56 protein-coding genes are annotated in these 50,800 nt (G+C 63.3%); 27 read left to right on the top strand and 29 right to left on the bottom strand.

The features are described 5' to 3' along the window. The 8 genes from BHQ40_RS13520 to BHQ40_RS13485 form a co-directional block, all read right to left on the bottom strand. The coding region (locus BHQ40_RS13520; RefSeq protein WP_216094887.1) for a hypothetical protein at positions 1–408 on the bottom strand (408 nt) is incomplete at its 3' end. Between the two features lie 2 nt (positions 409–410). Beyond that, entirely contained in the window at positions 411–836 is a 426-nt protein-coding gene (locus BHQ40_RS13515; RefSeq protein ID WP_070156391.1) for a flagellar FliJ family protein, read from the bottom strand. Then, positions 833–2,164 carry a FliI/YscN family ATPase gene (locus BHQ40_RS13510; protein ID WP_070156390.1) on the bottom strand — a complete coding sequence of 444 codons (1,332 nt, stop codon included), beginning with the start codon at positions 2,162–2,164 and terminating at the stop codon, positions 833–835. The genes BHQ40_RS13515 and BHQ40_RS13510 overlap by 4 nt, the downstream gene beginning before the upstream one ends. After that, on the bottom strand, positions 2,161–2,802 hold the full coding sequence (locus BHQ40_RS13505; protein ID WP_070156389.1) for a FliH/SctL family protein: 642 nt from the start codon (positions 2,800–2,802) through the stop codon (positions 2,161–2,163). The genes BHQ40_RS13510 and BHQ40_RS13505 overlap by 4 nt, the downstream gene beginning before the upstream one ends. Continuing rightward, positions 2,795–3,814, bottom strand: a complete 1,020-nt coding sequence (gene fliG / locus BHQ40_RS13500; protein WP_070156388.1) for a flagellar motor switch protein FliG — start codon at positions 3,812–3,814, stop codon at positions 2,795–2,797. Before fliG ends, BHQ40_RS13505 begins: the two co-directional genes overlap by 8 nt. After that, entirely contained in the window at positions 3,807–5,543 is a 1,737-nt protein-coding gene (fliF, locus tag BHQ40_RS13495) for a flagellar basal-body MS-ring/collar protein FliF (RefSeq protein ID WP_070156387.1), read from the bottom strand. Before fliF ends, fliG begins: the two co-directional genes overlap by 8 nt. A 3-nt stretch (positions 5,544–5,546) precedes the next feature. After that, on the bottom strand, positions 5,547–5,906 hold the full coding sequence (gene fliE, locus BHQ40_RS13490; protein WP_070156386.1) for a flagellar hook-basal body complex protein FliE: 360 nt from the start codon (positions 5,904–5,906) through the stop codon (positions 5,547–5,549). Between the two features lie 12 nt (positions 5,907–5,918). Continuing rightward, positions 5,919–7,178 carry a sigma-54 interaction domain-containing protein gene (locus BHQ40_RS13485; protein WP_070156385.1) on the bottom strand — a complete coding sequence of 420 codons (1,260 nt, stop codon included), beginning with the start codon at positions 7,176–7,178 and terminating at the stop codon, positions 5,919–5,921. Between the two features lie 364 nt (positions 7,179–7,542). Between BHQ40_RS13485 and BHQ40_RS13480 the strand changes: the two genes are divergently transcribed. From BHQ40_RS13480 to BHQ40_RS13465, 4 genes are all read left to right on the top strand, one after another. Continuing rightward, positions 7,543–8,382: a flagellin N-terminal helical domain-containing protein gene (locus BHQ40_RS13480; protein ID WP_070156384.1), complete on the top strand. Its 840-nt coding sequence runs from the start codon at positions 7,543–7,545 to the stop codon at positions 8,380–8,382. Between the two features lie 363 nt (positions 8,383–8,745). Further along, positions 8,746–10,242: an OpgD/OpgG family glucan biosynthesis protein gene (locus BHQ40_RS13475; RefSeq protein ID WP_070156383.1), complete on the top strand. Its 1,497-nt coding sequence runs from the start codon at positions 8,746–8,748 to the stop codon at positions 10,240–10,242. A gap of 93 nt (positions 10,243–10,335) precedes the next feature. Further along, positions 10,336–12,255 carry a glucans biosynthesis glucosyltransferase MdoH gene (mdoH, locus tag BHQ40_RS13470; RefSeq protein ID WP_070156382.1) on the top strand — a complete coding sequence of 640 codons (1,920 nt, stop codon included), beginning with the start codon at positions 10,336–10,338 and terminating at the stop codon, positions 12,253–12,255. Positions 12,256–12,478: 223 nt separating this feature from the next. Then, the gene (locus BHQ40_RS13465) at positions 12,479–12,703 is read left to right on the top strand and encodes a hypothetical protein (protein WP_070156381.1); all 225 of its coding nucleotides are present in this window, start codon (positions 12,479–12,481) and stop codon (positions 12,701–12,703) included. A 4-nt stretch (positions 12,704–12,707) separates the two neighbouring features. Here BHQ40_RS13465 and BHQ40_RS13460 read toward each other — a convergent pair whose 3' ends face one another. The 8 genes from BHQ40_RS13460 to BHQ40_RS13425 form a co-directional block, all read right to left on the bottom strand. Beyond that, on the bottom strand, positions 12,708–13,433 hold the full coding sequence (locus BHQ40_RS13460; RefSeq protein ID WP_425516642.1) for a sigma-70 family RNA polymerase sigma factor: 726 nt from the start codon (positions 13,431–13,433) through the stop codon (positions 12,708–12,710). A gap of 19 nt (positions 13,434–13,452) precedes the next feature. Continuing rightward, positions 13,453–15,579, bottom strand: coding sequence for a flagellar biosynthesis protein FlhA (gene flhA / locus BHQ40_RS13455; protein WP_070156379.1), 2,127 nt, complete (start codon positions 15,577–15,579; stop codon positions 13,453–13,455). 8 nt (positions 15,580–15,587) lie between these two features. Beyond that, positions 15,588–16,415 carry a lysozyme family protein gene (locus tag BHQ40_RS13450; RefSeq protein ID WP_070156378.1) on the bottom strand — a complete coding sequence of 276 codons (828 nt, stop codon included), beginning with the start codon at positions 16,413–16,415 and terminating at the stop codon, positions 15,588–15,590. Between the two features lie 404 nt (positions 16,416–16,819). Beyond that, entirely contained in the window at positions 16,820–17,122 is a 303-nt protein-coding gene (locus BHQ40_RS13445; RefSeq protein ID WP_070156377.1) for a hypothetical protein, read from the bottom strand. A gap of 5 nt (positions 17,123–17,127) precedes the next feature. After that, a complete protein-coding gene (gene flgM / locus BHQ40_RS13440; RefSeq protein WP_070156376.1) occupies positions 17,128–17,409 on the bottom strand; it encodes a flagellar biosynthesis anti-sigma factor FlgM in 282 nt (93 codons plus the stop codon). A 45-nt stretch (positions 17,410–17,454) separates the two neighbouring features. Then, a complete protein-coding gene (locus BHQ40_RS13435; protein ID WP_070156399.1) occupies positions 17,455–17,967 on the bottom strand; it encodes a flagella basal body P-ring formation protein FlgA in 513 nt (170 codons plus the stop codon). A 110-nt stretch (positions 17,968–18,077) separates the two neighbouring features. Continuing rightward, the gene (locus BHQ40_RS13430; RefSeq protein WP_070156375.1) at positions 18,078–18,578 is read right to left on the bottom strand and encodes a hypothetical protein; all 501 of its coding nucleotides are present in this window, start codon (positions 18,576–18,578) and stop codon (positions 18,078–18,080) included. Continuing rightward, complete coding sequence (locus tag BHQ40_RS13425; RefSeq protein ID WP_070156374.1) at positions 18,578–19,246, bottom strand: motility protein A; 669 nt, start codon at positions 19,244–19,246, stop codon at positions 18,578–18,580. The genes BHQ40_RS13430 and BHQ40_RS13425 overlap by 1 nt, the downstream gene beginning before the upstream one ends. A gap of 248 nt (positions 19,247–19,494) precedes the next feature. On the opposite strand from BHQ40_RS13425, the gene flgB reads away from it, so the two are divergent. The 13 genes from flgB to BHQ40_RS13360 all read left to right on the top strand — a co-directional run bounded on the left by flgB (position 19,495) and on the right by BHQ40_RS13360 (position 29,870). Next, a complete protein-coding gene (gene flgB / locus BHQ40_RS13420) occupies positions 19,495–19,851 on the top strand; it encodes a flagellar basal body rod protein FlgB (RefSeq protein ID WP_070156398.1) in 357 nt (118 codons plus the stop codon). A 24-nt stretch (positions 19,852–19,875) separates the two neighbouring features. Then, a complete protein-coding gene (flgC, locus tag BHQ40_RS13415) occupies positions 19,876–20,268 on the top strand; it encodes a flagellar basal body rod protein FlgC (RefSeq protein ID WP_253183355.1) in 393 nt (130 codons plus the stop codon). Further along, entirely contained in the window at positions 20,265–20,918 is a 654-nt protein-coding gene (locus BHQ40_RS13410) for a flagellar hook assembly protein FlgD (protein WP_070156372.1), read from the top strand. Before flgC ends, BHQ40_RS13410 begins: the two co-directional genes overlap by 4 nt. A gap of 27 nt (positions 20,919–20,945) precedes the next feature. Then, positions 20,946–21,791 (top strand): flagellar hook-basal body complex protein, encoded by an 846-nt coding sequence (locus BHQ40_RS13405; protein WP_070156371.1) that lies wholly within the window; start codon positions 20,946–20,948, stop codon positions 21,789–21,791. Positions 21,792–21,820: 29 nt separating this feature from the next. Next, positions 21,821–22,564, top strand: a complete 744-nt coding sequence (gene flgF, locus BHQ40_RS13400; RefSeq protein WP_070156370.1) for a flagellar basal-body rod protein FlgF — start codon at positions 21,821–21,823, stop codon at positions 22,562–22,564. Positions 22,565–22,584: 20 nt separating this feature from the next. Further along, positions 22,585–23,373: a flagellar basal-body rod protein FlgG gene (gene flgG, locus BHQ40_RS13395; protein ID WP_070156369.1), complete on the top strand. Its 789-nt coding sequence runs from the start codon at positions 22,585–22,587 to the stop codon at positions 23,371–23,373. A 21-nt stretch (positions 23,374–23,394) separates the two neighbouring features. After that, entirely contained in the window at positions 23,395–24,081 is a 687-nt protein-coding gene (locus tag BHQ40_RS13390) for a flagellar basal body L-ring protein FlgH (RefSeq protein WP_246524764.1), read from the top strand. Between the two features lie 74 nt (positions 24,082–24,155). Further along, a complete protein-coding gene (locus BHQ40_RS13385; protein WP_246525085.1) occupies positions 24,156–25,232 on the top strand; it encodes a flagellar basal body P-ring protein FlgI in 1,077 nt (358 codons plus the stop codon). Beyond that, positions 25,232–25,564, top strand: coding sequence for a rod-binding protein (locus BHQ40_RS13380; RefSeq protein WP_070156367.1), 333 nt, complete (start codon positions 25,232–25,234; stop codon positions 25,562–25,564). The genes BHQ40_RS13385 and BHQ40_RS13380 overlap by 1 nt, the downstream gene beginning before the upstream one ends. Further along, on the top strand, positions 25,561–26,892 hold the full coding sequence (gene flgK / locus BHQ40_RS13375; RefSeq protein ID WP_070156366.1) for a flagellar hook-associated protein FlgK: 1,332 nt from the start codon (positions 25,561–25,563) through the stop codon (positions 26,890–26,892). The genes BHQ40_RS13380 and flgK overlap by 4 nt, the downstream gene beginning before the upstream one ends. 15 nt (positions 26,893–26,907) lie before the next feature. Continuing rightward, entirely contained in the window at positions 26,908–27,753 is an 846-nt protein-coding gene (locus BHQ40_RS13370; protein ID WP_070156365.1) for a flagellin, read from the top strand. Positions 27,754–27,899: 146 nt separating this feature from the next. After that, positions 27,900–28,763 (top strand): flagellar motor stator protein MotA, encoded by an 864-nt coding sequence (gene motA / locus BHQ40_RS13365; protein WP_070156364.1) that lies wholly within the window; start codon positions 27,900–27,902, stop codon positions 28,761–28,763. 3 nt (positions 28,764–28,766) lie between these two features. Next, positions 28,767–29,870, top strand: a complete 1,104-nt coding sequence (locus BHQ40_RS13360) for a flagellar motor protein MotB (RefSeq protein WP_083276918.1) — start codon at positions 28,767–28,769, stop codon at positions 29,868–29,870. 595 nt (positions 29,871–30,465) lie between these two features. Here the strand turns inward: BHQ40_RS13360 and BHQ40_RS13355 are convergent. From BHQ40_RS13355 to BHQ40_RS13345, 3 genes are all read right to left on the bottom strand, one after another. Beyond that, positions 30,466–31,821: a sensor histidine kinase gene (locus BHQ40_RS13355; RefSeq protein ID WP_070156363.1), complete on the bottom strand. Its 1,356-nt coding sequence runs from the start codon at positions 31,819–31,821 to the stop codon at positions 30,466–30,468. After that, on the bottom strand, positions 31,818–32,537 hold the full coding sequence (locus BHQ40_RS13350) for a response regulator (RefSeq protein ID WP_070156362.1): 720 nt from the start codon (positions 32,535–32,537) through the stop codon (positions 31,818–31,820). Before BHQ40_RS13350 ends, BHQ40_RS13355 begins: the two co-directional genes overlap by 4 nt. Positions 32,538–32,629: 92 nt before the next feature. Beyond that, positions 32,630–33,277 (bottom strand): EF-hand domain-containing protein, encoded by a 648-nt coding sequence (locus tag BHQ40_RS13345; protein ID WP_070156361.1) that lies wholly within the window; start codon positions 33,275–33,277, stop codon positions 32,630–32,632. 392 nt (positions 33,278–33,669) lie between these two features. Here BHQ40_RS13345 and BHQ40_RS13340 point away from each other — a divergent pair, with 392 nt between their 5' ends. Further along, a complete protein-coding gene (locus tag BHQ40_RS13340) occupies positions 33,670–34,593 on the top strand; it encodes a HEPN domain-containing protein (protein ID WP_070156360.1) in 924 nt (307 codons plus the stop codon). A gap of 48 nt (positions 34,594–34,641) precedes the next feature. On the opposite strand, the gene BHQ40_RS13335 is transcribed toward BHQ40_RS13340, so the two are convergent. Then, positions 34,642–35,292 (bottom strand): glutathione S-transferase family protein, encoded by a 651-nt coding sequence (locus BHQ40_RS13335; RefSeq protein ID WP_070156359.1) that lies wholly within the window; start codon positions 35,290–35,292, stop codon positions 34,642–34,644. A gap of 614 nt (positions 35,293–35,906) precedes the next feature. Between BHQ40_RS13335 and BHQ40_RS13330 the strand changes: the two genes are divergently transcribed. Further along, on the top strand, positions 35,907–37,808 hold the full coding sequence (locus BHQ40_RS13330; protein WP_070156396.1) for a ribonucleoside-diphosphate reductase subunit alpha: 1,902 nt from the start codon (positions 35,907–35,909) through the stop codon (positions 37,806–37,808). A gap of 46 nt (positions 37,809–37,854) precedes the next feature. Next, positions 37,855–38,259: an endonuclease domain-containing protein gene (locus BHQ40_RS13325; protein WP_070156358.1), complete on the top strand. Its 405-nt coding sequence runs from the start codon at positions 37,855–37,857 to the stop codon at positions 38,257–38,259. 77 nt (positions 38,260–38,336) lie between these two features. On the opposite strand, the gene BHQ40_RS13320 is transcribed toward BHQ40_RS13325, so the two are convergent. Beyond that, positions 38,337–38,588 (bottom strand): DUF2171 domain-containing protein, encoded by a 252-nt coding sequence (locus BHQ40_RS13320; protein WP_070156357.1) that lies wholly within the window; start codon positions 38,586–38,588, stop codon positions 38,337–38,339. A 100-nt stretch (positions 38,589–38,688) separates the two neighbouring features. On the opposite strand from BHQ40_RS13320, the gene BHQ40_RS13315 reads away from it, so the two are divergent. Together BHQ40_RS13315 and BHQ40_RS13310 are read left to right on the top strand one after the other, a co-directional pair. Beyond that, positions 38,689–39,741, top strand: a complete 1,053-nt coding sequence (locus tag BHQ40_RS13315; RefSeq protein WP_070156356.1) for a ribonucleotide-diphosphate reductase subunit beta — start codon at positions 38,689–38,691, stop codon at positions 39,739–39,741. A 472-nt stretch (positions 39,742–40,213) separates the two neighbouring features. Beyond that, entirely contained in the window at positions 40,214–40,453 is a 240-nt protein-coding gene (locus BHQ40_RS13310) for a hypothetical protein (RefSeq protein WP_070156355.1), read from the top strand. A gap of 220 nt (positions 40,454–40,673) precedes the next feature. On the opposite strand, the gene BHQ40_RS13300 is transcribed toward BHQ40_RS13310, so the two are convergent. The 3 genes from BHQ40_RS13300 to BHQ40_RS13290 are packed head-to-tail and all read right to left on the bottom strand — an operon-like array spanning position 40,674 to position 42,623. Continuing rightward, positions 40,674–41,168: a hypothetical protein gene (locus tag BHQ40_RS13300; RefSeq protein ID WP_070156353.1), complete on the bottom strand. Its 495-nt coding sequence runs from the start codon at positions 41,166–41,168 to the stop codon at positions 40,674–40,676. Between the two features lie 8 nt (positions 41,169–41,176). Continuing rightward, positions 41,177–42,313, bottom strand: a complete 1,137-nt coding sequence (locus tag BHQ40_RS13295; protein ID WP_171905850.1) for a HigA family addiction module antitoxin — start codon at positions 42,311–42,313, stop codon at positions 41,177–41,179. 10 nt (positions 42,314–42,323) lie between these two features. Beyond that, complete coding sequence (locus BHQ40_RS13290; protein ID WP_070156352.1) at positions 42,324–42,623, bottom strand: type II toxin-antitoxin system RelE/ParE family toxin; 300 nt, start codon at positions 42,621–42,623, stop codon at positions 42,324–42,326. A gap of 110 nt (positions 42,624–42,733) precedes the next feature. Between BHQ40_RS13290 and BHQ40_RS13285 the strand changes: the two genes are divergently transcribed. After that, positions 42,734–43,624, top strand: a complete 891-nt coding sequence (locus BHQ40_RS13285) for an IS1 family transposase (protein WP_070156351.1) — start codon at positions 42,734–42,736, stop codon at positions 43,622–43,624. 694 nt (positions 43,625–44,318) lie between these two features. On the opposite strand, the gene BHQ40_RS13280 is transcribed toward BHQ40_RS13285, so the two are convergent. Then, positions 44,319–44,624 (bottom strand): hypothetical protein, encoded by a 306-nt coding sequence (locus BHQ40_RS13280; RefSeq protein ID WP_070156350.1) that lies wholly within the window; start codon positions 44,622–44,624, stop codon positions 44,319–44,321. Positions 44,625–44,821: 197 nt separating this feature from the next. On the opposite strand from BHQ40_RS13280, the gene BHQ40_RS13275 reads away from it, so the two are divergent. Together BHQ40_RS13275 and BHQ40_RS13270 are read left to right on the top strand one after the other, a co-directional pair. Next, complete coding sequence (locus BHQ40_RS13275) at positions 44,822–45,052, top strand: hypothetical protein (RefSeq protein WP_139139304.1); 231 nt, start codon at positions 44,822–44,824, stop codon at positions 45,050–45,052. Positions 45,053–45,159: 107 nt separating this feature from the next. Further along, positions 45,160–45,549 (top strand): PH domain-containing protein, encoded by a 390-nt coding sequence (locus tag BHQ40_RS13270; protein ID WP_070156349.1) that lies wholly within the window; start codon positions 45,160–45,162, stop codon positions 45,547–45,549. Between the two features lie 3 nt (positions 45,550–45,552). Here BHQ40_RS13270 and BHQ40_RS13265 read toward each other — a convergent pair whose 3' ends face one another. Continuing rightward, on the bottom strand, positions 45,553–45,888 hold the full coding sequence (locus tag BHQ40_RS13265; RefSeq protein ID WP_070156348.1) for a DMT family protein: 336 nt from the start codon (positions 45,886–45,888) through the stop codon (positions 45,553–45,555). A 154-nt stretch (positions 45,889–46,042) separates the two neighbouring features. Between BHQ40_RS13265 and BHQ40_RS13260 the strand changes: the two genes are divergently transcribed. Further along, the gene (locus BHQ40_RS13260; RefSeq protein ID WP_070156393.1) at positions 46,043–46,750 is read left to right on the top strand and encodes a hypothetical protein; all 708 of its coding nucleotides are present in this window, start codon (positions 46,043–46,045) and stop codon (positions 46,748–46,750) included. A gap of 431 nt (positions 46,751–47,181) precedes the next feature. Beyond that, positions 47,182–48,966, top strand: coding sequence for an AMP-dependent synthetase/ligase (locus tag BHQ40_RS13255; protein WP_070156347.1), 1,785 nt, complete (start codon positions 47,182–47,184; stop codon positions 48,964–48,966). 278 nt (positions 48,967–49,244) lie between these two features. Here BHQ40_RS13255 and BHQ40_RS13250 read toward each other — a convergent pair whose 3' ends face one another. The 3 genes from BHQ40_RS13250 to BHQ40_RS13240 form a co-directional block, all read right to left on the bottom strand. Further along, entirely contained in the window at positions 49,245–49,661 is a 417-nt protein-coding gene (locus BHQ40_RS13250; protein WP_083276915.1) for a DUF6491 family protein, read from the bottom strand. Between the two features lie 66 nt (positions 49,662–49,727). After that, complete coding sequence (gene gloB / locus BHQ40_RS13245; RefSeq protein WP_070156346.1) at positions 49,728–50,450, bottom strand: hydroxyacylglutathione hydrolase; 723 nt, start codon at positions 50,448–50,450, stop codon at positions 49,728–49,730. Beyond that, positions 50,443–50,800 (bottom strand): nitronate monooxygenase (locus BHQ40_RS13240; RefSeq protein WP_171905849.1); only part of this gene is annotated, 358 nt, incomplete at its 5' end. The genes gloB and BHQ40_RS13240, both read right to left, overlap by 8 nt.

The following is a 50,800-nucleotide window of genomic DNA, read 5'->3' as shown; positions in this document are numbered from 1 at the left end:
CATGCTTTCGGACTGGCTTTCATTGCCCTCCGCCGGGTCGTGATCGACCACCGGCAGCGCCTTGCCGCCGGCCGGTTCGGCACCCGCCGATACCGTCGCATTCCGTATCGCTTTTGCCCCCGCAGCGGGCAGGGCAATCTGTTGCGCCAGCACCGCAGCGGTCTGATGCGGCAGGGGCAGCGCCCCGGCAGCGGCGGCGTCCTGCGCTGGGTCGGCCGCGCCATCGCCGATGACCGGCAAAGCAACGGGCGCGCCCGGCATGGCCGCAACGGCGGCTCCGGGGGCTGGCGTCTCCATCAGCGCGGCGAAGTCCGCGCCCCCTGCGGCCTGACCGGCGGCCTCGGTCTGCGCTGCATCCTTCGCCGTTTTCGGCGTCAGCAATGCCATCAGGTTCGTCAGGACGTTCATGCTCATCCCTCTTCTCTCATCTGTGTGCGGCGGTAGCGAGGCAGCGCCTGCAGGCGCATCTCAAACTGTTCATCCAGGGCCGCACGGGCGCGGTCCTTCAATTTCTGGGCGATCTCGCGCTCGCGGTTCGCCTCGATGCGCTTGCCCTGCCGGTCCTCGACCTTGCGGTTCGCGTCATAGAGCGCCCCGTCGAGCTGCCTGCCCGCCTGTTCCAGCCGTCCGGCCAGCTCACGATAGGCGGCGAAGGACGCGCCGGTCGCCAGATTCTCGCTCTGGAACAGGTCGGCGCGCACCCGGCTGAGCCGCGCGGCATTGTTGGCGATGGCGTTCGCCTCATCCTGCGCGCGCACGGTCTCGGCAACGGCCATGGCGTGCTGCACATGTCGGACCCGCACGACGCGGTGGCGACGATCCAGCAGCCCCTTCATGCGCCGAACTCGGAAACGAGGGCGGCGATGGAGGTGTTGAGGTCAACCCGCCCGCGCTGGTCCTGCCGTAGAAATTCCAGCAGGTCCTGACGGCGGCTGACGGCCTCGTCGATGACCGGATCATTGCCGGGGCGGTATGCGCCCATCAGGATCAGGTCCTTATTCTCCTCATAGGCGGCCCAGAGGCGGCGATAGGCGGCGGCCGTCGCCAGATGCTCGTCATCCACCACATCGGCCATCACGCGCGAGAGCGACTTGCCGATGTCGATGGCGGGGAAGATCGCCTGTTCGGACAAATGCCGCGACAGCACGAAATGCCCGTCAACAATCGCGCGCGCCGCATCGACGATGGGATCGTCCGTGTCGTCGCCATCGGCCAGCACCGTGTAGAGCGCCGTGATCGACCCGCCCGACCGGCTGTCCACGCCCGCGCGCTCGACCAGCTTGGGGATCAGCGCCAGGGCGGAGGGCGGATAGCCCTTCATCGCCGGCGGTTCGCCCAGCGCCAGGCCGATCTCGCGCTGCGCATGCGCGCAACGGGTCAGGCTGTCGATCAGCAGCAGGACCTTCTTGCCCTGCGCCCGGAAATATTCGGCTATCGCCGTCGCCCGCGCGGCGGCGCGCAGGCGCAGCACCGGGGGGTGATCGGCGGGAACGGCGACGACGACCGACTTGGCCATCATCCCGCCCGAAAGCTTGGTCTCAAGGAAGTCGCTGACTTCCCGCCCGCGTTCGCCAATCAGACCCGCGACGACGATGTCGGCTTCGGCGCCAGCGATCATCTGGCCCATCAGCACCGACTTGCCGACGCCGGACCCGGCGATAATGGCGATGCGCTGGCCGCATCCGGCGGTCAGCAGCGCGTTGACGGCGCGCACGCCGAGATCGAATGGCTCGGTCACCCGGCCACGGTCAAGCACGTTACCGCGCACGCCGTTCAGCGGCCAGATGCCGCCTGCGATCACTGGCCCCTTGCGGTCCAGCGGCTGGCCCATCGCATCGATGACCCGGCCGATCAGCCCTTCGCCGACCTGCACCATGTTGGCGGCGCTGTCCGGCTCGACGCGCGCGCCCTTTTCCAGCGGCGCATCGGTATCGAGCGGCACCAGCAGCGTGCGATTGCCGCGAAAGCCCACCACCTCGGCCCGCGCCAGCGTGCCGTCGGCCGCGATCACTTTCGCGCCCGCGCCGATCGGCCGGGTGAAGCCGGTGACTTCCATCATGCCCGCATCATGGCTGACCAGGCGGCCGACATGGCGCGGCGTGTTGTTCTGGATGCCGATATGATCGAACAGATTCTCGGCCTGGGTCAGGGCGGCGCGGATCACAGCTTGCCCTCCATATCGTCCAGCATGGCTTTCAGGCGGGAAAGGCGCACGTCCGGGCCATCCTCGATCCAGCCGTCGACCGTATCCAGCCGCACGCAGCCCCGCCGCATCTGCGGATCGGGCACCACCGGCACGGCTATGTCGGCATTCTGCAGGAAGGGCACGTCGACCGGGTTCACATGCAGCGCATTTTTCGCGTCATTCTCGTCGATGAAGGCGGCAACCGCCTCGCAGCGCTGGCGCAACAGATCCTCGTCTATCGCCACCTGCCCGACAATCTGTTCGACCAGCCGGACGACCGTGGCGGACAGCATCGTCGCCAGCGTACCGCTCTGCGCCGGGGCAAGCTGCTCCAGCGCGTCGGCCAGGCGCATCTGCGCCTCGCGGTCGTCGGCTGCGGCTTCGGCGGCGATGCGGCTGCCTTCCTCGAAACCCATGGCGAAGCCGTCGGCATGCGCCTGATCGACCGGATCGACGGCGTTGGCCGCATCCTGATTGGCGGGCTGGCGGACGGACATGGCCTGCCCGTCGGCGAACAGCGCGCGGAAGCTGCCCCGGTTGCCCGCGGCGGCATAGCCGCTGATCCCGACCTGCTGGATATCCTGTCCCGCGCTGTTGGCGGCCCAGAGGTTAGACAAAATCGTTCCCCTTGCCGCCCAGCATCAGCGTACCGGCGTCGGCCATGCGGCGCGCGGTGGCGACGATCGCCTTCTGCGCCTCGATGACCTCGGCCAGGCGGATCGGCCCGCGCTCCTCCATCTCGTCGGCGATCGACTGTGCCGCACGGCTGGACATGGCGTTGAAGATCTTGCCCTTGAGCAGTTCGTTCGCGCCCTTCAGCGCGACGACCAGTACTTCGTTGTCCACGCCGCGCATCAGCGCGCCCATATTCTTGTCGTCCATGTCGATCAGGTTGTCGAAGACGAACATCTCCTCCTCGATCGACTGCGCGATATTCTTGTCCCGCTTGGCCAGCGCCTTGATGATGCGCTGCTCATTCTCCTTGCGGACATTGTTCATGATCGCCGCCGCTTCGGTCGTGCCGCCGCGCTGCGACTGCGTGCCCTGCGACTTGACCGCGCCGCCGCGCGAGAGGAGGACCTCCAGCTCGTCCAGCGCTTCGCTGCCAACCGGGCCGAGCGTCGCGATGCGATACACCACTTCTTCCTGATGCTCCGCAGGCAGAAGCTGCAGCACATCGGCGGCGACCGGCGCCTCCAGATGGGCCAGGACCAGCGCCATCACCTGCGGATGCTCGCAATCGATCAGCGCCGCGATCTCCTTCGCCTCCATCCATTTCAGCATTTCCAGCTTGGTGGACTGGGTCGGCGGGGTGATCCGCGCCAGCATATTGTCGGCCCGCTCCGGGCCAAGCGCCTTGTGCATTGCGCCCCGGATATGCTGGGTCGCGCCATAGCCGATGGTGGTGCGGCGCTTCGCCTTGGTCACGAAGCGGTCGAGGGCCTGGTTGACCTCCTCCACCTCGACATCGGCGACATCATACATGGCGTAGCCGAGCTGGCGCACTTCTTCCGGTTCCAGCCGCGCGAGTATCTGCGCGGCCTCATCCTCGTCGAACAGCATCAGGAGGACGGCGGCCGCGGCGCTACCTTGCAGCGGATTGCCGTCCTGGACCGGACCCTCAAGCATCCTGCTTCTTCCCTTCTTTCAGGAGGTCACGGACGACCAGGGCGGCCCGGTCGGGGTCCTGCTTGACGAAATTCTTGATCAGGCTGGCGCGCGAGGCATAGTCCGGCGTCGCCGAGATCATGTCGAGCGTCACCGGGCGGGCCGGATCGGCCTGCGCCGCGCGGGTCAGTTCAGTGGCGATTTCCCGGCCGATCTTCTGCCCCTGCACGGCGGTATCGGCGGCGGATGCTTCCTTGGCGGCGGCGCGGCGCTTCAGCAGCGGGCGGCCGATGCCGAGCAGCAGGACCAGCACCACGGCCAGCGCGGACAGGTTGCGGACCAGCATGGATACCCAGCTCGCCTCATACCAGGGCGTCGTTACGTCAGCGACCTTGGCAAAGCCGCGCGAGGACAGGGCCACCGTGTCGCCACGGCTCTGGTCGAAGCCGACCGCGCCCTTCACCAGCGCTTCGAGAGCGGCGATTTCCTGCGCCGAGCGCGGCTTGCCGGCGGCGTCGGTGTCCAGCGCCACGGCAACCGACAGGCGCTTGACGGTGCCCACCGCATCCTTGGTGACTGAAACCTCGCGGCCCAGATCATAATTGCGGCTATAGCTTTCCTCGGTCTTGTTCGCCGGACCCGTGGCCTCCGTACCGGCGGCTGCCGTGGTGGCAGGCGTCGCGCCGGGCGCGGCGGCCGGATTGGGATTGTTGGCCTGCGCGATCGGCGGCGGCGGGGCCTGATTGGACAGCGCGCCCGGAATGCCTCCGGCTTCGCCGCCCGCCGCCTTGGGATCGGCGGACCAGCTTCCCTGTTCGCTGCGCAGACGGGATTCGTCCTGCGGATAGGTTTCGCGGGTCGCCTGACGCTCGGCGAAGTTCATGTCCGCATGCACTTCGGTCGAAAATTTATCAGCGCCAAGGATCGGCGTCAGCAGCGCAACGACGGCGCGGCGATAGCGGTCCTCGACCTGCGCCTGCACCGCGATCTGGCGGTCGGAGGCGGCGTCGCTATTATTGTTCGACAGCAGATTGCCATTCTGGTCGACGACCGAAATCTGGTCGGGCGACAGTTCCGGCACGGATGACGCGACCAGATGCACGATGGCCTGCACCTGCGCATCGGACAGGCTGCGGCCGTTGGCCAGGCGCAGCATGACGGAGGCGGAGGGCTTGGTGCGGTCACGCAGGAAGATGCTGGGCGCTTCAACGGCCAGATGGACGCGGGCGCTCTCGACCGAGTCAATCGCCTCGATCGTGCGGGCCAGGTCCATTTCGCGGGCCGAACGCAGCTTTTCGCCTTCGACGGCGCGGCTTGCACCCATCGGCAGGCTGTCGATCATGCTGTTGCCGTCCGGCGCGCTCTTGGGCAGGCCCTGGCTGGCGAGCATCATCTTCGCCTTGAAATAATCGTCCTCCGACACGGTGATCGCGCCGGAATTGCCGAAATTATAGGCGATGGCGTTCTTGTCTAGCACTTCGGCCACGGCCGCCTGATCGCCATCGGGCAGACCGCGGAACAGGTCGCGCTGCGGCGGCTCGCGCAGCGCCATCCAGGCGAGGCCGGCCGCGGCGACAACGCCGAGCAGGCCGAGCATCGGCAGGCTGCGGGTGATCGCGGGCTGGCGGAAGAAGCCGCTGATGCGGTCCCTTACGCCGTCAATCCCGCCCCGGCCGGAGCCGAGCGCGGGGAGACCGCCGGAGACGGCTGCGCCGCCGCTATTGTCGAGGGTGAGGTTATTGTCGCTCATCGATTATACCGGCATGCTCATGATGTCCTTGTAGGCGGACAGGAGTTTGTTTCTGACCTGAAGGGTCGCTTCGAACCCGATCGAGGCCTGCTGCTTGGCCAGCATCACCGAGGCGATGTCTGTGGTTTCGCCACGCTCGAAGGCGGTGGCGGCTTCATTGGCGTTCGCCTGAAGGCCGTTGACCTGCGTCAGCGCGGATTTGAGGGCGGAGGTGAAGTCGCCCGCCTTCGTGCCGCCCGCCGCGCCGCCGACATCGGCTGCGCCGGGCGCGCCGGTCGAGGCGACGTCGCGCAGGGCCGCATTCTTCTGCAGGATGGCGTTGCGGATCGCCATCACGCTGTCAGTGCTGGATATGCTCGTCATGACCTAGACCCCTCAGGCGGCGGCAAGTTCGCGCATTTCGGCGAGCCGATAGCGCAGGGTGCGTTCCGAAATTCCCAGTTTCCGCGCGGCCATCGCCTTGTGGCCGTCGGTTTCGCGCAGGGCGTGGCGGATGGCGTCGATCTTCGACATGCGGGCGACGTCCGCCAGGCGGACCGGCGCGCTGTCATTGCTTGCCGGGGCCATGGTGGTGGTCACGGGGCCAGTGATGTTCAGATCGCCGGTGTCGATGCGGGCGCCCTCGCGCAGCACCATCGCGCGCTGCAGCACATTGCCCAGCTCCCGGGCATTGCCCGGCCAGCTATGCGCGGTCAGGCGGTCCATCGCCTCGGCCGTCGGCCAGGGGAAGGCGTCCTGCGTACCCATCTGCGCGAAATGGCGCAGCAGCAGATTGGCGGAGATGGCGGCGATGTCGCGGCGGCGCTCGGCCAGCGGGCGAAGCTCCAGCGGCATCACATTGAGACGCCAGTAAAGGTCGCTGCGGAACCGGCCCATTTCGCACTCGGCGGCCAGGTCGCGGTTGCAGGCGGCAATGACGCGGACATTGACCGGCACCGGATGGGTCGCGCCGACCGGAAGGATTTCGCCCTCCTGCAGCGCGCGGAGCAGTTTGGCCTGCAGGGCCAGCGGCAGCTCGGCGATCTCGTCCAGGAACAGCGTGCCGCCATCGGCAGCGAGAAACAAACCGTCCGAAGCAGCGGCCGCGCCGGTGAAGCTGCCCTTGCGGTGGCCGAACAGCATCGCTTCCATCATCGTTTCGGGAAGCGCCGCGCAGTTGACGGCGATGAAATCCTTCTCGGCGCGGTTGCTCTGCGCGTGCAAGAAGCGAGCCATGCCCTCCTTGCCGGTGCCGGTGTCGCCCTGGATCAGCGCGGTGGCGTCGCTCTTGGCGATCCGGGTGGCCAGGCGCATCAGCTTCGCGCTGGCTTCGTCGCCAACGGCGGGCATGCCGGCCGGGCGGACCAGTTCAGTGACCAGCGCCATGCCCAGGCCCGCATCGTCGATGCCGAAGGCGATCCGCGCGGGAAAGCCGTTGGCCGCCGCATGAAAGCTCGGCGCACCGTCGCGATAGTCGATCAATATGTCGCGATGCGTGGCATGCGCGATCTCGGTCATCAGCAGGATACGGATGTCGCCCTTCTCGCGAGGCGAAGCGGCATCAACCGTTCCAACCTCGATCAGAGCGTTTTCGAGCCAGAGCTTCAGGCTCGGCACGAGCCTGCAGACGCCCAGGCTCATGTCCAGCATTGACATGAACGGTCCCCGCTATGTTGCGAAGTCCGGTACCCCCGTACTTTCCTTCGCGCCTTTCGATGGGGTTAATCTGCCCTGAAACGATTATCATGTGGTTAACGCGCGGAAAGGATTGCCGCCGGACCGGCAATTAATTTCCGCATGCGGCAAAGCGCTGCCCCGATCCGCTGTTCAGGAAAATCGGGCTTTTTTCCCGGCAACGCAGTTAACGAAAGAATCCCGCGCGCGTACGCGCACGTGAGAGACAAAAAAATTCGCGGCCGATTTAAAGATCGTTTCGCCCCGCCGTTATCTCCATTCGAGGCCGCAGTGACGCTGACTTAAAGCGGGCGACCTGAAGTTTTAAGCGGGAAAGGAACACCCCATGACTGTTATCGGAACCAACGTCGCTGCCCTTCGCTCTGCAAACGCATCGCAGTCCGCAAATCGCAGCCTGTCTACCTCGATCGAACGCCTGTCGACCGGCAAGCGCATCAACAGCGCCAAGGACGACGCCGCCGGCCTCGCCATCTCCACCAAGATGACCGCCGAAATCCGTGGCATGGCCGCCGCGACCCGCAACGCCAACGACGGCATCTCGCTGGCGCAGGTTGCTGAAGGCGCTCTGGGCGAAGTCACCAACATTGTGCAGCGTGTCCGCGAACTGGCCGTTCAGGCTTCGAACGGCACCGTCAGCGACAGCGACCGTGACGGCATCCAGGCGGAAGTTTCGCAGCTCCTGGGTCAGATCAGCGACATCGCTGGCCGCACGACCTTCAACGGCATCTCGCTGATGAGCGGTTCGGCCACTCTGACCAGCGGCGCCACCGGCCTGTCGCTGAACATCCAGACCGGCACGAAGGCTTCTGAGACGGTTGCGGTCGAAATCAGCGCGGTCAGCCTGACCTCGCTGGGCCTGAACGCCATCGACCTCTCCACCCAGGCAGGCGCTTCTTCGTCGCTGGCCGCACTCAGCACGGCGCTTGATACGGTTTCCCAGGGTCGTGCGACCCTCGGCGGTATCCAGAGCCGCCTGGAAACGACCGTCAGCACGCTGACGACCACGATGACCAACCTGACGGAAGCCCGCTCGCGGATTGAAGACGCCGACTTCTCGGCCGAGACGACCGCCCTCGCCAAGCAGCAGATCCTGGCCCAGGCCTCGACCGCGATGCTGGCGCAGGCCAACCAGTCTCAGCAGAACGTCCTCAGCCTGATCCGCTAAGGCACAAGAACATGAGCGGCTGAGGTATTGGTCCACCATCAGCCGCCCATGAGACCCCCGGCACATTAACAGTCCCCACCGTGCCGGGGGTCCTCCTTTCGATTAACGGGCCAGACAGAAGCCCCCGTCCCCCCGGACGGGGGCTTCAACTGTTTTTGGGCAAAGATGTGCTCTTGCCCCGCAATTAGGCGTGCTCCTGCGAAAGCAGGAGTCCAGTTCAGACGGCGGGGCTCCTGCTTTCGCAGGAGCACGCAGCCTTTCAAGCTAGCCAGGACAAGCTCGGCCCGAACGGAATAGCTGTACGACTGCCGCACCAGTCCCCACAGCACTTGAAAATAGCGCAGGCGGGTCCATCATGGATGGATGACCGATCTTACCCGGCGCGACATGATCGCGCTCTCCAGCGCCGCGATGCTTATGCCCGGCCAGCTTCACGCTCAGGACGATGCGGTCGCCACCGCTTTCTCCTGGAAAACCCTGGTCGCGCAGGCGCAGGCCCTCTCGCGCAAACCCTATGCGCAAACCCCGCATAACGCCGCCGCCGCGAAGATCGGCTATGACGCCTTGCACAAGGCGCAGTTCCGGCCCGAACGCACGCTCTGGAACGATCAGGCCGACGCCACCGGCGTCCGCTTCTTCCCGCTGAGCAACACGGCGGGTCAGCCCGTCGCGATCAACATCGTCGAGAATGGGCGGGCGACGCCGCTGCGCTACGACCCCACCATGTTCGACATGACGCCGGACAACCCGGTCGCGCAGCTTGGCCCCGACGCCGGGTTTGCCGGCTTCCGCTTCATGAACGCGGCGCGCGACGCGGACTGGCTGGTGTTCATGGGGGCCAGCTATTTCCGGGCGGCGGGCGCGGAGAAACAATATGGCCTGTCCGCCCGCGCCATCGCCATCGACACCAGCAGCAAGGAGGAGTTTCCGCGCTTCACCACCTTCTGGCTGGAGCGCACCGGCACGGATGCAGTCACTGTCTACGCCCTGCTCGACGGCGAGAGCGTCACCGGGGCCTTTCGCTTCGGCAATGGCATCGACGAGGAGGGGGTGCACCAGAATATAGAGGCGGCGATCTTCACCCGCCGTCCTATCGCCGAACTCGGCCTGATGCCGATGACCAGCATGTTCTGGTACGATCAGGCGCACCGGAAACTGGCGACCGACTGGCGGCCGGAAATCCACGATTCCGACGGCCTGCTCGTCCGGTCCGCGACGGGGACATCGCATTTCCGCGCCCTCGCCAATCCGAAGGCGCCGCACACCAGCGATTTTCCGGAGAAAAGCCCCAGGGGCTTCGGCCTGCTCCAGCGCGACCGCAATTTCGACCATTATCAGGATGACGGCGTTTTCTATCACCGCCGCCCGTCGCTCTGGGTGACGCCGACCAAGGCGCTGGGCGCGGGCAAGGTGCGGCTGTACGAATTTCCGACCGACAGCGAATATACCGACAATGTCGCCGCCTACTGGACGCCCGCGAAACCTGTCGGCGGCGGCCAGCGGATCGATCTGGCCTATCGTCTCGACTGGCAGTCCGTCGAACCTGCCGCACAGTCTGCCGGAAAGGTGGAGAATGTCCTGCGCGGCTTCAGCGATGTCGGGGGCGCGCAGCCCAACGCCATGCGCCTGGTCGTTGATTTCGGTGGACTTTCCGCAAAAACCGGCCTTTCCGTAACGGCAGAGCTGAAGGGCGGCACCCTGTTGAAGAAAGCTGCCTACCCCATATTGGGCCGCCCCGGATCGTGGCGGGCGGTGCTCGACGTCAATCCCGCGGGGGTCGATCCGGTGGACGTTCAGCTTTCGCTCATGCAGGGCGGGGCAATGGTTACTGAATTATTCCACTATCCGCTTCTTCCCTGATGGCTTTTGCGCCAGGGAACCTGAACAAGCGGTAGCGGTTTTGATTCCGCCCTTGTCGGGCGGGGTTACTGCAAGGGAAAGGCATTCACTGGCATGTGGCAAGGCGAATCGAGCACCGCGCGACCGTTTATCGGCCCACGGCGGCCCAGCGATCTTCCCCAGGCGTTTGAGAGCCTGCCCCCCGAACAGACCATCGCAATGCCGGAGCAGAATTTCCGCGAAGCGCCGGACATGGCCATCCCGCCGCGCCCGGTGCGCGGGGGCGATGTCGACGCCGCCGCCAAGCGCGTGCTGGTCATGGCGCTCGCCCTGCTTCCGGCTCTGCTCGCTGCGCATGAGATGAAGCGCACGATCGGCCTCGACGGTTTTTCCGTTCTGGAAATCGTCTATCTCGCTCTGTTCGTGCCCCTGTTCGCCTGGATCGCCTTTGGCTGCGCGACCAGCGTGATCGGCTTCTTCCTGATGGCGTTTGACGGCGGCAAGCGGGTTCAGCCCTATCGCCCCGCCCGCCCGCGCACGCTGGAGGGCCGCACCGCTGTCCTGCTGCCTGTCTGTAACGAGGATTTCCTCGCCGTTCTCGGCCGCCTCTCCATCATGGAGCGCTCGCTGGGCAAGGTGATGGGCGGCGACCGCTTCGACTTTTTCGTGCTCAGCGATTCCAATGCGGAAAATGGCCTGATCGAAGAACAGGCCTATCGCCAAATGCAGCCTTCCTTCGCGCGCAACGTCTATTATCGCCGCCGCGCCGTGAACACCGGCCGCAAGCCCGGCAATATCGCCGAATGGGTCCAGCGTTTCGGCGGCGGTTATGACTATATGCTGGTGCTGGACGCGGACAGCGTCATGGGCGGCCAGACGATGGTGCGCCTGGCCGTCGACATGGAATGCCACCCGCGCCTCGGCCTGATCCAGACCGTTCCCTCGGTCGTCGGCGCATCCACGCTATTTTCGCGCTGGCAGCAGTTCGCCAATCGCCTCTACGGCCCGATGGGCGCCGCCGGCATGATCTGGTGGGCGCGGTCGGAGGGCACCTTCTGGGGCCATAACGCCATCATCCGCGTGAAGGCGTTCGCCGATAGCTGCGGCCTCCCCACACTGCGCGGCCCCGCGCCGTTCGGCGGCCACATCATGAGCCATGACATGGTCGAGGCCGCGCTGCTGCGCCGCCGCGGCTGGGCCGTGCATATGGTGATGGCGGACGACAGCTTTGAGGAATTTCCGCCTTCCCTGCCCGATCTCGCCACCCGCGACCGCCGCTGGTGCCAGGGCAATATTCAGCATGTGCCGCTGCTGATGCGCGTTGCGGGTCTGCACCCGGTCAACCGCTTCCAGCTTCTGGTCGGCGCGTCCGCCTATCTCACCTCGCCCATGTGGCTGGCGCTGATCCTGGTCGTCCTCGTCGGCGAATGGCAGGGGACGTGGCAGGCGGGCACGGTGCTGCCGTCCGGCGCGCTGCTCGGTCTCACCGCCGCGCTGCTGTTCGGCCCCAAATTCCTGGCGCTCGGCTGGGCGCTCGCCAATCGCACGCGCCGCGCATCCTTCGGCGGCGCGGGCGCGCTGATCAAGGGCGTGCTGATGGAATGCATCCTGTCGATCATGATGGCGCCGGTCGCCATGCTGACGCAGACGATCAACCTCATCAGCATCATGTTCGGTCAGAAGGCCGCATGGAACGGCCAGACCCGCGACCGCGACGGCATGTCGATGATCCAGGCGCTGTGGGTATTCAAATATCATATCGCGCTGGGCGTCGGCCTGACGGTGCTGGCGCTGCAGGGCGGCGTGTCGATGTTCTGGCTGATGCCGGTGATCGCCGGCCTGCTGCTCGCCCCCGCCTTCGCCGCGATCACGGCGCGCAAGGACCTTGGCCGCTACGCCGCCTCGCGCGGCCTGTTCATCGTGCCCGAACCCTGGTGGAAAACCGCCAAGCCGAAGCTCAAGGACAAGCTGGGCGCGGCAGGCCGCAGCCTGCAGCCGGAACCAAGGATCGCCCTGGCTGCCAACGACTGCTGAGTTAGTCCTTTTCCTCTCTTTTCCAGCGAGGGGGGCTTTCGTGGCTAACGCGAGTGCTTGCCAGCTCTACTCGCCAGCGTCATGCGGCCGTAGACCCAAATATCCCGGATAAAATGTGAGGGTCAGCGCGCCTTGCGTCCCAAATCGGGACCAGCCCATCTTTTATATGCCACAATGGAACTGACCGTTATCCGGCTCGTCTAACCGTTTGGAAGGTAGGCACATGTTTAAAAATATCGATGAGCAGGATCGGTGGATAAAACTGCGCCAGCAACTTTTATCGGCAATCGGCCCGGTGGAGCGCATGCCATCCGAATGGAAGGCGTCGCTGGAAACACTGACGGTCAACGCGGCGCCGCGCCGCACCTATCGTTTCGGACGCTATGTCAACCGGTCGGCGATACCGCCGCAATTCGCCAGGCTGGGCACCCGAATCTCGCGCGCCTGAACTTTCACGCCCACTCGCGCAACAATTCCCGCAGCTTGTCCAGCGCCGCTTTCTTGATCTGGCACACCCGCGCCGCGCCGATGTCCAGCGTCTGGCCGATTTCCTCCAGGTTCATTTCCTCTACGAAATAGAGCTGCAGCACCATCGCCTCGCGCTGCGGCAGGTCGCCGATGCACTTGGCCAGCATGGCTTTCAGCGATTCGCGCTCCATCACCTCGTCGGCGCGGTCCTCGACATCGGCGAACCACATGGACTGGTCGGAATAAACCTCATCCATGCTGGTGGTCTGGACGATCTCCACGCTGTCAGCGAACTCGCGAAAGTCAGCCGGCTCCATGCCCATATGCCGGGAAAGTTCGGCTTCCAGCGGCGCGCGGCCAAGTCTCTGTTCCAGTTGGTCGCGCGCGGCGGCGAGCTGTTTGCGCTTCGACATGGCGGAGCGGCAGATCGTCGCATGGCGGCGCAGATGATCGATCATCGCGCCGCGAATCCGCATCTGGGCATAGGTCGCAAAGCCGAAGCCGCGATCCTCGAAACCGTTCGCGGCCTCGACCAGCGCGACCATGCCGATCTGCAGCAGGTCCTCAATCTCGATGGCGCTCGATACCCGGCCATGGACGTGCCAGGCGATCTTGCGCACCAGCGGCATATATTTGCGCGCCAATTGTTCCGGCGTGTGCACCCCGCCCTTGCCATAGGTAAGGCTGCCTTCGGCGCTGATCTTGCTCATATGCATCGTTCAGACCTTCTCAGCTTACCCGCTCGCGTACGCCGGGCGTCGGATCGTGACGGGGCATCGCCTTCTGCTCGCCTCCGACAACCGCTACTACCTCGACAGGCTTACCATCTGGTATCTCCAGGAAAGAAAGTACGGGCGTTTCCGGCAGATGAGGCTTGAACAGCCGCATAAGTGCACGGCGCGCCAGCGGCGAGGTGACGATGGCGAAGGCGCGGGCCTCGCCCATGATCGGCCGGGCGGCCTGCGTGACGGCCTCCAGGATGCGATTCGCAAGCGCCGGTTCGATCGGATGCTTGGCGTCTCCTGCGACACGCATCGCCTGCGCCAGCAACCCTTCCAGATCGCCGTCCAGCGTGATGACCGGCAACGGCATCTTCACGGGCACCAGCCCCTGAATGATCAGCGAACCGATGCGCTGGCGCACCGCCTCGACAAATTGTTCGTGGCTCTGGTCGGGCCGCGCGCCGTCGATCATCGCCTCGCAAATGCGGCGGAAGTCCTTCAGCGCAATGCCCTCGGCCAGCAGCGAACGGCACAGCGCCGAAATCTGGGCAAGGCTCAGCAAGCCCGGCGTCAGGCCGTCGACCAGTTGCGGCGAAGCGTCCTTCAATGCATCGAGCAGCTTGCGCGCCTCGTCCAGTCCGAACATCTCGCTGGCGTTCATGGCGATCAACTGGTTGAGATGCGTGGCGACCACGGTGGCCGGATCGACCACGGTATAGCCCGCGACCACAGCCTCGCTGCGCTTGTCCGGCGTGATCCATACGGCATCGAGGCCGAATGTCGGATCCTTGCAGGGACGGCCGTCGACCACGCCCTCCAGCGCGCCGCTGTCCAGCGCCAGCAGGTCCTCCGGCCAGATTTCGTCCTCGCCGACGATGACGCCGGCGATGGTGATGCGGTAACAGTTCGGCTCCAGCGCCAGATTGTCCTTCACCCGCACCATCGGCACGACGAAGCCCAGTTCCTTCGAAAGCTGGCGGCGAATGCCGGTGATCCGCGCCATCAGCGGCGCGCCCTTGCGCTCGTCGACCATGCCGATCAGGCCGTACCCGATCTCCAGGCCAAGCACCGCGCCATCCGACACGTCGCTCCATTCGATGTGCGCGGGGTTGGCGGGCGGCGCTTCCTCCACGACCGGCGCGGCGGCCTTGGCGGCGGCCGACTTGCGCAGGCGCCATGCGATATACCCGGCCAGCGCGGCGGCGGGCAGGATGATCATATGCGGCATGCCGGGCAGGATGCCCAGGAAACCCAGGATCGCGGCGACGGGAGTCCACGCCTTGCCCGAACCGAACTGCGTGGCAATCTGGCCCGACAAGTCATGTTCTGAATTGACGCGGGTCACGATCGACGCAGCGGCGATCGACAGCAGCAGCGCGGGGACCTGCGCCACCAGCGCGTCGCCGATGGCGAGCAATATATAGGTCTGCGCCGCCTGGCTCATGCTGAGGCCATGGCTGACCACGCCCAGCACGATGCCGCCGACAATGTTGATCACCAGGACCAGGATACCCGCAACCGCGTCGCCCTTCACGAATTTGGACGCACCGTCCATCGAACCGTAGAAGTCCGCTTCCGTCGCCACTTCCTGACGGCGCATCTTGGCTTCTTCCGGGGTCAGCAGGCCGGCGTTCAGGTCGGCGTCGATCGCCATCTGCTTGCCGGGCATCGCATCCAGGGTGAAGCGGGCGGACACTTCCGACACGCGGCCCGCGCCCTTGGTGATGACCACCAGGTTGATGATCATCAGGATCGCGAACACGAAAATGCCGACGACATAGTCGCCGCCGATCAGGAAGTTGCCGAACGCCTCGATCACATGGCCGGCCGCGTCATGGCCGGTATGGCCGCTGACCAGCACCACGCGGGTCGATGCGACGTTCAGCGCCAGCCGCAGCAGCGTCGCGAACAGCAGCACCGTCGGAAAGCTGGAGAAGTCGAGCGGCTTGGCGGCGTTCAGCGCGACCATCAGCACTGCCAGCGAGATCATGATGTTGGTGATGAAACCGATGTCCAGCATGATTGCCGGAACCGGGACCATCATGAACATCACGACCAGAAGGGTAGCCAGCGGCAGGATCGCGCCCTTGGCGGCGCCCATCCACACTTTCGCATTGACCTGGGTACGAGTCATTTGTGGCATTACCTTCCGAAGGTGGCGAGCATGAGATAGGCGAGCCGGGCCGTGTCAGGCTGCGGCTTCATGGTGTCGATGCCGGTGGACTGAGCGAGGCGCTCGGTCTCGATCCGGACATAGTCCGAAGGCTGCACGGTCTTGCTGCCTGCGGGCAGGGACCAGTCGGCCTGCATGGGTACGGCCTTGCCGGTCACGGATGCGGCGCCGCGCTCCAGCTTGTTGGCGAAATTCTCGCGAATGTCGGCAAAGCTGCGCGGATTGCCCTGCCGGTCATAGAAGATCGAGCGGTTGGCGCGCGCGGCGGCCGGGAACAGCGACGCGGCGGTGGCGTTCGGCGCGCGGTCGTTCGCCGCCAGGAATTTCGATGCGCCGCCCACGCCGAGGAAATGCGCCAGATAGAGGTCAGCCGGCTCCGCCTCGCGGCCCAGCTTCTGCTCCAGATAATTTTTATTGTCGGCGGCATGCTCGGCCGCCATCACCGATGCGGTTTCGGGATGCTTGCGCAGATCCATGATCTGCTGGCGCAAATCCGGGTCGGACACATAATAGCGCCCGTTCTGACCGCGCTGGATCGCATCGGCGGCCCAGCCCAGCCCATATTCGCTGCCATGATTGTTGACGACCGCCAGCCAGCTCTGGTCGATAAACTGATAAAGGCCGGTGGCCGAAGATGTCGCCGCTTTCGCGGTCGGGTTCAGACTGCTCTCGATCTTGGCCTGCCCCAGCAGATAGCCGAAGTCGACGCCCGTGCGACGGCTGGCCATCGCAATGGCGTTGGTCACACGGTCCTGCCGCGAAACGCTAGAAACTGACGTGCCTGCAAAGGCGGTCATCGATTATCCCCAAATGGTACCAGGGATAATCAAGCAAGAGCCGTGCCAGTTTTCCGACTGATTTGAACAAGGGTTGAAGCGAGAACTGTTCGTGCTGAGCGTGTCGAACCACTGTCGTTAGAGTTGGCGGCGGTATGAATTAAATGCGTGCTCCTGCGAAAGCAGGAGCCCAGTCCCGGCGTTTGATCTGGGCTCCTGCTTTCGCAGGAGCACGCTGGATTTTCGGCCAGGAAAAAGGACAGCCCCTTTCGACTGCCTGCTTGCAGCAGGCGCTCAGGTTCGAACGAGGCGCGTGACTCGTTCGAAGCCGCGACAAGCTCAGGACGAACGATGGCAACTCCAACAAAAAAGGGCCGCTTTCGCGACCCTCTGTCCGGCATATGTTTTGCCGCCAATACGCCGGCTTACCGCTTGTACGTCAGCGGCGCTGCGGTTGCGCCGCGTTCGGCCAGCATGGCGATCTGCTGGCGGGTCTGGTCGGCCAATACGCTGGTGCGGATGCGGGCCGCTTCCATCAGGGGGGCGATTGACGCCAGACGGGTGCGAACACCCGGCTCGTCATGCCATGCGCCCACTGCCCGGACCTTCGTCACGGCGTCCTGAACGCGCGCCGTCGCGCGATCGACCTTGGCGATATCGTCGCCGTCCAGCGCTTCGCGCAAGGCGACGAAGGCGTCGTGCAGCAGGTCGAGGGTCGCGGCGCTCATCGGTCTCAGTTCGACGAGGGCAGGTCGAGGGCCAGCATACGCTCGGCGATGCGGGTCGCATCCACCGGATAGTTGCCGGAAGCGATGGCGGCCTTGATCGCGGCAACGCGGTCCATATCGACCGGCGCGCCTTCGGCGGCCATGCGCGCAACCGGGCTGGCCGAAGCGCTTGCGGTCTCGCTGACGGTGGCGTTGGAAACGGTCGCGGCCGGGCGGGCCTTGCCGCTCTCGCGCAGCTTCGACGCCTCAAGGGCGGAGCTGATCGTCTGACCGACGGAGTTGATCATCTTGGCATTCCTTCTTTCGTCCCGCGTACCTTATAACGGCTTCGTTCAATATTCCTTAAATCCCGGTGCGCGGACAATCCCCATTTCTACGACCTGCGCAATAATGGGCGTCGCTTTCTTGTCTTCCCGCACCCGGATCATCTGTCCCGGAGCGCCATCCTCGTCCGCGATCATCGCCCGCGAAATGCTGAAGGCCGATCCGCCGGCGACCAGTTGCACAGGGTCTCCGCGCTTCACCACAACCTCCCGCGATACGGGCGCGGCAACCGCGCGCGCCGCCATCCGCGGGGCCGCCGCATTGGCGCCGCCAGGGGCCAAAGGCACGCGAATCCGCCATCCATTGGCATCGCACTTCACCACGGCCGCGCCGAAAACCGGCCCTTCGACGCTCGGCGTCTGGGGGCATGCGGCCAATCGCAACCGGCGATCGACAGGAGCGACAGGGCCGCCGGGTTCGCCGATATTCGCCCCGACCGTCATGGCGACGATGCTGTCTACCCGGTCGAGATTCTCGAATTTCTGCTGCGCCTGCGCCGGGGCGGCATGCGCGGCCGACATGGCGGCAATGAGCAGTAGGCACGAGAAAATTTTGCGCACGGTTGGTCTCCGGTGGTCTGCGAAACGGTTCATCACGAACAATTAAGCAAATCCCGTGCCATATCCTCCAATCACTGGCTCGCAGCCGGGCTGAAGCCCAGGCGGATGACCTGTCCCTTGCCTTCGCCCGCCGCCTGATCGAGACCGCGGATAATAAGTTTCCGGTCGGGCACCCCCGCCGATTTCAGCGTCCGCGCCACCGCGCCCAGCCGCGCCGCGGCAAGGTCCCAGGCATCGAAGCGGCGGATTGCCCCGTTCTGCCCGATTCTGTCCTGCCCGGCGGATGTCAGCTCGACCTTGCCCTCGCCCTTCGCAAAATGTTGGCCAGCCTTGAAAATCCGCGCGTTTCCGGCCGCCGTCAGCACGGCCTCGCCCGGCTCGAACAGGTCGGCGGCGCGCCATTGCGCAAGGTCGGTCTTGGGGGCGGCATAGGTTGCGCCGAACTGCTCGCCAACGCCCTGCAGCACCGCCTTGCTACGGTCGCCGCTGGCCTGCAGCAGTACGAAAAAGCCGAGGAGGAGGAGGCAGAGGTCGGCGAAACTGACGGCCAGCCGCGCGCGGCGGTCGCCCATTATGCGACTTCCCGGATGGCGGCGCGGCGCACCGGCGCATTTTCGCGGCGGGCGATGACCATCATGCCGTGGGCCAGCTCGCGCTGCCAGGCAATTTCCCGCGCAGAAATGTCGGCGAGGCGCGCGGCGATGGGCGCGGCGACCAGATTGGCGAGGATGACGCCATACAGCGTCGTCAGCAGCGCGACCGCCATGTGGGGGCCGATGGCCGCCGGGTCGTTCATTGCCGTGAACATGCCGATCAGGCCGATGATCGTGCCCGCCATGCCCAGCGCGGGGGCAGCGTCGGCGACGGACACCCACACGGCGCGCGCAGCACTATGCCGTTGTTCGCGATCGGAAATTTCCTGGTCCGCCCAGCTTTCGAACTGCTCGACGCGTTCGCAATTGGCCAGCTTGCGCACGGCCGTCGCCAGGAAGGGATCGGCGGTCTTCACCCGGTCCGTGCAGGCCAGGCCGCGCAGATTGGCGAGATGATCGACCTGCAGCATGGCCGCGCGGGACGCATCGCGATCCCTTTCCGGCTTGGCGGTGAACAGCGGGCCGAGCGCCGCCATCGCGCTACCGAAGGATCGCGCGCCATTTTGCAGGAAAGCCAGGCCCAAGGCCGCGCCGACGATCAGCGACAGCGTCGCCGGATCGATCAAATGGCCCAGAATTCCCAGCATTGACGCCCCTTTCGCACCGGCAACCGGCAAAACGGCAGGCAATTGCCGCAGACCGGCAAAAAATTGCCGCTCCTGCCACCCTGCAGTCCCAAACCCGCGGAAACCCTTGCTTGGACGCCCCTTTCGCCGTTGCCGGACAAAATTGGCACGCCCTTTGCAAGTATCTGACAGGATATCCCGCCCGAACGATCCGCAATGGGAAGAACGGCACGGGACGCCAAACTTTTAGAGGGTTGAAGGAAAAAATCGTGGCTTTGGAAGACAGCCTGTTTGGAGTGCACGGAAAGGCGCTGGCGCTGCGGTCGCAGCGGCTGGACCTGCTTGCGTCCAACATCGCCAATGCTTCCACGCCTGGGTACAAGGCGCGGGACATTGATTTCGACGCGGCGCTGAAAGAGGCGACGCAGAAGAATGACAGCGCTGCCCAGGCCGCCAAGGACACGATGGGCTATCGCATCCCGCTGCAGCCCAGCCTCGACGGCAATACGGTCGAACTGTCGACCGAACAGAACCTCTTTGCCGAAAACGCCGTGAAGTATCGCACGACCCTGTCCTTCCTTGAAGGCCGGATCAACACGATCTCGCGCGCGCTGAAGGGAGAATAAGCCATGGCCGGTGTGGATCGCCCCATGAACGTCTTTGACATCGCCGGCCGCGCGATGTCCGCGCAGCTCGTCCGCCTGAACGCCACCGCGTCCAACATGGCGAACGCCGGCAACGTCACCGGCACTGAGAAGGAAGCCTATCGCGCGATCAAGCCGGTGTTCCGCTCGGTCACCGAAAGCCCCGGCGTCTCCACCGTCAAGGTGGAGTCCGTGGTCACCACTGACGCGAAGCCCGTGAAGCGCCACGACCCGAACCACCCGCTGGCCGACGCCAATGGCGATGTATTCGAGGCCGCCGTGGATAGCAGCGCCGAACTTGTCGACATGCTGGAGACCGCCCGCATGTACCAGAACAATGTGCAGGTCCTCCAGACCGCAAAGTCCCTCATGCTCGATACGATAAGGATGGGCAAATGACCGTAGCAGCCACTGATGCCGCCGGCCTCACAACCTATAATTCCACAAAGACTGTCGGCACCGGCAAGTCGGAAATGGGCCAGGCCGACTTTCTGCGCCTGCTGACCACGCAGATGCAGACGCAGGACCCGTTCCAGCCGATGGACAACAGCCAGATGGTCACCCAGATGGCGACGATCACCAATTCGACCGGCATTGCCGAGATGAATCAGACGCTCGCCGGCATCAAGGAGCAGCTTTCGGGCACGCGCCTTGGCGACGCGGCGAGCTGGATCGGCAAGTCGATGCTGGTCAAGAGCAACATCGCGGCCCCCGACGCCGCCGGGCAATATGCCGGCGTGCTCGAACTGCCCGCGGATGCCGACAATGTGTCGGTCCAGCTTCAGGACGGCAACGGCAATGTCGTCAAGACGCTTGATCTCGGCGCGCAAAAGGCCGGTGAAGTCAACTTCTACTGGGATGGCAAGGATGACGCGGGCAACACCGTCGGCACCCAGGCCCTGCAGGTGAAGGTAAACGGCGCATCGCCGACCGCCGTCGCCACCTGGGCCACCATCGCCGCCGTGCAGTCGCCCGCAGACGGCAGCTCGTCTTCGCTCATCACACCGCTCGGAACCTACAAACCCACCGACGCCATCCGGCTCGGCTGACATCTGAATTGACCAAGGAGTAAGCGCATGTCCTTCTATATCTCGCTCTCGGGCCTCAAGGCCGCCCAGACCGACCTGTCCACCATCGCGAACAACGTCGCGAACGTGAACTCGACGGGCTTCAAAAAGAGCCGCGCCAATTTCGGCGACATCTTCTCCGCCGCGCCGATGCAGACGACGACGCAGGTGTCCGGTCAGGGTACCCGCACCATCGGCATCCAGCAGCAGTTCACGCAGGGCACCGTCGAAAGCACCGACAAGACGCTCGACGTCGCGATCACCGGTGAAGGCTTCTTCACCGTGCGCGGTCAGGGCACCAACGGCGCGGTCAGCTACACCCGCAACGGCGCTTTCTCGATCACTGAGGACCGCAACGTCGTCGACACCACTGGCGCCACCGTGCAGATGCTGCCGGTCGACCCGGCCACTGGTGAGATCACCAACAACACGGCCGCCGGCCTGACCGATCTGGTCGTTCCGCTGCTGAAGCCAAAGGCTGCCCCGACTGACCCGGACATTCAGCTTTCCAGCCTTGCGGTTTCGGAAACCGGTCTGGTCTCGGCAACCTGGGCCGATGGAACCACCACGCCGCTCGGCAACCTTGCAATGGCGACCTTCGCCAGCCAGGACAGCCTCCGCCAGAAGGGCGATGCGCACTGGGCCGCCACGCTGCAGTCAGGTGACGCGCAGTACGGGTCGGGCAACCAGGGGTCGTTCGGTTCGGTCCGTTCGGGCAGCCTTGAGCGCTCCAACGTCGACATCACCGAGGAACTGGTCGCGCTGATCAACGCGCAACGCAATTTCCAGGCGAACGCCAAGGCGATCGAGACCGCCTCGAACATCACCCAGACCGTCGTCCAGATCCGTACCTGATCTAGACGCATAAGGCGCAGGACTGACCTATGGACCGGCTTGTCAACACGGCTCTCACCGCGATGCGCGGGGCGATGGCGCGGCAGACGGCGATCGCCAACAATCTGGCGAACGCCAACACCGTCGGCTTTCGCGCCGAAATCGCCAACGCCACGTCGCAGTGGCTGAACGGCGAGACCTACAACACCCGCGCGCAGCAGGCCGAACAGGTGCTGGGCGCGGACATGGGGCAGGGCGCGGTGACGCAGACCGGCAATCCGCTCGACGTGGCCGTGAACGGGGATGGCTTACTCACCGTTCAGGGACCGGAGGGCGACGAGGCCTATACGCGCCGCGGCGACCTGAAGGTCAATGACAGCGGGCTGCTCACCACCGGCGACGGCTATGCCGTCATCGGTGAGGGCGGTCCGATCACCCTGCCGCCTTATGACAGCCTGTCGATCGGCAATGACGGCGGCATCTGGATCATCCCGCAGGGCGGCGATTCCGCGCAGCCTCAGCGCGTCGACGGGCTGAAGATCGTCAGCCCGAAGGGTTCGTCGATCGCCAAGGGCGCCGACAATCTGTTCCGCGAAACCAATGGCGGCGCACTGCCCCAGGACCCTACAGGTTCGGTGACGGGCGGCGCGATCGAGGGATCGAACGTCAACGCCACGCAGGCGCTGGTGCAGATGATCGAGGCCAGCCGGTCGTGGGAAACGCAGATCAAGATGATCAACACCGCCAAGGAAATCGACGATGGCGGCGCCAGCCTGATGCGCCTGGATAGCTGAGGACAAGAAGGAACCAAGCCATGACCAACGCCGCACTTCATGTCGCCCGCACGGGCCTGGATGCTCAGAACACCAAGATGCGCGTCATCGCCAACAACCTGGCGAACGTGAACACCACCGGGTTCAAGCGCGACCGCGCCGATTTCGAAACGCTCGCCTATCAGCAGATGATCGCCGCGGGCGCGAATTCGGACAGCGAGAACAAATATGCGACCGGCCTTGCGCTGGGTTCGGGCGTCTCGCTTCAGGGCACCAGCCGCACCGATACGCAGGGCACGCTGAACACCACCGGCAACTCGCTCGACCTCGCCATCGAGGGTGCGGGCTATTTTCAGCTTCAGAAGCCGGACGGTACGATCGGCTACACCCGCGCGGGCAATTTCAGCCTGACGGCGGAGGGCACGATCGTCAGCTCCGACGGCCTGCCGCTGATCCCGCAGATCCAGATTCCGGAAGGCGCGACGTCAATCACCATCGGCAATGACGGTTCCGTCTCCGCTATGGTCCCCGGCCAGGCCGAGGCGACCCAGCTCGGCCAGATCGAAACCGCACGCTTCGTCAATCCCGCCGGGCTTCAGTCAATCGGCGGCAATCTGCTGTCCGAAACCGCCGCCTCCGGCGCGCCGCAGGTCGGCGTGGCCGGCCTCGATGGCCGCGGCAGCGTCCGTCAGGGCGCGCTCGAAGGATCGAACGTCAATGTCGTGGAAGAGCTGGTCGACATGATCGAGACCCAGCGCGCCTATGAGGTCAATTCCAAGATGATCAAGGCGACCGACGAAATGCTCCAGTACGTCAACCAGCAGCTCTAACCGCCGGGACTAAGAACCATAATGATGCACATCGCCCGTCATTCGCTGATCCTCGCAGGCGCGCTGGCATTTGCCGGAGTGCTTGGCGCGAGCGCAGCCGACGCGAAGAAAAAGCCGCAGATCGATTACACCGCCACCTATGCGCCGCCGCCCGTCGCGCAGCCGCAGGCGAACGGTTCGATCTTTCAGGTGTCGCAGGGCTTCTCCCCGCTGACCAGCGGCGGCCGCGCCGCGATGATCGGCGATGTGATCACCATCACGCTGGTCGAACGGACGCAGGCGACCAAGAGCAACAGCGCCAACACCTCGCGCGACGGCTCCATCTCGCTGACGCCGCCCAGCACCGGCCCGCTGTCGAAGATCGTCAATTCCAGCGATGTCGGCTCCAGCGGATCGAACGCCTTCACCGGTAAGGGCGCGGCCACCCAGTCCAACGCACTGACCGGCGAAATCACCGTCACGATCGCGCAGGTTTTCCCGAACGGCAATCTGCTCGTGCGCGGACAGAAGGCGCTGACGCTCAATCGCGGCGACGAATTCATCCAGATCACCGGCATCGTGCGCCCGGCGGACATCTCCCCGGACAACCGCGTGCCCTCCACGCGCGTCGCCGACGCCAAGATCACCTATAGCGGCAAGGGCGAGATTGCCCGCGCCAGCAGCCAGGGCTGGCTGCAGCGCTTCTTCACCAGAATCAGCCCCTTCTGACGGGACCAGCACGCATTATGAACCGCACCTTCTCTCTTTCGCGCGCGCCTGTCCTTCTGATCGGCGTGCTGGCGATGTTGCTGGCGTCGCTCGGCTTCGCCTCGGTCGCGCATGCCGAACGCATCAAGGATCTTGGTGCATTCCAGGGCGTCCGTCCCAACCAGCTCGTCGGTTACGGCATCGTCGTCGGCCTTGCCGGCACGGGCGACGACAGCCTCGACTATTCGACGCAGGGCATGAAGGGCGTCGTCTCGCGCTTCGGCCTTAATCTGCCGCAGGGCGTGAACCCTGCGCTGAAGAACGCCGCGGCCGTGCTCGTCACCGCCGACCTGCCCGCCTTCGCCAAGCCGGGTCAGCTTCTCGACGTCACCGTCTCGGCGCTGGGCAAGGCAAAGAGCCTGCGCGGCGGCACGCTGGTCATGACGCCCCTGCGCGGCGCCGATGGCCAGATCTACGCCATGTCGCAGGGCAGCCTTGCTGTCGGCGGCCTTGGCGTGTCGGGCGCGGACGGCAGCCAGGTCTCCGTGAACGTCCCCTCCGCCGGGCGTATTCCGGGCGGCGCCACGGTCGAGCAGGCCGTCGCCACTGGCTTCGACACCGCGCCGACCCTGACCTTCAATCTCGCCGAGGCCGACCTCACCACTGCGCTGCGCGTCGCCGATGGCATCAACCGCGCCTTTGGCGATCGCCGCGCCCATGCGCAGGACGCCGTATCGATCGTCATCAATGCCGATCCGGGCGCGGAACAGCGCATCACCATGATGGGCATGATCGAGAATATCGAGGTTCAGCCCGCCGACGCCGCCGCCAAGGTGATCGTCAACGCTCGCACCGGCACCGTCGTCATCAACGGCGCGGTCCGCATCGCCCCTGCCGCCGTCGCGCACGGAAAACTGACCGTCACGGTCAGCGAATCCCCCCGCGTCGTGCAGCCCGCGCCCTTCTCTCAGGGTCAGACTGCGATCGAACCCTCCAGCTCCATTTCGGTCGAGCAGGAGAAAAAACCGATGATCAATTTTAAAGGTGGGGCGTCCCTGGCCGATATAGTCAAGGCTATCAACGCAATCGGAGCATCGCCGGCGGACCTCGTCGCGATCCTGGAGGCGATGAAGCAGGCGGGCGCGATGAAGGCTGAACTGGTGGTATTGTAATGCAGATTTCCTCCACTCCCCTGAACCCCCTGTCGGGACCGTCCGGCGCGAAGGCCAAGGAAGACCTGCAAAAGGCAGCCAAGGCGTTCGAGGCGGTGTTCATGCGCCAGATGATCGGCGCCATGCGCTCGGCCAGCCTTGACGAGGGGCTGGGCGATTCGAGCGCTACCCAGCAGTTCCGCGACATGGCGGACGCCCGCACGGCCGATGCGATGGCCGAAAACGGTCATGGCTTCGGCATTGCTTCACTTCTTATCAAGCAGTTGGAGGGCAGGATCGCCCCAGCCGCGCCGCAGACGGACGCCGCTCCAACCGGTGAGACCAAGGCATGAGTTCTGACCTTTTCCAGATCGGCGCTTCGGGCACCAGGGCCTATCGCGCTGCGATGGGCGCGATTTCGGAGAATATCGCGAACGCCAGCACCGCGGGCTACAGCCGCCGCACGGTGACGACTCGCGAGTCCGCCTTGTCCTCCTCGTCGATGGTCCTCTACAAATCTCAGGTCGCCTTTGGCGGCGTAGAGGTGCAAAGCGTCAACCGCGCCAATGACCCCTATCTGGACGCCGCCGCCCGCATGACCGGGCAGGCGCTCGCCAGCGCCAATCAGCGCCTGCAGTTCCAGACCGACATCGAAACCGCGCTCAATGACGACACGCTCGGCGTCGGGCAACAGCTTTCCGGCATGTATAGCGCAGTGACGCAGCTCGCCGCCAATCCCACCGACCCGTCGCTGCGCACCAATGTGCTGTTCGGCATCGAACAGGTGGTGACCGCGTTCAACCAGAGCGCGCACGATCTGGAAAGCGTTCAGACCGCGATCACTTCCAATGCGCAGGCGGCGGTATCCGGCCTCAACAGCGCGCTGGAAGAGCTTGGCCGCATCAATGCGAACCTGCTGCGCTCGCAGCCCGGCACCGCCAATCAGGCGCAGTTGCTCGACAGCCGCGACCAGGCGCTCAGCCAGATCACCAGCAAGCTGGACGTAAACATCACCTTCGGCGCCAGCGGCACCGCGCAGATCAGCTATAACGGCACGCAGGTTGTGCAGGGCAAGGATGTGACGACCTTTGACGTCACTGCCGCCACGGACGGCACCCTGTCCCTTTCGCTGGGCGGCGCCGCGACCACTGCGCCCGCCAGCGGATCGCTGGGCGGCCTGTTCCAGAGCGCGACCGTCGCCTCGCAGCGGCTGGCCAGCCTCGATACGCTCGCGGCGCAGTTCACGACCGACATCAACACCTGGCATTCGCAGGGCCTGACCAACGCCAATGCCGCTGGCGGCCCGCTCGTGTCGGGCACGACCGCCGCCGACTTGACCAAGGTCATCACGAACATCGCCGACCTCGCGACCAAATCGTCGGACGGCACGCTGAACGGCAATCTCAACAATATCTCCAGCATCCGGGGCACCGGCGGCGTCGAGGCGGGCTGGACAGCGCTGGTCGCGGCGAACGCCAACCTGCTCGCCGGCACCAAGGCGGAGCAGACGGCGGCCGAAACCCGCGACACGCAGGCGCGCCAGGCGCGCGAGAATGTCAGCGGCGTCGATCTGGACATGGAAGCGGCGGACTTGCTGCGCATCCAGCAGGCCTATTCGGGCTGCGCGAAAATCATCCAGGTGGCGCGCGAGACCTTCGACGCCATCATGCAGATATTGTAAGAAGGACGCCGTTTCATGGTCGCCATCACGCAACAGTCGATGCTCGATGAAATCCGGCGCCAGCAACTGCTCGCCCGCAGCATTTCCTCCGATCAGGCCGCCATTTCGAGCGGCAAGAAGCTGATCACGCCTTCGCAGGACCCCCGCGCCTGGGTTCAGGTGTCGCAGGTCGCGCAGGCCCAGGCGCAGCAGGCCGCCTGGACCGCCAACGTCAAATATGCGCAGACCCGCTCGGACAAGGCGGAATCCAATCTGGACGAGATCAACAATCTGATGGCGCGCGCGCGCGAGCTGTATATCGCGGCATCCACCTCGACGCTCGATGAAGCGGGCAAGGCGTCCACCGTGACCAGCCTGGAGGGCCTGCGCAAGAGCATCAACGATCTGCTGACGGAGAAGGACTATCAGGGCCTTCCCGTCTTTGACGACACCACATCGGTCGCCGTTCCTGTCGGGCGCGGGCTGGATGTCGAGACGGTGGGCACGCGCCAGGCTGTTTCCGAGGGCATCAATGTCGGCGGCACGCCGATGTCGATCGACGACATCATGGGCGCCGCGATCGCCGCCGTGCAGGCCGGCACCGCCACGTCCAGCGACGATGGCCTGACCGGCCTCAACATCGCGATCGACCATATCATCGGACAGCAATCGCTTCAGGGCGTGCGCAGCGAACGGCTGGAGCAGGTCACCGACCGGCTGAAGAATGTCGACCTGAACCTGACGGAACGGCGCGGCAATCTTGAGGATACCGACCTGACCGAGACGATCACCAAGCTGCAGAACAAGCTGCTGACGCTGGAGGCCGCCCAGGCCGCCTTCGCGCGAATCAACCGGCAGAGTCTGTTCGATCTGATAAGCTGATTTTTCCGCCTTTTTCCAATATCTTGGAATAATGCAGCGAAAAAACTTCTTAGCCTAAACCCCGCGCTAACCAAGTCGTTATTAGAAAGGGTGGAAGCCGCTGCTCCAGCGGCGCCACCCGGACCAGATTTTCGCGGGGATCCTTAATGTTTGCAGCTATCGGCCTAGTCGTTCTGATCGTCATGGTGTTCGGCGGGTTCGCCTTCACCGGCGGCGACCTTGAACCGGTTCTGCACGCCCTTCCGCACGAAATGCTGATCATCGGCGGCGCGGCCGTCGGCGCGCTCATCATCGGCAACAGCGGTTCCGACCTGAAGGCGCTTGGCGGCGGCTTCGGCAAGGTCTTTAAAGGCCCCGCCTACAAAAAGCAGGATTTCCTCGACTGCATCTTCCTCGTCAGCAAGCTGATGAAGATGCTCCGCGTCGAAGGCCCGGTCGCGCTCGAACCCCATATCGAGGATCCCAAGACCTCGACCGTGTTCAGCGAATATCCGCGCCTGCTGAAGGACAGCACGCTCATCCACCTGATCTGCGACACGCTGCGGCTGGTCGTCGTGTCGTCCGGCACGCTGGACCCGCACGCGGTCGAGGAAGTGATGGATAACGCGCTCAAGACCCACCATCATGAGGCGATCAAACCCGCCGACAATCTGCAGGGCCTGGCCGACGCGCTTCCGGCGCTGGGCATCGTCGCGGCGGTTCTGGGCGTGGTCAAGACCATGGGCTCCATCGACAAGCCGCCAGAAATTCTGGGCGCGATGATTGGTTCGGCGCTGGTCGGCACCTTCCTCGGCATTCTGCTCGCCTATGGCATGGTCAACCCGTTCGCCAACCGTTGCCGCTCGGTGATCGAGGCGGACGGCGCCATCTACCATGTCGTCAAGCAGATCATCATCGCGTCGCTCCACGGCCACCCGCAGCCGCTGGTGATCGAAGCCGCGCGCTCCGGACTCAGCCACGCCAACCAGCCCGGCTTCGCCGAAGTGTTCGACGGCATGCGGGGCAAGTAAGCCATGGCGGGGGACAGCAAGAAGCGGGGGGCCAATGAGCCTGAACCGCGTCCGATCATCGTCAAGAAGATCATTGTCGAGGGACATGGCGGCCATCATGGCGGCGCATGGAAGGTCGCCTATGCCGACTTCGTGACGGCGATGATGGCCTTCTTCCTGCTGATGTGGCTGCTCGGTGCGACCACGGAGAAGCAGCGCAAGGGCCTGGCCGACTATTTCACCCCTACCCTCATCACGACCAAGGCGGACAGCGCCGGGTCGAACGGGCTGATGGGCGGCGACAGCGTTACGGGCAAGGAAAATTATCCGACCACGGGCGGTCAGGGCAATCTGGCCATCACCATCCCGCGCGACGCCACTGGCACCAAGGATGTCGGCGGCAAGGATATGAAGGACCGCGACCGCACTAAGTTTGAGAAGATCAAGAAAGAGCTTGAGAAGCGCATGGCCGCCAACAAGGCGCTGAGCCAGATGCTGAAGAATGTGCGCTTCACCGAAACGCGCGAAGGGCTGCGCATCGATCTGGTCGACCAGGCGAACTTCTCGATGTTCGCAATGGCGACCGACCGGCTGGTGCCGCAGGCGCGCGCGCTGATCGGCGAGGTGTCGAAGGTCATTCAGGGCGTGCCCAATGACGTGATCGTGCGCGGCCATACCGATGGCCTGCCCTATGCGGCGGGTCAGACGATGAACAACTGGATGCTGTCCTCCGCCCGCGCCGAAGCGACGCGCAAGGCGCTGAGCGATGCGGGCGTCGGCGGCGATCGCTTCGCCAAGATTGAGGGGGTCGCCGACCGCGAACCCTTCGCCAATGGCGACATTTACGACCCGCGCAACCGCCGCATGTCGATCATCCTCGCGTGGAGCAAGGGCCAGACCGAGACGCCGGACTCCGACACGGTGGCGCATAGCGCGTCGCAGGCGCAGATCGCAGCGGCGATCCGCGAACGCGACAATCCCATCAACGTCATCCGGCGGGAGGCGATCGCGGCCGACATGGGCAATACCGGCCTGCCCGCAGGCGCAGTACCGATCAACGCCGCCGACGTGTCACGCAGCGGCAAGGTCGGCGGGCAGAAGCCCAAGCCGAAACCCAAGGAAGAATGATCGCAACCGCCGCCCCGGCCCTTGTACCGGGGGCAGCGGCGCGATGCCGGCTAGCGATTAGCAGACGTAAAAATCCTCGCCTGTAAGGGAAGGGGGACCAGCGAAGCTGGTGGAGGGGTATCACCCTCTCGATAGGGCGGCACCCCTCCGTCATTCCTCCGGAATGCCACCTCCCCTTAAAAGGGGAGGATCGAGAAACTGACAATCCGCCCCTTACCCGTTCCGTCATCGCGCACATGACGCGCGATCCATAGGCTCCCCGTACGCATGACTGCGCAGACATTTGCGCTCCTGGATCCCGGATCACGTCCGGGATGACGGCAGTGTGTTGGGATGACACAGCATATTGCCACAACGATATCCTCCACCCCCTACTGTCATGCCAGCGCAGGGCGGGGGAACAGACAGTCCGCTACCCCCCTTCGTCGTCCCCGCGCAGGCGGGGACCCAACGCGCCTTGGGCACATCGGGCGCGGGGTTGAGATGGGTTCCCGCTTTCGCGGGAATGACGGGATAGAGGGAGAAGCCGCCTTTCTGCTAACCACCCATGCCGGACATCCCCAATTAAACACCCGCTATAAGAGGGACAAAAAGCTCACACCGGCAGGATCAAGCTCGCCTCCAGCCCGCCGTCCGGCCGGTTGGCGAGGCGCAATGTCCCGCCATGTTCGGCCATGATCGCGCGCACCAGCGCCAATCCCAGCCCGGCCCCGCCCGTCTCGCGATTGCGGGAGCTTTCCATGCGGGTGAAGGGCTGCATCATCTCCTCCATCCGGTCCTCGGCGATGCCCGGCCCCTCGTCCCGCACGGCGATGCGTAACCGCCCGTCCTCGGCGACCACCGTCACATGCGCGCGGTCGCCATATTTGATGGCGTTCTCAATCAGGTTGCGCAGCGCCCGACGGATGAGCTGCGGCCGGACCGATCCGATCACCCGCTCGCCCTCGATCAGGCCGACCGGTTCGCCAAGCTCCAGGAAATCCTCGACCACGGCGTCGGCCAGCGCGGACAGGTCAACCTTCTGCACCGGCTCCATGCTGCGCCCGGCCCGCGCCAGCGCCAATATGTCGTCCAGCATCCGGTTCATTTCCTCGATCGTCTCGGACATGCGGGCGCGTTCGCCCTCATCCTCGACAGACTCGGTCCGCACCCGCAGCGAGGCCAGCGGCGTGCGCAAATCATGGCCGATCGCGCCCAGCATCCGGTCCTTCTCGTCCAGCATCGCGAAGATGCGCGCGCGCATGGCGTTGAAGGCGGTGGTGAGTTCGCGCACGTCGCCCGGCCCACGCTCCTCCACGGGATCGGCTGAGCCGCTGGCGGCGAACTGCTGCGCCGATCCGCTCAGGTCCTTCAATGGCCGCGCCAGCCGCCTGCCGATCCACGCCAGCGGCAACAGCACAATGACATAGAGGATGATCGTCTGCGCGATCAGCCAGCCGCCGAAACGCGGCGGATCGGAATCAAGCCGGGACTGGACGCTGACCCATTTCCCGGCCTGATATTCGACCGCCATGGTCAGCCGCTTGTCGCGCCGTCCCCGCCGGTCATGATCATGGTCGCCATGCGCGCGTTCCCGTAATGCCCGCCAGCGGTTGGCGCGCATCGGCACATCGTCGGCAATGGCGATCACCTGCAGCGCAGGCTCCTGGAAATCGGCCAGCATGTCGGCGGCGCGGCGCTCGATATCCGGCCGCCTTTCGCCCCTCAGCACGGGCTTGCTGGTGGAGAAGGTGACGCGCGAGCGTATGTCCTGCCCGGCCGCCGACCGGTCCAGCGCGTCGACGATGCGGACCACGGCGGGGGCGGCCGCTCCGGTCAATATCTGCCGCTGCCGCTCGCGATAGATCATGGAGAAGCTGATCATCTGCGCCACCAGCAGCGCCACGGCGACCAGCAAGATGATCTGCCCGGCCAGACTATGGGGCAGGAACCGCCGCAACAGCGCCTTCACAGCTTGCGGACCTCGGCCGACAATGTGTAGCCGCCACCCCACACCGTCTTGATGAGGGCCGGGTTCTTCGGATCGATCTCTATCTTCTTGCGCAGCCGACTGATCTGGTTGTCGATTGCGCGGTCGAACGCATTGGCCTCCCGCCCCTGGGTGATGTCGAGCAACTGGTCGCGGCTCAGCACCTGGTTCGGGCGCGTTGCGAAGGCGAGCATCAGATTATATTCGGCGGTCGACAGCGGCAGCGACACGCCGTCCTTGTCCACCAATGTCCGCTCCTGGCTTTTCAGCACCCATCCGGCAAAGGCGTAGCTTGCCCCGTCCGGCGCGGTCACGCGCTGGCCGCCGGTGGCGACGCGGCGGAATATCACCTTGATTCGCGCTACCAGTTCGCGCGGGGAAAAGGGCTTCAGCACATAATCGTCCGCGCCCATTTCCAGGCCGACGATCCGGTCGGTCTCCTCCGACTTCGCGGTCAACAGGATCACCGGAATGTCGCCGGTCTCGCGGATGTGGCGGCAGAGGCTCAGGCCATCCTCACCCGGCATCATGATGTCCAGGATCACCAGGTCGATCGCATTGGCGGCAAGCCGCGTGCGCGCCTCGGCGGCATTTTCGACCGCCGTCACGCGAAACCCGTTGCGTTGCAGATATTGCGCGAGCGGCTCCCGGATGGAGCGTTCATCATCGACGAGGAGGAGGTGCGGGCGATCAGTCATGGCGCTCAACTTGTCAGTCTTTTGATGGCGTTGGAAGCGCGAACGCCCATCGGCATCCGCGCTTCCCTTTATGTCAGGCTCCTGCGCCGGACTTATTTGCTCGGCGGAGGCGGGGGCGTATCGCCCTGCGGCCCGCCGGGACCGCCACGGCCCCACTTGCCCTCACCCCACTTGCCGTGCCCGCGTCCCTTGCCGAATTGCGCCCAGGCGGCCTTGGCTTCCTCTGCGGTCACGGTGCCGTCCTTGTTGGCGTCGGCCTTTTCGAACATCGCCAGCGGGCGCGCCATGAAGGCTTCGCGGGTGATGACGCCATCCTTGTCGGCACCCATCATGCCGCCCTTCATGCCGAATCCGGGGCCGCGCTTTCCGTGGCGGGGACCATCCGGCCCGCCGCGGCGTTCGCCACGCGCTTCATGCGCCACCTTCATCTCGTCCTTGCTGATCTGGCCATTATGGTCGGCGTCCATCTTCGCAAAGCGATCGTCGAACCGCTTCTCGCGAAGCTGGTCGCGTTCTTCCTTGGTGATCTTCCCGTCGCCGTTCAGGTCCATCTTCGCGAACCTTTCTTGCAGGGAAGCGGTCAGCTCTGCCTTGGTGACCTTTCCATCGCCATTGGCGTCGCCCGGCAGGCCGTGACGCGGCATCGCGCCGGGGGCGGGCGCTGCGTTCCGGGCGGCGGCAACGCCACCGGCAACCAGCATCGCGCCAAGCGCAGCGGAAATCATCAGCTTCTTCATCATCTCAACCCTCATAATCTTTCATAAGAGAAAGGCGTTGGGGCGCCTTCCATGAATGCGGTTATGCAGGGCTGTTGTCGTCAGTTTGTGTCATCGCAGCGGAAAATTGTCGCAAAATGTATCTTCGCCTTCACTGACGCGACATCTTGCATGACTTTAATTTTGGCAAACGACAATCTGGACCAGCATACCAGTTGAGCATTTGTGGACGTGCAGGTCAGATGGACTGTGCACCTAAATCGTTAGCCTCGTGATTTAACCAGCATGAAGGTGCCGTTCGTGCCCCGGTTCCTGATAACCTTGGGAAGCAAGCTGAGAGATTTGCCCAAAGCGGTTTGATTATTGGCTGTGAGCTCTCGCCATGAGAGGGTTGGAAGGGTTAGGGATGAGGAGAGATGCGCAGCGACCTTGATCATTTACCGGCAGCCAAGGTTCGGGAGCTTGAGCGTGTTGTGCAGATCCTGTTCGAGGAGTTTGGCGATGCGCTGGCGGGATCGAATGGCCGCAAGCGTCTGGGGCGTATCGGCAAGATCATTTTGTACGGCTCCTATGCGCGAGGCGGCTGGGTGGATGAGCCGCATACCGCCAAGGGCTATCAGTCGGACTTTGATCTGCTGATCATTGTGAGCGGCAAGGAGCTGACGGACCGGGTAGCTTATTGGTCGCGTGCGGAGGAGCGTCTGAACCGGGAGCGGGCGATCACGGGCACGCTGCGGACGCCAGTGAACTTCATCGTGCACAGTCTGCAGGAGGTGAATGACGGTCTGGCGCATGGGCGCTACTTTTTCATGGACGTGGCCCGTGACGGCATCGCCCTCTATCAGGCCAATGACAGTGAACTCCACACCCCCAAGCCCAAGACACCCGATCAGGCCCTCGCCATGGCCAGGGAGTATTTTGAGGAGTGGTTTCCGTCAGCGATGAAGCGCTATCAGGGTGCGAAATATTATCGAGATCAAGGGTTTTTGAAAGATTCAGCGTTTGATTTTCATCAGTCCGCCGAGCGACTCTACCACTGCGTGCTCCTCGTCTGCACCTTCTATACACCTCATAATCACAACCTCGCCTTCCTGCGGACGCAGGCGGAACGGATTGATCGGCGGCTGGTCCATGTCTGGCCCTCGGACACTCGCAAGGAGCGAGCGATGTTCGAGAAACTGAAGGACGCTTATGTGAAGGCCCGCTACTCCAAACATTACCGGATCAGCGAGGAGGAGCTCAGCTGGCTTAGCACCCAGGTCGAGGAACTTGGCCGCGTCGTCCATGCCGTGTGCAGCGAGCGGATCGCGGAGCTGGAGAAGGCAATTATGCCTGTCTGAAATTATCTACCATTGTTGCATGTTATGATAATGATCAATGGCAGCTTGTTATCCAGGGAATAAAGCAAAATAGGGTTCGGCTTCCTTCAATACGCGCTGCACTGACGGCCGCGCCTCCAGCCGGTCCAGATAGGCCGCCAGCACCGGATGATCGCCGCGGAACGGCGCCACCTTGTCGGCATACCAGAGCGACGGCATGGCCGCGCAGTCGGCCAGCGTGAACGCCTCCCCCGCCGCCCATGTCCGCCCGGCGATCCGCTCCTCCAGCATGGCATAGGTCTTGCGCAGCATCGCCCGCGCCTGGTCCGCGCCATACTCATCCTTGGCGTCGTCCGGGCGCAGACTGTTGAAAACGACCGTCTGCATGCCCGTCATCACATGATTGTCGAACAGCCGGTCCATCACCCGCGCCTCCATGGCGTCATCGAACCCGGCCGGGATCGCCGCGAAGCCGCCGGGATAGCGCACGGACAGATATTCTATGATCGCGCTTGATTCGGGCAGGGTGACGTCATGGCTGTCGTCGCGCAGCACCGGGAAGCGTTCCATCGGCCAGGCCGCGCGCAACGCCGCGCTGCTCTCCGGCCGGTCATGATCCAACTGATAGGGGGTGAAGGCCGTGCCATTCTCATAGAGGGCGATCAGCACCTTCCAGCAGTAGGAGGACAAGGGGTGGTAGAAAAGGGTGAGGCCGGCCATATGCGTCTCCTGTCCGTTGCGGGCGTCGCCGCGCGCCACGGCGGGATAGCATCTTCTACGGCGGATGGGACCGCGATCTCGTCCTTCCCCCGCTTTCTCAATGGGTTTTGGCTGTATGTACGGTTATCGCAGCCCCCATGCGGGATGTGGGGCCGTTCGCTTCAGACCTTAGTCGCATGATTTTGTAAGAAATTTATTTTTCTTTTCGCCTCTCGCTCTTGCCTTTCAAAAACCCGTTGCAAACCCGCGCGTCGCGACGGTGGAACGTGCTTGTCATGCCATGAACCGAGTCATATCAGCGGCAGGACGAGTCATGGATCTGTCATTTACCCTCTTGCATAGGCGCATCGCTGTGGCACTATCAGTGGTGTCGGGATAACGGGGGTTACTCTACAAATTGTGGTTAACAGCTTCGGGACAGTTTTCCTGGGGCATGCATTATCGACCGCAGGGGAGGGTCGCGCCACCCGTTTCCGGTGCCTTGAGCGCCGGAAAGCTGCTACAAGGGACGTTCGTCCTTGGAGCACTTGACCGAATCGAACGGAACGTGAACATTTGGGGCGAGTATGGATTTTCGGGACAGCCAGGAAACAGGTGCGCACGACGTGGCAACGATGATTGAAGAACGCAGCGAAACGGCAAAGGCGGCGTCCGCGCCCGCCCAGAGCGCCGCTGCCGAGAAGCCGGTTGCGGCAAAGCCCGCCTCGCACGCCGTGCAAGCCCGCCGCTTTGCGGTCGCGACCGATTCGTCGCGCGACGCGCTGCTGACGGATTTCGGCAAGGAAACGCTGCGCGACCGCTATCTGCTGCCCGGCGAATCCTATCAGGATCTTTTTGCCCGCGTCGCGGCCGCCTATGCCGATGATGAGGCGCATGCCCAGCGCATCTACGACTATGTTTCGCGCCTGTGGTTCATGCCCTCGACGCCCGTGCTGTCGAACGGCGGCACCGGCCGCGGCCTGCCGATCAGTTGCTTCCTCAACTCGGTCGACGACAGCCTTGAGGATATTGTCGGCACCTGGAACGAGAATGTGTGGCTGGCGGCGCGCGGCGGCGGCATCGGCACCTATTGGGGCAGCGTGCGCGGCATTGGCGAGCCGGTCGGCCTCAACGGCAAGACCAGCGGCATCATCCCCTTCGTCCGCGTGATGGACAGCCTGACGCTGGCGATCAGCCAGGGTTCGCTGCGCCGTGGCTCGGCCGCCTGCTATCTCGACATCTCCCACCCGGAGATTGAGGAGTTCTTGGAAATCCGCAAGCCCTCGGGCGATTTCAACCGCAAGGCGCTGAACCTGCACCATGGCGTGCTGCTGACCGACGCCTTCATGGAGGCGGTGCGCGACGGCAAGGAATGGGAGCTGAAAAGCCCGAAGGACAACAGCGTGCGCGGCACCGTCGATGCGCGCGCCCTGTTCCAGAAGCTGGTCGAGACCCGTCTCGCCACCGGCGAGCCCTACATCATCTTCAACGACACCGTGAACCGCATGATGCCCAAGCATCATCGCGATCTGGGCCTGAAGGTCTCGACGTCCAACCTGTGCGCGGAAATCACCCTGCCCACCGGCCGCGACCATCTGGGCAAGGACCGCACCGCCGTCTGCTGCCTCTCCAGCCTCAATCTGGAGACGTGGGACGAATGGCATGGCGACAAGAGCTTCATCGAGGATGTCATGCGCTTCCTCGACAATATCCTGCAGGACTTTATCAACCGTGCGCCGGACGAGATGGCCCGCGCCAAATATAGCGCCAGCCGCGAGCGTTCCGTGGGCCTGGGCGTCATGGGCTTCCACAGCTTCCTGCAGGCGCGCACCATTCCCTTCGAGGGCGCAATGGCCAAGTCGTGGAACATGCGCATCTTCAAGCATATCAACGCCCAGGTGAATGAGGCGTCTATGATGCTGGCGCAGGAGCGCGGCCCGTGCCCCGACGCCGCCGACATGGGCGTGATGGAGCGTTTCTCCTGCAAGATGGCGATCGCGCCGACCGCGTCGATCAGCATCATCTGCGGCGGCACCTCCGCCTGCATCGAGCCGATCCCGGCCAACGTCTACACGCACAAGACGCTGTCGGGCAGCTTCTCGGTCAAGAATGTCCATCTGGAGAAGATCCTGCGCGACAAGGCGAAGGATTCGACCAATGTGTGGAATTCCATTCTGGAGCGGGGCGGTTCCGTCCAGCATCTCGACTTCCTGAGCCAGGACGAGAAGGACGCGTTCAAGACCAGCTTCGAGATCGACCAGCGCTGGCTGCTCGAACTCGCCGCCGACCGCGCGCCCTTCATCGATCAGGCGCAGTCGCTGAACCTGTTCATCCCGGCCGACGTGGAGAAATGGGACCTGCTCATGCTCCACTTCCGCGCCTGGGAGCTGGGCATCAAGTCGCTCTACTATCTCCGCTCAAAGTCGGTGCAGCGCGCCGGCTTCGCGGGCGGGGTCGAGGCCGACAACACGATCGACGCGCCCAAGTTCGAAATCGGCGAGACGACGGACTATGACGAATGTCTGGCGTGTCAGTAGGAGTTTTTCCTCTCCCTGCGGGAGAGGAAGTGGAAAGGTGAGGGCGATGCGCAATTATCAGACATTGCCCTCTGACTCCGTCGATCGCGCCAAAGGCTTGCGGCCTAACGCTACCGATGCGGAGAAGCGGCTGTGGAGTGCTTTGCGCCAGCAACTTGGTGAAGCGAAATTCCGTCGACAAGTGCCCCTAGGCCCTTGTTTTGCGGATTTCTTGAGCTTCTCAGCCAAGCTCATCGTCGAAGTCGATGGCGGCCAACATGTAGAACGCTTCGAACAGGACGCCGCCCGCACTCGCTATCTGGAATCGCAGGGTTACCGCGTCCTGCGCGTTTGGAATCATGACGTCATGGAAAATACCGATGGCGTCGTAGAAACCATTGCCGCTGCCCTAAACCCCCTCTCCTTTCAGAAGAGGGAGGGGCCCGCGTCGCGTAGCGGCGTGGGAGGGTGAGGTTGATGACAACACACCCTCACCCTCCCGCTGCTTCGCAGCTCCTTCCCTCTCCCGGCGGGAGAGGGCTAATGGCGTCACCCGTCCTTCTCTTCCTCGAAGAACACCGCGTTCGCACCGGTCGCCGACAGGCGCACCGTGCCGTCGCCGTCAACGCCCGCGATCAGGCCCTGCGCGATGTAATGATGATGGCCCTTGTGGCTGCCTTCGCCGCTGTCGGCCTTGGTCAGCTTGATGCGGTCTCCGTCCACATGATCGACGGTGCCCACATGCACGCCGTCCGCGCCAATCACTTCGGCATGTTCCTTGATCGTGCTAAGATCGACCATGATAATTCTCCTGTACGGGGGGTGTTGGCGATTGAACGCCCCGCCACCATGCAGGTTGCAACCGCCCTTCACCCGTAACGATTTCCGTCGGAGCCGACCCATGCCCCTTCTTCAAGCCTCCAAACAGTATAAGCCTTTCGAGTACCCTTGGGCGTTCGAGTTCTGGAAGCGCCAGCAGCAGCTCCACTGGTTGCCGGAGGAAGTGCCGCTGGGCGAGGATTGCCGCGACTGGGCGCAGAAGCTCAGCGACCATGAGCGCAATCTGCTGACGCAGATCTTCCGCTTCTTCACCCAGGCGGATGTCGAGGTGCAGGACTGCTATCACGAAAAATATGGCCGGGTGTTCAAGCCGACCGAGGTGAAGATGATGCTGACCGCGTTCAGCAACATGGAAACCGTCCATATCGCCGCCTATTCGCACCTGCTCGACACCATCGGCATGCCGGAGAGCGAATATAGCGCCTTCCTCCAATATAAGGAGATGAAGGACAAGCACGACTATCTGCAGCAGTTCGGCGTCGACACGGATGAGGATATTGCCCGCACGCTGGCCATGTTCGGCGGCTTTACCGAGGGGCTTCAGCTCTTCGCCAGCTTCGCCATGCTGATGAACTTCCCGCGCTTCAACAAGATGAAGGGCATGGGCCAGATCGTCACCTGGTCGATCCGCGACGAGACCCTGCATTGCGAGGGCATCATCAAGCTGTTCCACGCCTTCTGCGCGGAACGCGGCTGCCTGACCAATGCGGTCAAGGAAGACATTATGGACATGTGCCAGAAGACGGTGCGGATCGAGGATGCGTTCGTCGACCTGGTGTTCGAAATGGGTCCCGTCCCCGGCATGACGCCCAAGGACATCAAGCGCTACGTCCGCTACATCGCCGACTGGCGCCTGGGGCAGCTTGGCCTGAAACCCATCTACATGATCGAGGAGCACCCGCTCCCCTGGCTCACCCCGATGCTGAACGGCGTGGAGCACGCCAACTTCTTCGAAACCCGCGCCACCGAATATTCAAAGGCGGCAACGCGCGGCCAGTGGAACGAAGTCTGGGACAGCTTCGACAAGCGCAAGCGGCTGAAGGCGAACGACAGCGGCGATGTGAGCGACGAGAGCGAAGACATGTTCACCAAGGCGGGGATCGCGGCGGAGTAATGGCAAACTGGTTTCCGCCACAGACTTCTCGCAAACAAGTTACGAAGGCGGGGTTTCGTATTAGTCGTGACGAAGAAACTTGGGAAGATATAGCCACATTAGAAGAATGGCGGGCGTCACATGCCTATGTGATAAATACATTTTAAGCAAATTTACGTCGAAGATCGCGTGGCACAGAAGTTGTTGTAGGTACTCGTCTGAAAAGACGGGCTACAATCCTGAACAAATTAAAAAGATTCCCTGATATGCAACTAGGAAGAATGCATGATATTGCAGGGTGTCGAGTAATTTTCCCTTCTTTAGAAGATTTGTTACTATTCCGTAGAGATTTTCATACCGCCAGATTTTCACATAAGCGCCGTCATTCAGAAGGCGACAGATGGAATTATTTTGTCAGCCCCAAGCGAGACGGGTAGTGGGTCAGTTTGAAAACTAGGTGGCGATCCGTTCCTCTTGATGCCATATCAGCCGAATGAGCGACAAAACCTATAAAGCTTGGGCTGTGCCAGTTTGGACGAAACCTCTCAGCGATGGCCCCGCCTTGCTGATGCTCTACGCCGCAGGCTTCGCCGATCCAGATGACGCGGTGCAGGCCGTAAAGCAGAAGGCTGCTTTGCTTAACGATGGTGACGAACCTGGCCAGCCATACCCGCTCTCCGATGGCACCGTGACGGCGCTTGCCATCGTGCCTGATAGTGTCTGCCTACTCTAATGGCTAAGACCCCGAAGCGCCCCCGCGATCCGAATCAGCTTGCGAAGCTGATGGTGGATATTGCGACGGGCGAAGCTGGCCAGCCGGAACAGAGTGCCAATGGGAAACGCGCCTCCAAGGCTGGCATCGTTGGCGGCCCCGCGAGAGCCAAGGCGCTAACACCCGCGCAGCGGTCGGAGATAGCGAGCGTAGCAGCGCAAGCTCGCTGGAAAAAAAAGTCTTAGGCGGCACCTCGGTCGCGCTTGTCGCGCGCAGCCCGCTCCGCCGCTTCGCGTTCCGCAACGTCTTCTGAGAAATCTAGAACTGGTTCAATCGGAAGTTCATCAGGATGAGCTTCACTGTAATGGTCGGCATCCATTTTCATTGAAAAACAATCGTCTGCGATTGATTTGCGCCGCTGACCGATGGATTTTGTCATAAAGGAATGCGACGCGTTCTTATCGATGTCAGCCCACAGGTTGAGCTGAACGCCACCTACATTAGTTCGCACGGAATGCTTAGCGCGATACCAACGCTTGCCGTCAAAACGCTTCTGTGAGCGCGCGCCTTCGGCGATTAGATCGCGGCACATTTTGTTCAAATCGACCGGGCCTGGGCGAAACAATCCCTTATTTAGCGCCCACTCGGCGACTTCATCAAGCGAGACCGGATCGTCATTTACCTCTGCCAGATAGCGGTCGAGGATATCAGCGCCTTGTTCTTTCCTAGTAGCCATTGCCTAGCTCACAATTCCACATCTGCAACTGAACCGAACCCATCAACAACACTCGTCGCCAAAATATGCTGGCGCACGGTGACGAGAAACTTGCGCAACCACGAAAAGTCCTTCTTCATGTGCTGTATCTGGCCAACCACGACTGACGGGTGAACCTCGTTTACGCCTGCAAATCCAATCACATCGCGCTCCGAAATGTAGGGCGATTTGCGCTGGTAAAACGAGACGAGCTTGTTGCGAGAAAATCCAAAATTCAGCGACGCGTCATCTGCGGCATCTTCCTGCTCTTTGATAGCGGCGTCGATTATTTCCCGAGCATCGCCGGGTTCCAAATTGTCAATGATCTCGCTGCCGTTCTTACCGTCTCCACGCAACACATGCTCAATTTCGTGGCGCAGAACATACCAGAAGTTATCGAGACGATTGTGACGCAAGGTCAGGCCGATCACTGGCTTATCGTCCGATAGCCACGTGCAAACCCCATCGACTTTGCAGTTGGCGATCTTCTCCACCACCACAAATCTGACACCCGCCGCCAGCAGAAATTCGGGAACGTGGCGAACATCCTCGGGATCAATCATCCACGCGCGAAGATCGGCAAGGCCATCCCTAAGCTTGGCTTCGGAATACTCCGGCGCATCAATGCTGCGGGCGACCTGCCGGACACGATACAACCAAGCCAATTCCTCTGGAGAGTGATCGTCACGCGTTTTTTTTGCGGCGGCGGCAAAGCCGACTTGACCAAGATGCTCATTGTCGTTGAGCTCGAAAAAGCGGTCGAACTGCAATTCGAGAACGCTCTGCTCCGCCTCCTCAAACCAACCCCGGCTGATCATCTCCCGGATCGGGTATTTGGTCTGCATCTTAGCGCGAGCGCGAATGGCTGGATCGGGTTCGCGCGCTTCACGCAGTTCCCACTCCTTCTGTAGTCCGGCCCACATTGATGCGGACGTGCCGAAAGCCTCGCCAAGAGCCTTGGCCATTTCGGCACTTACTCCCGACTTGCCAGAAATAACTTTCGTGACGGTCTGCTCAGAATAACCAAGGATAAAAGCAAGATCGCGCTGCGTCCACCCACGCGCCTCCAGCTCCTCCCGAATGTAAACACCGGGAGGCTCGGCGAAATTGTCAAAGACAGCTTCCAAGGTGCCTCCTTTACTCATAATGATTACTGATCTCCAAAATCACTAATTCAAGCGGCTCGCAATCTTGATCGATTGTCAAAATAATCCGCCACTGGGTGTTAATCCTGATCGAGCGCTTGCCGTCCATTTTTCCCTTCAACTTCTCATAATGAAGGCTGGCCATCGCATGCAGGTCACGCTCATCAGCCACCTCCCGCAAAAGTCGGAGCTTCCGGCGTGCCGCTTGAACGACTTGGACCGGTAGCCGAAGGCGGTGTGCCTGGTTGGTTTCGACGAGAGAAAGCGCTTCATCTTCGTATCGGACCTTCATTTAAACAGCCAATGCCACAAAGCTGCCAATATGTAAATGGCGAATGAAACATATTGTTTAAACTGACTCATATGCTTGACTAATATAGCCTCTTTGGGCATATAGGTTTCATGAACAAGCTGACCATCGAAGAGCGCGCCCGCATCCTGCACCTTCTCTGCGAAGGCATGAGCATCCGGGCGATCACGCGACTGACTGGCGCGAGCAAGAACACTGTTGCCAAGCTGCTTATCGACGCCGGAAAGGCTTGCGCGATCTATCACGACGCCAACGTGCGGAACGTGAAGGCCGCTCACGTTCAGGTCGATGAAATCTGGTCGTTCACCTATGCCAAGCAGAAGAACGTAGCCACCGCGAAGGACGCCCCGGAAGGTGCTGGCGATACATGGACTTGGACCGCGCTCGACGCCGATAGCAAGATGATCCTCTCCTATCTCGTCGGTGGCCGTGATGCTGAATATGCAATGTGGTTTATGGACGATCTGGTCTCCCGCCTCGCTAATCGCGTTCAACTGACCAGCGATGGGCACAGCGCCTATCTAGAAGCCGTGGAGGGCGCTTTCGGCGCGGACGTGGACTTTGCCCAACTCGTGAAACTCTACGGTTCAGAGGGCGGCAAAAGCAGCGAAGTTCGCTACAGCCCCGCCGAATGCACCGGCATCCGTAAGCGCACAGTCGAAGGCAAGCCCGACGCAGCCCATGTCTCGACCAGCTACGTCGAACGCCAGAACCTGACCATGCGGATGCACATGCGTCGCTTCACCCGCCTGACTAACGCCTTCTCCAAGAAAGTTGAAAACCACGCTCACGCGGTCGCCCTTCACATGATGTATTATAACTTCGTCCGCATCCATAAAACGCTGCGCGTCACCCCGGCGATGGCCGCCGGCGTGTCGGATCGGCTTTGGGAGATTGCGGACATTGCCAAGCTGGTCGAAGATGCCGAAATGAAGCCCGGCAAGCGCGGCCCGTATAAAAAGCACGGTCAGATTTCAAACTGACCCACTACCGCGAGACGGATACAGTGGTATTCATGACGTATACGAATATAATGTTCGATCTTTTGGCGGTTTAGCATTTAATGGGCTGTTAATTGAGATTCAATATCGTACACTTATGCAGCATTCTTGGGCTACTGCTGTAGAAGTGGCAGGATTGCTTACGCATAACAATCCAAAATTTGGCCAAGGAAGTCCAGAATTAATTGAGTTCTTTGCGATATCCAGTGAGATTCTTTCAAGAACTTACGAAGGATCGCCTTCATGTTTTCCAGATTGGCCGATGCATGAATTAAAATCAGAGCTCAAGCGGTTAGAAAATGAGACTAGAATCCTGCAGCTTTTAGACGTGTAAATTCAAAAAAGGTATCTATAGATTTTAAAAGAAATAATATCCTTATATTTCCTTTAGTGCCATCAGAAGATGAAAATGAAAGCGATCTAAGAATAGTTTCTTTTGATAATGTTTTTGCGCTATTGATCGTTACAATGCATTGGAGAAAGAGTTCGCGGGCAAAGCAGACATTGTGCTTGTTCGAGCAGATAGTTTCGAAAATATGCGGGTAACTTTTAGAAACTATTTTGCCGATACTACTGATTTCGTTCAGTTGTTAGATGATGCGCTTAAATCAGACTGACTTAGCGACCGTCTACCGGGCATTAGCTGCAATAGATGTGAGGCTCGCAACCCACCCCTTCAATCCACATCCTCCTCCGTATTTCCCAGCCAGCCCTCCTCATCATCCATTACCGGCTCGCCGGCATAGGCGCCGTTGTCGATGGTGCCGCTGCGGTTCATCGCCTCCATCGTATCGACCAGGTCCGGCACATCGTCCGGGATCACCGCGCCGCGGTCCGATCCGCCGCCCTTCTCGCTGTCCTCCGACAGGTCGGTGCGGCGGGTCAGCGCGTCGCTGGCGACGTCCTGCGCCTGCGCGCCTGCATCGTTTTGTTCGCTATTGTCTTCCGTGTCGGGGTCGATCGCGTCGGGGGAGCGGGGCATCGGCATATCCTCTCAAACTGTCCTGCGCGGATCAACGGATGCGCCGCGCGCCGGTTCCGCGTCAACCCGCCGGATATCGCGGCTTTCGGGCGTCCGGCGGATGGCCTGACACCCTCGCATTCCCCGTCGCCTTTGACGCGCACTGGATCGGCGGTGCGCGCACCGGCGTTACCCCGCCTTAACCGGTCTGCGGCATAATGGCCGTGATGATCTTCGGCGTCCGCCCCTCCTCGCTTTTCACCAGCCGCTGGATGGCGCTGCTCTGGGGCGTGCTGATCTGCCTGACGGCGGTCGGCTTTGTCGGCGGCGGCGGCAAGGGTAACGACGGCGCAGGAGGCGATCAAACCGCCCTTCCCACCGACGCGGCGGGGGACCCCATCACCGCGCAGGATGTCGCCGCGCTGCGCAACGCGGTCGAGGCGCAATAGCCCGCCCCGAAGTATAGCGGCCCCGCATGACCCCGCATGACCTGGCGCGGAAAGCCTTGACCCTGACCGCCCGCCATCCGATGGTCCGCCCATAAGGAGACCGCGCGATGCCCGAAACCTGGCTCTATGACGAAAATCCCGCCATGTTCCGCAGCAGCCCGCTGCTTTTCACCCTTCTCCTGATCTCCGTCGTCGGCATCCTTGGCCTTGGCGTCTGGTGGATCAAGTGCAAGGGGGAGCGCCTGGCCGTTTCCGACCGCGAAGTGCTGATGGAGCGCGGCCTGCTCGCCAAGCAGCGGACGCAACTCAACCTGTCCACCGTGCGCACCGTGCGCATCAGCCAGACGGTGGGCCAGCGCATCTTCGGCGTCGGCAATATCGAGATATTCAGCGCCGGCGACTATGCGGAGATCGCGATCCGCGGCATGCGCAATCCTAACCGCGTGCGCGAACTGGTGTCGGTCCATAACGACGCCCAGCCGGCCGGCGTCCGATAGCGCTCACCGCCCGCTGAACAGCAGCGCCACCGCCGCCATGATGCAGGCGAAGGCGCCCAGATGCCGCCAGCCGACCGGCTCGTGCAGCACCAGGATCATGAACCCGGCGAACACGATCAGGGTGATCGCCTCCTGCACGATCTTGAGCTGCGCGCCGCTCCATCCGCTGGCATAGCCAATGCGGTTGGCCGGCACCGCCAGGCAATATTCGAAAAGGGCGATTCCCCAGCTTATCAGGATGACCAGCAGCAGGGGTTTTCCCATCCCGCCCTTCAGGTGCCAGTACCAGGCGATGGTCATCATGATGTTGGACGCGATCAGCAGGGCGACGACTGGCATGGCTGGCATTTTCCCGGTTTTGGGCTGACCGAATGGTTACCGCCCCTTGACTTGACTGCATTTAAGTCAACGATGGGTGTCAAGGAAGCCGGTACGCAGATGCCGGTGCGGAGAGGCGTAACCAGGGGGAAGTACCGCCATGCCCGCGCCGTTGATGCGCCCGTTGCCAGACCTGCCCCCAGACGCCCGCGCAGACCTGCGATACCGCAGCGGCTTCGGCTGCGTCCGTTGCGGCGTCACCATCTATCAATATCTCTCCCTGCCGGTCATCAAGGACAAGCGGACGGAGGGCGGCGAGGGCGCGACCATGCTGTGCCCCACCTGCCACCGGCTGGTGGAGGAGGAACGGCTGACCCCGGCGCAGGTCCATGGCTTCCACGCCAGCCCGATCGCGCGGCAACGGCATTTCCTGCGCGATCGCCTGCCTTTCTCCAATGAACTGCCCGAACTGGCCGTCGGCGGCTCCCGCGCGGTGCGCGACACGCCGATCCCTCTGGCGCTTGACGGGGAGCCGCTGCTGTTCTTCGCCCCCCCGCGCCAGGGTGTCGGCGCGACCCGCATCAGCATCCGCCTGGGCGGGGATAATGGCGAACCGGTGCAGGTGATCGACGCCAATGAATGGCTGGTCACGGACGGCAGCTTTGGCTTCGCCTATCGCGGCGACCGCTATTTCGTGACCGAAACCGCGGGCGACGGCCTTGCCGTGCTGCGCATCATCCAGCGCAACCGGATCGCCGTGGAGCATCTGCGCACCTCCATCCGCGGCCGCCGGCTGGAGGCGACGCCGGACTGGGTGGAGGTGGACGGCAGGCGCTATATCGACCGCATCGGCAGCGGCGTGCTTATCGGGCTTGATGTGTAGGGGTGCGGATTGGAAGGCCAAAGCCGCCTATACTCCGTCATCCCGGACTTGATCCGGGATCCATGAGCGCGGGCGCTTGTGCAGTCACGCCTGCGTAGAGCCAATAGATCCCGCATCACGTGCGGGATGACGGACCGGGTGGGGAGCGGACTGCGGGCTTTTCGAAAACGACGTATTCCTGCGCACGCAGGAACCTAGGGTGCGGTGATGCAGATAACCCTAGGCTCCTGCTTTCGCAGGAGGACATTACTATTCAACACGGCCACACATGCGCGCCGCCACACCTTCCCATTTTCCTCCGCCCACTCCTGCCGCCCCTATGAACCAACCCACGCCGGAAACGCGAAATAGTCTTGGCCCTTACGGAAGCGGGCGTTTATAGACGCGCACCGGCCACGCGGTTGCCCCCGCGCCGCCGGTGGGAGAGATGAATGCGCGCGCTGGAGACATTCCCGAACCTCGTCACCATGTTCTTCGCGCGCGCTGCCGAGGGCGGCGATCGCCCGTTTCTGTGGACCAAATCCGGGGGCGCATGGCATCCGCTGAGCTGGGCCGAGGTCGCCCGCCGCGTCGCATCGCTGGCCGCCGCGCTGAAGGCGGAGGGGCTGCGCCCCGGCGACACGGTGATGCTGGTCAGCGAGAACCGGCCGGAATTCTGCATCGCCGATCTGGCGATCATGGCGGCGGGCTGCATCACCGTGCCGACCTACACCACCAACACCACCCGCGATCATCAGCATATCCTGACCGACAGCGGCGCGCGCGCCGTCATCGTCTCGACGGCCAAGCTCGCCTCGGTGCTGATGCCCGCCGTGCTGCGGTCGCAGGTCAATCTGGTCATCGGCATGGAACCGCTGCGCGCCGTGCAGGGCGACACGATCCGTTGCCGGGCGTGGGACGCGCTGCTCGCCGCTCACCCGGCGGATGTCGCGGCCTGCGCCGCCGCGCAAACGGCGCAGCGCGATGATCTGGCCTGCATCATCTACACCAGCGGCACCGGAGGCGCGCCGCGCGGCGTGATGCAGCATCACGGATCGATCCTCTGCAATGTCGAGGGCGCGCTGAAGGTCATTGCAGAGGATTTCGAGTGGGAGGACGAGGTTTTCCTCTCCTTCCTGCCCCTCTCCCACGCCTATGAACATAGCGGCGGGCAATTCCTGCCGATGCTGCTCGGCGGCCAGATCTATTATGCCGAGGGGCTGGAAAAGCTCGCCGCCAATATTGAGGAAGTCCGCCCGACATTCATGGTTGTCGTGCCGCGCCTGTTCGAGGTGCTGCGCACCCGCATCATCAAGGGGGTCGAGAAACAGGGAAAACTCGCCAATTTCCTGTTCCGCCAGGCGCTGCGCATCAATGGCGATGACGTGAAGAATGGCGGCGTCGCGCTATGGGACATCCCCATGCAGATGATCGCCGCGCGCACCATCCGCCCCAAAATCCACAAGCGTTTCGGCGGCCGGATGAAGGCGATGGTTTCGGGCGGCGCGCCGCTCAACCCGGACGTCGGCATCTTCTTCCAGTCGCTCGGCATCACATTGCTGCAGGGCTATGGCCAGACCGAGGCAGGCCCGGTCATCAGCTGCAACCGGCCTGGCGCGGGCATCGCCATGGACACGGTGGGACCGCCGCTTGACGGGGTGGAGGTGCAGGTCGCGGAGGACGGCGAGCTGCTGGTGCGCGGCGAGCTGGTGATGAAGGGCTATTGGCGCAACCCGGCGGAGACCGAGCGGGCGCTGGAGGGCGGCTGGCTGCACACCGGCGACATAGGCGAGATTGACGAACGCGGGCGCATCAAGATCACGGACCGCAAGAAGGACCTGATCGTCAACGACAAGGGCGATAATGTCGCCCCGCAGAAGGTCGAGGGCATGCTGACGCTGCAGCCGGAGATCGGCCAGGCGATGGTCGCCGGGGACAAGCGGCCCTATCTGGTCGGCCTGCTGGTCCCGGACGCCGACTGGCTGAAGGACTGGGCGCGCGGCCGCCGCATGTCGCCCGAAGCGGCCATGAACGACCCCGCCCTGCTAACCGCGCTGCGCGCCGCCGTCGACCGGGTGAATGAGGACCTGTCCGTGACGGAACGGGTCCGCCGCTTCATCCTTGCCGATGAGCCGTTCACAATCGCCAATGAGGAGATGACCCCCTCAATGAAGATCCGGCGGCACATTATCCGCAAGCGCTATCAGAACCGTCTGGACGCGCTTTACAAAGGGTAGGGCGGCATAGCTGAGCTTGCCGCTGGGGGTAGAGAGCGGCCATTGCTCGGCGCAATTTACGCTGCAACACACTGCCGTCATCCCAAATACCCGCCGTCATCCCGGACTTGATCCGGGATCCATGAGCGCAAGCGTCCGCGCAGTCATGCTTACCGGGAGCCAATGGATCGCGCATCAAGTGCGCGATGACGGATTGGGTGGGAAGTGGATTGTTCTTCCTCCCCTTGCAGGGAGGGATTTTAGGCCGGCACCAGACTCCTCAACCCATACCACCGGCCTTATTTCTTCACCCTGCGATACGGCACGAAATCGCCCAGCGAACATACGCCGGACAAAGTGCCCACCATCAGGTTGGCGACCCGCGCTATGTCGCCCCGGCACAACTGCCCGCCAAAGCTCTGCGTGATCAGCGTATCGCCGCGGGTGAGGCCGGAACAGCGGCCCATGACCTCATTCTTGTAAACCAGGCTGTTGCTGACCTTGTAGAGCAGCACCTGATCGCTGATCACCTGCAGGTTGGTTTGGCGATATTGCTGGATGCACGTCACCTTGTCACCGGGCGTCTTGCCCTCCAGCGCCTTTTCCAGCGCCTGCGTCTGCTTCTCGGTCAGTTTCGGCGGCCCCTCCGGCGCGGTGGCGCAGGACGCCAGCAGAACCGGCGCCAACAGGAATAGCGGAAGCATCAGTGAGCGCATGGCGAAGGTCCTTTTCTCTCCGGTCCCGTCCGGCGGAAACAGGACGCCATCATAGGACAGATTCCGTCAGAACGCATCCTTCGCCGCGCGCAGCGACGCCAGCGTTTCCGCGTCCCCCGCGCGCATGAACACATTGGTCGCCCGCTCCAGCCCGATGCTGGTCGGCACCGTGGCCTTGCCCGCCGCGCGGGCGGCGTCGACATCGCTCATGCGCTGGCGGATCGCGTCATTGTCCGGCTCGGCCACCAGTGCGAAACGCCCGTTCGACTGGGTATATTCATGCGCGCAATAGACGGCCGTGTCGTCGGGCAGTGCCGCGAAACGGGCCATGTTGCTGAACATCTGCGCCGCCGTGCCCTCGAACAATCGCCCGCATCCCATCGCGAACAGCGTATCGCCCACGAAGATGATCTCGTCATCGGCCAGATGATAGGCGATATGCCCGGCCGTGTGGGCGGGCACCGCCATCACCTTCGCCGCATGCGCGCCGATGGCGACATAATCCCCCTCCCCGACCAGCCGGTCGAGCGTCGGTATCTTCGCCGCCTCCGCGCCCGGCCCGGTGATCATGCAGCCTGTCGCCGCCTTGATCTCTGCATTGCCGCCGGTGTGGTCGGGGTGCCAGTGGGTGTTCCAGATCTGGCTGATCGGCCAGCCGCGCTCCGCCGCCGCCGCAAGCACGGGTTCGGCGACGGAAGGGTCGACCACCACCGTCTCCCCGCTGGCGCCGTCATGCATCAGCCAGACATAATTGTCGTTCAGCACCGGGATGCGGGCCACTTCAAGCATCTGCGGTCTCCTGTGTCATGCCCGCCATCAAGGCCAGCGCGCCCTCGGCCAGCGACCGGGTCAGCGCCTCCGCCGTCATTGGCTGCGCCAGCCGCGCCGCCTGCCCGCTCCACATGGAGGTAAAGCCGCTATCGCCCCGCTTCTCCGCCTCCGCCTTCAGGGAGGCAAGCGCGTTGGAGGCATAGGGGAAGGGCGGGGCGGCGTCGCTCACCGGCCCCAGTTCCTCCATCAGCCGGTTGGGCAGGCCGCGCGCCAAGCGGCCGGAAAACAGGTTGGTGAAGCGCGTGACCTCCGCTTCCGGTCCCTGCAACAACCGCCTGTGGGTCTCGCCCACGCTGCTTTCGGGCGAC

It is taken from the genome of Sphingobium phenoxybenzoativorans, from assembly GCF_001757355.1.
In the GTDB taxonomy this organism is placed as follows: domain Bacteria; phylum Pseudomonadota; class Alphaproteobacteria; order Sphingomonadales; family Sphingomonadaceae; genus Sphingobium; species Sphingobium phenoxybenzoativorans.
This window is presented reverse-complemented; position numbering and strand designations above follow the sequence as displayed.

Excerpts from the sequence above, each read along its gene's own strand:
- BHQ40_RS13485 (WP_070156385.1), bottom strand. The coding sequence starts at position 7,178 with ATGTCAATGCTGGACATGAGCCTGGGCGTCTGCAGGCTCGTGCCGAGC.
- BHQ40_RS13435 (WP_070156399.1), bottom strand. The coding sequence starts at position 17,967 with ATGTCGGCCGCGCATGCCGCCCCGGCGCAGGCGCAGCAGAAATTCGAG.
- BHQ40_RS13315 (WP_070156356.1), top strand. The coding sequence starts at position 38,689 with ATGCCCCTTCTTCAAGCCTCCAAACAGTATAAGCCTTTCGAGTACCCT.
- BHQ40_RS13280 (WP_070156350.1), bottom strand. The coding sequence starts at position 44,624 with ATGCCCCGCTCCCCCGACGCGATCGACCCCGACACGGAAGACAATAGC.
- gloB (WP_070156346.1), bottom strand. The coding sequence starts at position 50,450 with ATGCTTGAAGTGGCCCGCATCCCGGTGCTGAACGACAATTATGTCTGG.
- BHQ40_RS13300 (WP_070156353.1), bottom strand. The coding sequence starts at position 41,168 with ATGGCTACTAGGAAAGAACAAGGCGCTGATATCCTCGACCGCTATCTG.
- BHQ40_RS13480 (WP_070156384.1), top strand. The coding sequence starts at position 7,543 with ATGACTGTTATCGGAACCAACGTCGCTGCCCTTCGCTCTGCAAACGCA.
- BHQ40_RS13445 (WP_070156377.1), bottom strand. The coding sequence starts at position 17,122 with ATGAGCGCCGCGACCCTCGACCTGCTGCACGACGCCTTCGTCGCCTTG.
- BHQ40_RS13330 (WP_070156396.1), top strand. The coding sequence starts at position 35,907 with ATGATTGAAGAACGCAGCGAAACGGCAAAGGCGGCGTCCGCGCCCGCC.
- BHQ40_RS13475 (WP_070156383.1), top strand. The coding sequence starts at position 8,746 with ATGACCGATCTTACCCGGCGCGACATGATCGCGCTCTCCAGCGCCGCG.
- fliG (WP_070156388.1), bottom strand. The coding sequence starts at position 3,814 with ATGCTTGAGGGTCCGGTCCAGGACGGCAATCCGCTGCAAGGTAGCGCC.
- flgG (WP_070156369.1), top strand. The coding sequence starts at position 22,585 with ATGACCAACGCCGCACTTCATGTCGCCCGCACGGGCCTGGATGCTCAG.
- flgF (WP_070156370.1), top strand. The coding sequence starts at position 21,821 with ATGGACCGGCTTGTCAACACGGCTCTCACCGCGATGCGCGGGGCGATG.
- BHQ40_RS13385 (WP_246525085.1), top strand. The coding sequence starts at position 24,156 with ATGTTGCTGGCGTCGCTCGGCTTCGCCTCGGTCGCGCATGCCGAACGC.
- BHQ40_RS13425 (WP_070156374.1), bottom strand. The coding sequence starts at position 19,246 with ATGCTGGGAATTCTGGGCCATTTGATCGATCCGGCGACGCTGTCGCTG.
- BHQ40_RS13325 (WP_070156358.1), top strand. The coding sequence starts at position 37,855 with ATGCGCAATTATCAGACATTGCCCTCTGACTCCGTCGATCGCGCCAAA.
- flhA (WP_070156379.1), bottom strand. The coding sequence starts at position 15,579 with ATGACTCGTACCCAGGTCAATGCGAAAGTGTGGATGGGCGCCGCCAAG.
- BHQ40_RS13390 (WP_246524764.1), top strand. The coding sequence starts at position 23,395 with ATGATGCACATCGCCCGTCATTCGCTGATCCTCGCAGGCGCGCTGGCA.
- BHQ40_RS13350 (WP_070156362.1), bottom strand. The coding sequence starts at position 32,537 with ATGACTGATCGCCCGCACCTCCTCCTCGTCGATGATGAACGCTCCATC.
- BHQ40_RS13340 (WP_070156360.1), top strand. The coding sequence starts at position 33,670 with ATGCGCAGCGACCTTGATCATTTACCGGCAGCCAAGGTTCGGGAGCTT.
- BHQ40_RS13260 (WP_070156393.1), top strand. The coding sequence starts at position 46,043 with ATGCGCCCGTTGCCAGACCTGCCCCCAGACGCCCGCGCAGACCTGCGA.
- BHQ40_RS13270 (WP_070156349.1), top strand. The coding sequence starts at position 45,160 with ATGCCCGAAACCTGGCTCTATGACGAAAATCCCGCCATGTTCCGCAGC.
- flgM (WP_070156376.1), bottom strand. The coding sequence starts at position 17,409 with ATGATCAACTCCGTCGGTCAGACGATCAGCTCCGCCCTTGAGGCGTCG.
- BHQ40_RS13450 (WP_070156378.1), bottom strand. The coding sequence starts at position 16,415 with ATGACCGCCTTTGCAGGCACGTCAGTTTCTAGCGTTTCGCGGCAGGAC.
- BHQ40_RS13465 (WP_070156381.1), top strand. The coding sequence starts at position 12,479 with ATGTTTAAAAATATCGATGAGCAGGATCGGTGGATAAAACTGCGCCAG.
- BHQ40_RS13430 (WP_070156375.1), bottom strand. The coding sequence starts at position 18,578 with ATGGGCGACCGCCGCGCGCGGCTGGCCGTCAGTTTCGCCGACCTCTGC.
- BHQ40_RS13310 (WP_070156355.1), top strand. The coding sequence starts at position 40,214 with ATGAGCGACAAAACCTATAAAGCTTGGGCTGTGCCAGTTTGGACGAAA.
- BHQ40_RS13370 (WP_070156365.1), top strand. The coding sequence starts at position 26,908 with ATGGTCGCCATCACGCAACAGTCGATGCTCGATGAAATCCGGCGCCAG.
- BHQ40_RS13460 (WP_425516642.1), bottom strand. The coding sequence starts at position 13,433 with ATGAGCAAGATCAGCGCCGAAGGCAGCCTTACCTATGGCAAGGGCGGG.
- BHQ40_RS13265 (WP_070156348.1), bottom strand. The coding sequence starts at position 45,888 with ATGCCAGTCGTCGCCCTGCTGATCGCGTCCAACATCATGATGACCATC.
- BHQ40_RS13290 (WP_070156352.1), bottom strand. The coding sequence starts at position 42,623 with ATGAAGGTCCGATACGAAGATGAAGCGCTTTCTCTCGTCGAAACCAAC.
- BHQ40_RS13255 (WP_070156347.1), top strand. The coding sequence starts at position 47,182 with ATGCGCGCGCTGGAGACATTCCCGAACCTCGTCACCATGTTCTTCGCG.
- BHQ40_RS13360 (WP_083276918.1), top strand. The coding sequence starts at position 28,767 with ATGGCGGGGGACAGCAAGAAGCGGGGGGCCAATGAGCCTGAACCGCGT.
- flgC (WP_253183355.1), top strand. The coding sequence starts at position 19,876 with ATGAACGTCTTTGACATCGCCGGCCGCGCGATGTCCGCGCAGCTCGTC.
- BHQ40_RS13250 (WP_083276915.1), bottom strand. The coding sequence starts at position 49,661 with ATGCGCTCACTGATGCTTCCGCTATTCCTGTTGGCGCCGGTTCTGCTG.
- mdoH (WP_070156382.1), top strand. The coding sequence starts at position 10,336 with ATGTGGCAAGGCGAATCGAGCACCGCGCGACCGTTTATCGGCCCACGG.
- BHQ40_RS13285 (WP_070156351.1), top strand. The coding sequence starts at position 42,734 with ATGAACAAGCTGACCATCGAAGAGCGCGCCCGCATCCTGCACCTTCTC.
- fliE (WP_070156386.1), bottom strand. The coding sequence starts at position 5,906 with ATGACGAGCATATCCAGCACTGACAGCGTGATGGCGATCCGCAACGCC.
- BHQ40_RS13320 (WP_070156357.1), bottom strand. The coding sequence starts at position 38,588 with ATGGTCGATCTTAGCACGATCAAGGAACATGCCGAAGTGATTGGCGCG.
- BHQ40_RS13410 (WP_070156372.1), top strand. The coding sequence starts at position 20,265 with ATGACCGTAGCAGCCACTGATGCCGCCGGCCTCACAACCTATAATTCC.
- flgK (WP_070156366.1), top strand. The coding sequence starts at position 25,561 with ATGAGTTCTGACCTTTTCCAGATCGGCGCTTCGGGCACCAGGGCCTAT.
- fliF (WP_070156387.1), bottom strand. The coding sequence starts at position 5,543 with ATGAGCGACAATAACCTCACCCTCGACAATAGCGGCGGCGCAGCCGTC.
- BHQ40_RS13380 (WP_070156367.1), top strand. The coding sequence starts at position 25,232 with ATGCAGATTTCCTCCACTCCCCTGAACCCCCTGTCGGGACCGTCCGGC.
- BHQ40_RS13335 (WP_070156359.1), bottom strand. The coding sequence starts at position 35,292 with ATGGCCGGCCTCACCCTTTTCTACCACCCCTTGTCCTCCTACTGCTGG.
- BHQ40_RS13405 (WP_070156371.1), top strand. The coding sequence starts at position 20,946 with ATGTCCTTCTATATCTCGCTCTCGGGCCTCAAGGCCGCCCAGACCGAC.
- BHQ40_RS13275 (WP_139139304.1), top strand. The coding sequence starts at position 44,822 with ATGGCCGTGATGATCTTCGGCGTCCGCCCCTCCTCGCTTTTCACCAGC.
- BHQ40_RS13515 (WP_070156391.1), bottom strand. The coding sequence starts at position 836 with ATGAAGGGGCTGCTGGATCGTCGCCACCGCGTCGTGCGGGTCCGACAT.
- BHQ40_RS13345 (WP_070156361.1), bottom strand. The coding sequence starts at position 33,277 with ATGATGAAGAAGCTGATGATTTCCGCTGCGCTTGGCGCGATGCTGGTT.
- motA (WP_070156364.1), top strand. The coding sequence starts at position 27,900 with ATGTTTGCAGCTATCGGCCTAGTCGTTCTGATCGTCATGGTGTTCGGC.